The 57671-nt window shown below is 62.4% G+C and carries 51 protein-coding genes and 1 riboswitch (1 of these 52 only partly in view); of the genes, 28 read left to right on the top strand and 23 right to left on the bottom strand.

Translation table 11 applies throughout. The features are described from left to right. Positions 1-157: 157 nt before the first annotated feature. On the top strand, positions 158-481 hold the full coding sequence (locus JQ574_RS04695) for a DUF1476 domain-containing protein (RefSeq protein ID WP_192734171.1): 324 nt from the start codon (positions 158-160) through the stop codon (positions 479-481). A 41-nt stretch (positions 482-522) separates the two neighbouring features. Here the strand turns inward: JQ574_RS04695 and JQ574_RS04690 are convergent, their stop codons facing one another. Continuing rightward, positions 523-1428: a LysR family transcriptional regulator gene (locus JQ574_RS04690; protein ID WP_212204520.1), complete on the bottom strand. Its 906-nt coding sequence runs from the start codon at positions 1426-1428 to the stop codon at positions 523-525. Between the two features lie 108 nt (positions 1429-1536). Between JQ574_RS04690 and JQ574_RS04685 the strand changes: the two genes are divergently transcribed. Further along, complete coding sequence (locus JQ574_RS04685; RefSeq protein WP_212204519.1) at positions 1537-2358, top strand: oxaloacetate decarboxylase; 822 nt, start codon at positions 1537-1539, stop codon at positions 2356-2358. A 48-nt stretch (positions 2359-2406) separates the two neighbouring features. On the opposite strand, the gene cynS is transcribed toward JQ574_RS04685, so the two are convergent. The 4 genes from cynS to JQ574_RS04665 all read right to left on the bottom strand — a co-directional run bounded on the left by cynS (position 2407) and on the right by JQ574_RS04665 (position 6226). Beyond that, positions 2407-2895 (bottom strand): cyanase, encoded by a 489-nt coding sequence (cynS, locus tag JQ574_RS04680; RefSeq protein WP_212204518.1) that lies wholly within the window; start codon positions 2893-2895, stop codon positions 2407-2409. Between the two features lie 20 nt (positions 2896-2915). Then, positions 2916-3827, bottom strand: a complete 912-nt coding sequence (locus JQ574_RS04675) for an ABC transporter ATP-binding protein (protein WP_212204516.1) — start codon at positions 3825-3827, stop codon at positions 2916-2918. A 4-nt stretch (positions 3828-3831) separates the two neighbouring features. After that, positions 3832-4671 carry a nitrate ABC transporter permease gene (gene ntrB / locus JQ574_RS04670; protein ID WP_212204514.1) on the bottom strand — a complete coding sequence of 280 codons (840 nt, stop codon included), beginning with the start codon at positions 4669-4671 and terminating at the stop codon, positions 3832-3834. A gap of 166 nt (positions 4672-4837) precedes the next feature. Continuing rightward, complete coding sequence (locus JQ574_RS04665; RefSeq protein WP_212383335.1) at positions 4838-6226, bottom strand: CmpA/NrtA family ABC transporter substrate-binding protein; 1389 nt, start codon at positions 6224-6226, stop codon at positions 4838-4840. 166 nt (positions 6227-6392) lie between these two features. Between JQ574_RS04665 and JQ574_RS04660 the strand changes: the two genes are divergently transcribed. Further along, complete coding sequence (locus JQ574_RS04660; protein ID WP_212204510.1) at positions 6393-8324, top strand: sigma 54-interacting transcriptional regulator; 1932 nt, start codon at positions 6393-6395, stop codon at positions 8322-8324. Positions 8325-8340: 16 nt separating this feature from the next. On the opposite strand, the gene JQ574_RS04655 is transcribed toward JQ574_RS04660, so the two are convergent. Further along, positions 8341-9546, bottom strand: coding sequence for a TrmJ/YjtD family RNA methyltransferase (locus tag JQ574_RS04655; protein ID WP_212204987.1), 1206 nt, complete (start codon positions 9544-9546; stop codon positions 8341-8343). 311 nt (positions 9547-9857) lie between these two features. Here JQ574_RS04655 and JQ574_RS04650 point away from each other — a divergent pair, with 311 nt between their 5' ends. From JQ574_RS04650 to JQ574_RS04635, 4 genes are all read left to right on the top strand, one after another. Further along, entirely contained in the window at positions 9858-11585 is a 1728-nt protein-coding gene (locus tag JQ574_RS04650; protein ID WP_212204509.1) for a S9 family peptidase, read from the top strand. A 259-nt stretch (positions 11586-11844) separates the two neighbouring features. Then, a complete protein-coding gene (locus JQ574_RS04645; RefSeq protein WP_212204503.1) occupies positions 11845-12264 on the top strand; it encodes a hypothetical protein in 420 nt (139 codons plus the stop codon). Between the two features lie 111 nt (positions 12265-12375). After that, entirely contained in the window at positions 12376-13593 is a 1218-nt protein-coding gene (locus JQ574_RS04640) for an NADP-dependent isocitrate dehydrogenase (protein WP_212035084.1), read from the top strand. Positions 13594-13670: 77 nt separating this feature from the next. Further along, complete coding sequence (locus JQ574_RS04635; protein WP_212204494.1) at positions 13671-14174, top strand: DUF3455 domain-containing protein; 504 nt, start codon at positions 13671-13673, stop codon at positions 14172-14174. A 50-nt stretch (positions 14175-14224) separates the two neighbouring features. On the opposite strand, the gene alaS is transcribed toward JQ574_RS04635, so the two are convergent. After that, positions 14225-16897 (bottom strand): alanine--tRNA ligase, encoded by a 2673-nt coding sequence (gene alaS, locus JQ574_RS04630; RefSeq protein ID WP_212204492.1) that lies wholly within the window; start codon positions 16895-16897, stop codon positions 14225-14227. A gap of 200 nt (positions 16898-17097) precedes the next feature. Continuing rightward, a riboswitch (glycine riboswitch) is annotated at positions 17098-17188 on the top strand. A 136-nt stretch (positions 17189-17324) separates the two neighbouring features. Here alaS and gcvT point away from each other — a divergent pair. From gcvT to gcvP, 3 genes are all read left to right on the top strand, one after another. Then, a complete protein-coding gene (gcvT, locus tag JQ574_RS04625; RefSeq protein WP_212204490.1) occupies positions 17325-18470 on the top strand; it encodes a glycine cleavage system aminomethyltransferase GcvT in 1146 nt (381 codons plus the stop codon). 9 nt (positions 18471-18479) lie between these two features. Next, the gene (gene gcvH, locus JQ574_RS04620) at positions 18480-18845 is read left to right on the top strand and encodes a glycine cleavage system protein GcvH (RefSeq protein WP_212204488.1); all 366 of its coding nucleotides are present in this window, start codon (positions 18480-18482) and stop codon (positions 18843-18845) included. A gap of 162 nt (positions 18846-19007) precedes the next feature. Further along, the gene (gene gcvP / locus JQ574_RS04615; protein WP_212204486.1) at positions 19008-21881 is read left to right on the top strand and encodes an aminomethyl-transferring glycine dehydrogenase; all 2874 of its coding nucleotides are present in this window, start codon (positions 19008-19010) and stop codon (positions 21879-21881) included. Positions 21882-22052: 171 nt separating this feature from the next. Here gcvP and JQ574_RS04610 read toward each other — a convergent pair whose 3' ends face one another. From JQ574_RS04610 to JQ574_RS04590, 5 genes are all read right to left on the bottom strand, one after another. Then, positions 22053-23030: a hypothetical protein gene (locus JQ574_RS04610; RefSeq protein WP_212383333.1), complete on the bottom strand. Its 978-nt coding sequence runs from the start codon at positions 23028-23030 to the stop codon at positions 22053-22055. Beyond that, positions 23030-24007: a hypothetical protein gene (locus tag JQ574_RS04605; protein WP_212204476.1), complete on the bottom strand. Its 978-nt coding sequence runs from the start codon at positions 24005-24007 to the stop codon at positions 23030-23032. Before JQ574_RS04605 ends, JQ574_RS04610 begins: the two co-directional genes overlap by 1 nt. A 115-nt stretch (positions 24008-24122) precedes the next feature. Further along, entirely contained in the window at positions 24123-25211 is a 1089-nt protein-coding gene (gene recA / locus JQ574_RS04600) for a recombinase RecA (protein ID WP_192734187.1), read from the bottom strand. A gap of 848 nt (positions 25212-26059) precedes the next feature. After that, positions 26060-26413 (bottom strand): PBECR2 nuclease fold domain-containing protein, encoded by a 354-nt coding sequence (locus tag JQ574_RS04595; RefSeq protein ID WP_212383331.1) that lies wholly within the window; start codon positions 26411-26413, stop codon positions 26060-26062. Positions 26414-26495: 82 nt separating this feature from the next. Then, positions 26496-27290, bottom strand: coding sequence for a hypothetical protein (locus tag JQ574_RS04590; RefSeq protein WP_212383329.1), 795 nt, complete (start codon positions 27288-27290; stop codon positions 26496-26498). A gap of 499 nt (positions 27291-27789) precedes the next feature. Between JQ574_RS04590 and JQ574_RS04585 the strand changes: the two genes are divergently transcribed. The 7 genes from JQ574_RS04585 to JQ574_RS04555 all read left to right on the top strand — a co-directional run bounded on the left by JQ574_RS04585 (position 27790) and on the right by JQ574_RS04555 (position 33415). Further along, positions 27790-28695: a transposase gene (locus JQ574_RS04585; protein ID WP_212383327.1), complete on the top strand. Its 906-nt coding sequence runs from the start codon at positions 27790-27792 to the stop codon at positions 28693-28695. A 101-nt stretch (positions 28696-28796) separates the two neighbouring features. Further along, positions 28797-29750 (top strand): hypothetical protein, encoded by a 954-nt coding sequence (locus JQ574_RS04580; RefSeq protein ID WP_212383324.1) that lies wholly within the window; start codon positions 28797-28799, stop codon positions 29748-29750. A gap of 913 nt (positions 29751-30663) precedes the next feature. Next, complete coding sequence (locus JQ574_RS04575; RefSeq protein ID WP_212204475.1) at positions 30664-30813, top strand: hypothetical protein; 150 nt, start codon at positions 30664-30666, stop codon at positions 30811-30813. Positions 30814-31425: 612 nt separating this feature from the next. Next, the gene (locus JQ574_RS04570; protein ID WP_212204474.1) at positions 31426-31605 is read left to right on the top strand and encodes a hypothetical protein; all 180 of its coding nucleotides are present in this window, start codon (positions 31426-31428) and stop codon (positions 31603-31605) included. Between the two features lie 165 nt (positions 31606-31770). Beyond that, on the top strand, positions 31771-31986 hold the full coding sequence (locus JQ574_RS04565) for a hypothetical protein (RefSeq protein WP_212204473.1): 216 nt from the start codon (positions 31771-31773) through the stop codon (positions 31984-31986). A gap of 173 nt (positions 31987-32159) precedes the next feature. Next, positions 32160-32399, top strand: a complete 240-nt coding sequence (locus tag JQ574_RS04560; protein ID WP_192734191.1) for a PilZ domain-containing protein — start codon at positions 32160-32162, stop codon at positions 32397-32399. 806 nt (positions 32400-33205) lie between these two features. Next, entirely contained in the window at positions 33206-33415 is a 210-nt protein-coding gene (locus tag JQ574_RS04555; RefSeq protein WP_212205044.1) for a hypothetical protein, read from the top strand. Positions 33416-33428: 13 nt separating this feature from the next. Here JQ574_RS04555 and JQ574_RS04550 read toward each other — a convergent pair whose 3' ends face one another. Both JQ574_RS04550 and JQ574_RS04545 read right to left on the bottom strand, forming a co-directional pair. After that, positions 33429-33659: a hypothetical protein gene (locus JQ574_RS04550; RefSeq protein WP_212204472.1), complete on the bottom strand. Its 231-nt coding sequence runs from the start codon at positions 33657-33659 to the stop codon at positions 33429-33431. Between the two features lie 84 nt (positions 33660-33743). Continuing rightward, positions 33744-34022, bottom strand: coding sequence for a hypothetical protein (locus tag JQ574_RS04545; protein WP_212204471.1), 279 nt, complete (start codon positions 34020-34022; stop codon positions 33744-33746). A 380-nt stretch (positions 34023-34402) separates the two neighbouring features. Between JQ574_RS04545 and JQ574_RS04540 the strand changes: the two genes are divergently transcribed. Next, the gene (locus JQ574_RS04540; protein WP_212204470.1) at positions 34403-34864 is read left to right on the top strand and encodes a PaaI family thioesterase; all 462 of its coding nucleotides are present in this window, start codon (positions 34403-34405) and stop codon (positions 34862-34864) included. 5 nt (positions 34865-34869) lie between these two features. Here the strand turns inward: JQ574_RS04540 and JQ574_RS04535 are convergent, their stop codons facing one another. The 3 genes from JQ574_RS04535 to JQ574_RS04525 all read right to left on the bottom strand — a co-directional run bounded on the left by JQ574_RS04535 (position 34870) and on the right by JQ574_RS04525 (position 37270). Then, positions 34870-35175 (bottom strand): HdeA/HdeB family chaperone, encoded by a 306-nt coding sequence (locus tag JQ574_RS04535; protein ID WP_192734196.1) that lies wholly within the window; start codon positions 35173-35175, stop codon positions 34870-34872. A gap of 257 nt (positions 35176-35432) precedes the next feature. Continuing rightward, entirely contained in the window at positions 35433-36863 is a 1431-nt protein-coding gene (locus tag JQ574_RS04530; protein WP_212204468.1) for a caspase family protein, read from the bottom strand. A gap of 173 nt (positions 36864-37036) precedes the next feature. Further along, a complete protein-coding gene (locus JQ574_RS04525; protein WP_212204985.1) occupies positions 37037-37270 on the bottom strand; it encodes a hypothetical protein in 234 nt (77 codons plus the stop codon). A 186-nt stretch (positions 37271-37456) separates the two neighbouring features. Here JQ574_RS04525 and JQ574_RS04520 point away from each other — a divergent pair, with 186 nt between their 5' ends. The 5 genes from JQ574_RS04520 (at position 37457) to JQ574_RS04500 (ending at position 45225) form a co-directional block, all read left to right on the top strand. Continuing rightward, complete coding sequence (locus tag JQ574_RS04520; protein WP_212204467.1) at positions 37457-37864, top strand: hypothetical protein; 408 nt, start codon at positions 37457-37459, stop codon at positions 37862-37864. Positions 37865-38637: 773 nt separating this feature from the next. After that, positions 38638-39159 (top strand): transposase, encoded by a 522-nt coding sequence (locus tag JQ574_RS04515; RefSeq protein WP_212383321.1) that lies wholly within the window; start codon positions 38638-38640, stop codon positions 39157-39159. Positions 39160-39430: 271 nt separating this feature from the next. Then, entirely contained in the window at positions 39431-40582 is a 1152-nt protein-coding gene (locus JQ574_RS04510; protein ID WP_249119086.1) for an efflux RND transporter periplasmic adaptor subunit, read from the top strand. Beyond that, the gene (locus JQ574_RS04505; RefSeq protein ID WP_212208924.1) at positions 40579-43734 is read left to right on the top strand and encodes an efflux RND transporter permease subunit; all 3156 of its coding nucleotides are present in this window, start codon (positions 40579-40581) and stop codon (positions 43732-43734) included. The genes JQ574_RS04510 and JQ574_RS04505 overlap by 4 nt, the downstream gene beginning before the upstream one ends. A 300-nt stretch (positions 43735-44034) precedes the next feature. Then, a complete protein-coding gene (locus JQ574_RS04500) occupies positions 44035-45225 on the top strand; it encodes an ABC transporter substrate-binding protein (RefSeq protein ID WP_212208923.1) in 1191 nt (396 codons plus the stop codon). 157 nt (positions 45226-45382) lie between these two features. On the opposite strand, the gene JQ574_RS04495 is transcribed toward JQ574_RS04500, so the two are convergent. The 4 genes from JQ574_RS04495 to JQ574_RS04480 form a co-directional block, all read right to left on the bottom strand. Then, on the bottom strand, positions 45383-45775 hold the full coding sequence (locus JQ574_RS04495; protein WP_212208922.1) for an MAPEG family protein: 393 nt from the start codon (positions 45773-45775) through the stop codon (positions 45383-45385). Between the two features lie 137 nt (positions 45776-45912). Beyond that, positions 45913-47022 (bottom strand): lipocalin-like domain-containing protein, encoded by a 1110-nt coding sequence (locus JQ574_RS04490; RefSeq protein ID WP_212208921.1) that lies wholly within the window; start codon positions 47020-47022, stop codon positions 45913-45915. Next, positions 47012-49474 (bottom strand): ABC transporter permease, encoded by a 2463-nt coding sequence (locus JQ574_RS04485; protein WP_212208920.1) that lies wholly within the window; start codon positions 49472-49474, stop codon positions 47012-47014. Before JQ574_RS04485 ends, JQ574_RS04490 begins: the two co-directional genes overlap by 11 nt. After that, positions 49471-50145 (bottom strand): ABC transporter ATP-binding protein, encoded by a 675-nt coding sequence (locus JQ574_RS04480; RefSeq protein WP_212208919.1) that lies wholly within the window; start codon positions 50143-50145, stop codon positions 49471-49473. The genes JQ574_RS04485 and JQ574_RS04480 overlap by 4 nt, the downstream gene beginning before the upstream one ends. Positions 50146-50462: 317 nt before the next feature. Between JQ574_RS04480 and JQ574_RS04475 the strand changes: the two genes are divergently transcribed. The 3 genes from JQ574_RS04475 (at position 50463) to JQ574_RS04465 (ending at position 54005) form a co-directional block, all read left to right on the top strand. Next, positions 50463-51734, top strand: a complete 1272-nt coding sequence (locus JQ574_RS04475; RefSeq protein ID WP_212208918.1) for an MFS transporter — start codon at positions 50463-50465, stop codon at positions 51732-51734. Positions 51735-51738: 4 nt separating this feature from the next. Further along, a complete protein-coding gene (locus tag JQ574_RS04470; protein WP_212208917.1) occupies positions 51739-52854 on the top strand; it encodes a hypothetical protein in 1116 nt (371 codons plus the stop codon). 110 nt (positions 52855-52964) lie between these two features. After that, a complete protein-coding gene (locus JQ574_RS04465) occupies positions 52965-54005 on the top strand; it encodes an N-acetylmuramoyl-L-alanine amidase (RefSeq protein ID WP_249119085.1) in 1041 nt (346 codons plus the stop codon). A gap of 33 nt (positions 54006-54038) precedes the next feature. Here JQ574_RS04465 and JQ574_RS04460 read toward each other — a convergent pair whose 3' ends face one another. Continuing rightward, a complete protein-coding gene (locus JQ574_RS04460; RefSeq protein WP_212383318.1) occupies positions 54039-54611 on the bottom strand; it encodes an outer membrane protein in 573 nt (190 codons plus the stop codon). Positions 54612-54790: 179 nt separating this feature from the next. On the opposite strand from JQ574_RS04460, the gene JQ574_RS04455 reads away from it, so the two are divergent. Further along, entirely contained in the window at positions 54791-56083 is a 1293-nt protein-coding gene (locus JQ574_RS04455) for an enoyl-acyl carrier protein reductase FabMG (protein ID WP_212383315.1), read from the top strand. A 171-nt stretch (positions 56084-56254) separates the two neighbouring features. Further along, the gene (locus JQ574_RS04450) at positions 56255-56446 is read left to right on the top strand and encodes a hypothetical protein (protein ID WP_212208914.1); all 192 of its coding nucleotides are present in this window, start codon (positions 56255-56257) and stop codon (positions 56444-56446) included. 88 nt (positions 56447-56534) lie between these two features. Here the strand turns inward: JQ574_RS04450 and JQ574_RS04445 are convergent, their stop codons facing one another. Then, positions 56535-57671: the 3' portion of an amidohydrolase family protein gene (locus JQ574_RS04445; protein WP_212208913.1), read on the bottom strand. Its footprint extends 606 nt past the window's final position; 1137 of the gene's 1743 nt are visible here — the last part of the coding sequence; its start codon lies beyond the right edge, outside the window — the gene reads right to left on this strand; its stop codon occupies positions 56535-56537.

The following is a 57671-nucleotide window of genomic DNA, read 5'->3' as shown; positions in this document are numbered from 1 at the left end:
CAGCACAATCGACACGGCCCAATTGGGCCCAACTTATACCTGTAGACTGCGGCTTAACGGCCCGTTGTTTTGCCGATTCGCCCCCTCTATCTAGGTAGGCGACGGGGCCGCCACAACGCGGCCCCCGCGTGCATCTGGCAGGGATTGGAACTCAAATATGAGCACTTTCGACAAGCGCGAAGAAGGTTTCGAGAAGAAATTCGCTCTCGATGCAGATCAGAAGTTCAAGGCCGAGGCGCGCCGCAACCGGCTCCTCGGAACCTGGATCGCAGAAAAGCTCGGAATTACCGGCGACGCCGCCACTGCCTACGCCAAGGAAGTGGTCGCCGCCGATTTCGAGGAAGCCGGCGATTCCGACGTCATTCGCAAGGTGATGGGCGATATCAAGGCCAAGGGCGTCGCCCTCACCGAGCAGGAACTCCGCGCCAAGATGGACGAGCTGATGGCGACCGCCGTCGCCCAGGTGAAGGCGGGGACGTAAGCCTGCGAATAGGGAGTGGCGAATAGCGAATAGAAACTTCGCTACTCGCCATTCGCCATTCGCGCCTTCAAAATCTCCAGGAACCGCCGCGACGCCGCGCTGAGAAAGCCGCCGCGGCGGGTCACCGTCACGACGTCTTGGCTTGCCTTGAGATCGCCGACACGGATGGTCGAGATCGAGCCGTATTTCAGTTCTTCTGCAGCGTTGCTTTCCGAGAGCAATGCGATGCCAAGGCCGGCTTCGACCAGACGCTTCTGGGCGGTGAGGCTGTCGACCGGCGTCCAGCTGATCTCCCCCAATCCATGGGTTTGAAACAGCGCAAACACATGTGACGCCGTGATCTCGCGCCGCCGCGGCAGCACCGGAAACGCGATCCAGCGTTCGCCGCGCAAATCGGCCAGTTTGGCGACCCGCCGGCCGGCGCGCGGATGATCGGCCGCGCACACGACCTGAAGCCGTTCGGCTTGCAGCAATTCGCAATCGAGATCGCGCGAGCCGTCGCGGTCGTAGCGCAGGCCGATGGTGGCCTCGCCGCGCCGGATCAGATCGCTGACCTCTGCGCTGGTCGCCGTGCGCAACGTCAATCCGACACCAGGATATTCGGCGGCAAACCGCTTGAGGATTTCGGAGAGACGGCCGCCCGCCAGCGTGCCGACCACGGCGAGTGCGACCGGTCCCGAATCCGGCCGCGCCAGTGCACGCACCGCATTCTCCGCATCCTGCGCGGCGGCGACCGCGCGCTCGGCATACGGCACCATCACCCGCCCCGCATCGCTCAGCATCGTCCGACCTGCGATCCGCTCGAACAAGGGCACGCCGAGCTCCTGTTCGAGCAGCGCGATACGCCGGGATATCGCCGGCTGCGAGCGGTGCAGCGCTTTGGCGGCGCTCGAGATTCCACCGCGGCGGTGAACCGTCAGGAAGGTGCTGAGCGCGTCGCTGTCCATTTTCCGGTCTATGCAAAAAGCTGATGATGGGAAGAGAAATAACAAATTAGACTGATGGAAGGAAGCCTCCTACGTTTGGCCGCGAAGCAACCAATTGAGGGAAAGACCATGCGCAGCCAGATGGAAAAAGCCGAACTGTTCCGCGCCCTGCACGCGCGGCCCGGCGCCTTCATCATCCCCAACCCGTGGGACTCCGGCACCGCCAAACTACTCGCCGCGATGGGTTTTGAGGCGCTTGCGACCACGAGCCTCGGGCTTGCCAACACGCTCGGCAGCGCCACTGTCAGCCTCGATGCCATCATCGAGAATTGCCGTGCCATTGCTGACGCGACCGACCTGCCCGTTAATGCCGATCTAGAGAATTGCGGCGCCGATGACCCGAAGACTGCCGCCAAGGCCATCGCGCGCGCGGCCGATGCCGGCGTGGTCGGTGGCTCGATCGAGGATTCAACCGGCGATCCCCGGCGGCCGATTTACGATTTCGCCCTCGCCGTCGAGCGGGTGCATGCGGCGGTCGAGGCCGCCCGCGCGCTGCCCTTCCCGTTCACGCTGACGGCGCGGGCCGAGAACCTGCTGCACGGCCGCAACGATCTCGACGACACCATCAAGCGCTTGCAGGCGTTCGAGGCCGCCGGCGCCGACGTGCTTTATTCGCCTGGCGTGCACGACATCGACACCATCCGCACCGTGGTGTCGTCGATCGGAAAACCCTTCAACCTGGTGATGGGGTTTGCCGATCCGACATTGACCGTGCCGCAGATTGCCGCCGCCGGCGTCAAGCGCATCAGCGTCGGCGGCGCGATGGCGCGCGTGGCGCTCGCCGCGTTCTTGAAATGCGCCCGCGAAATGAAGGATCAGGGCGCATTCACCTATGTGCGCGAGATGGCGCCGATCAAGGAAGTCAGGGCGGCGTTCTTAAGGAGCGAATAGGGAGTGGCGAATAGCGAATGGGAACGTCCACTCGCCATTCGCGTCCTTTTACCCTTCCTTGAACCCATACTCCGGCACATTCCCCGTGGCGCCGTAATATTTGTACGGCAGGAATTTTCCGGACATCGTGATCTTGACCCGGTCGCCCTTCGGATTGGCGACGCGTTCCATCGCCATGTCGAAGTCGATCGCCGACATGATGCCGTCGCCGAATTCTTCCTCGATCAGCGCCTTCCATGCCGGGCCGTTGACCAGCACCATCTCGTAGAAGCGATAGATCAACGGATCGGTCGGCGGCATCGGTGTGCCGGTGCCGCGCATCGGCACCTCGTTCAGCATCGCTACTTCCGACTTCGACAGGCCGAACAGCTCACCGGCATTCGCGGCCTGCGGCTTGGTCAGTTTCATCTGGCCGAGGATGGCGCCGACGATCAGCACTTCGGAATAGCCGCCAATCTGTTCGCAGATATGCTTCCAGCTCCAGCCCTTTTCGCGCTTGATGTCGAGCAGCTTTTCCGTGAGGTCTTCGCGTTTCATGTCAGGTCTCCTGGTGAATGTTAACGGGCGATCGTCTGAGCCGGGCTGGCCTCGATCATTTTCGGCGACGCGACGATGGTCGGCTCGCTCAGGCCCGGCCGCACGATCGGCACGTTGCGCGGATCGTGATTGGCTACAGTGGCCGCAAAGGTCTTGCTGCGGCTGACCAGGAAATCGACGATGTGGTTGCGCAGCGCGTAGTAATAGGGATGGCGGTGCAGATCGATGCGGCCGCGATCCTTTGGCAGCGGATTTTCCACGATCTCCGCCAGCACCGCGCCGGGGCCGTTGGTCATCAGGAAAATCTTGTCGGCGAGGTAGATCGCCTCATCCACGTCATGGGTGATCATGAAGGCGGTCTGTCCGGTCTCCAGGCAGATGCGGCGCACCTCGTCCTGCAGCGTGCCGCGCGTCAGCGCGTCGAGCGCGGAGAACGGCTCGTCCATCAGCATGATTTTTGGCGTGATCGAAAGCGCCCGCGCGATGCCGACACGCTGCTTCATGCCGCCAGACAATTCCGACGGGCGCTTGTGCTCGGAGCCGGTCAGCCCGACCAGGTCGATGAATTTCTGCGCATGCGCCTTCACCTTGGCGCGGTCCCAGTCGCGCCATTTCGAGGTGACGGCATAGGAGACATTGCCGAGCACCGTGCGCCACGGCAGCAGCGCGTGGCTCTGGAAGATCACGGCGCGGTCGAGGCTGGTGCCTTCGATCGCCTGCCCGTCGACGATGACGGCGCCTTCGCTGGGCTCGTCGAGGCCGGCGAGGATGTTGAGCACCGTGGTCTTGCCGCAGCCGGAATGTCCGATCACGCAGCCGAATTCGCCGCGCGACATCGACAGCCAGAGATCCTCGAACACGCTGATCTGGCCACCGTCGGCGCCGGGATAACGCCGCGCGATACCTTCGATCGAGATGAATTTGTCGGTCATCGCTCTACTCCGGGAACGTGACCATGCGCGTGAACCGCGCAAGGATCTGGTCGAGCAGCATGCCGACGATGCCGATCAGCAGGATCGCGATGATGACGTTGGTGATCGAAAGGTTGTTCCACTCGTTCCAGACGAAGTAGCCGATGCCGGTGCCGCCAACCAGCATCTCGGCCGCGACGATCACGAGCCAGGCGATACCGATCGAAATCCTCATACCCGTGAGAATGGTCGGCGCCGCCGCCGGCAAGATCACGGTGAAGGCGCGGCGCACAGTCCCGACTTCGAGCGTGCGCGCGACGTTGATCCATTCCTTGCGTACGGCCGCGACGCCAAAGCTGGTGTTCAGCAGCATCGGCCACACCGAACAAATGAAGATCACGAAGATCGCGGAAATGCTGGAATCCTTGATGGTGTAGAGCGCGAGCGGCATCCAGGCGAGCGGCGAGATCGGCTTCAACACCTGGATGAACGGGTCGAGCGCCTTGCTGAACAGCGGCGACATCCCGATCAGGAAGCCGAGCGGTATCGCGACGATCACAGCCAGGAAATATCCAAGGGCGACGCGGGCGATGGAATAGCCGAGCTGGATTCCGAGCCCCTTGTCGTTCGGCCCGTTATCGTAGAACGGGCTCTTCAGGTGCTCCCACAGCTTGGCGCCGACATCGAGCGGTCCCGGCATCGCCGACTTGCCGGCGGTCGCGGTCAGGCCCATCAGCTTGGCGTATTCCGGCGTCATGTTGGCGACGGTGCCGGTGCCTCGCGTCGAAATGTGCCAGATGCCGAGGAACGCGGCGAACAGCGCAAGCGACACGATCGCCGCGCGGAAACGTAAAGAGGAGGTCATGGCTGTGATATCCGTGCCCCGGGCGCGGTGCAGCACGAAGCGAAGCGTAGTGATGCTCCGCAGAACCGGGACCCACCGCGCGTGTGGCGGTCCCGGCTCAGCAACGCACCGCTACGCACTCCGTGCTGCGCGCTGCATTGCGTCCGGGACACGAGACCATCGCTCATCACGAAGCCTTCCTGATCTTGAAGCTGGCGAGGTAATCCTCGGGCTTGGCCGGATCGAAGGTCTTGCCCATCACCGAAAAGCTCTTGGTGGTGGTGGTCGGCGGCGTCAGCCCCGCCTCTTTCATCAGCCTTGTGGCGTCGGTGGCGAGATAGACCTGCGCCGCGATGCCGGCATAGTCGACGTCGCCCTTGAGCTGCCCCCAACGCTTCATCTGCGTCATGATCCAGATCGCAAAGGACTGCCACGGGAACGGATCGAAATCGACGCGGTTCGGCTGGTTCACGACATTGCCAAGGCCATCAGCAAACGTGCCGGTGAGAATCTGCTCGAGCACGATTTGCGGCTGGTTCAAATAATTCGCGGGCGCGATGGCCTCTGCGATCTGCTTGCGGTTCTCGGCCTTGTGGGCAAACGCGGTGGCCTGAATGATCGATTTGAGCAGCGCGCTATAGGTGTTCGGCATCGAGGTGATGAATTCCTTCGATGCGGCAAAGGCGCAGCAGGGATGCCCCTCCCAGATATCCTTGGTCAGGATGTGGATGAAGCCAACGCCGTCATAGACCGCGCGCTGGTTCATCGGATCGGGGCCGAGGAAGCCGTCGATATTGTCCGCACGCAGGTTGGCGACCATTTCCGGCGGCGGCACGGCGCGGATCTGCACGTCGGCATCCGGGTCGATGCCGTGCTCGGCGAGATAATAGCGCAGCAGGTAATTGTGCATCGAGTAGTCGAACGGGACGGCGAACTTGAAGCCCTTCCAGGTCTTCGGATCGCGCTTGTCCTTGTGCTTGACCGCGAGCGTGATCGCCTGGCCGTTGATGTTCTCGACCGCCGGCATGGTGTAGGGCAGCGGGTTGGAGCCGACGCCCATGGTGATCGCGAGCGGCATCGGCGACAGCATGTGGGCTGCGTCGTATTCCTTGTTGATGGTCTTGTCGCGAATGACGGCCCAGCCGGCGGTCTTGATGACTTCGACGTTGAGGCCGTTCTTGGAGTAAAACCCCATCGGCGCCGCCATAATGATCGGCGTCGCGCAGGTGATCGGAATGAAGCCGACCTTGAGGTCCTTCTTTTCCAGCGGCCCGCCTTGGGCGAAGGCCTCGGTCGCGGTCTTCAGCGGGAAGAATTGCGACAGCGCGGCAGCGGCGGTCGCCGCACCTACCGATTTCAGAAAGGCGCGGCGCGCCACATCCTGCGGAAACATCGCGCGCATCACGGCGGATGCGACCACGTTCTCGAAGCGGGCCTCTTCGGAAGCCGCCACCGCCTGCTGCAGCGCAAGCTGCGCGGCGGCATCATGTTCGGCATCGCTAACGTGCCTGCCGCAGCTGCAACCCTGGGCATGGAGTCGGCGGGCGGGGTCGAACGGATTGTCGAACGTGGACATGAAACCTCCTGCGTGACGCTGAGGTCAATTACGCAAGGAGTGTGCCAGCCCGATCCGGCCGCGTTTGCCGAATTGTTGCAGCTGTTTAGCTGGATTGTTGGTGATTACGAGAATTCGTGATACACGAAAAATCGTAGTCAAATTACGAATTCTCGGAGTTTTGGGAATGGACCCGACGCCGCATTTGCATGCCGCGACACCGCGCGATTCTGATCTGCGTACCCTCACCTTCGACTATCTGGTCGAGCCGACGCTGCTGCTCGATCCCGACAGCGACGAGATTATCGATGCCAATCCCGCCGCCTGCACCCTGCTCGGCTATGACCGCACGCTGCTGCGGGAAACCAAATTCAGCGCGCTGCATGCCGGGCAAGTGCCTGCGCTGATCGTGTTCAGCCAGGCCGTGCTCGACAAGGGCGCCTACTGGACCAACGCGCTGACGCCGCGCCACGCCACCAGCCAGAAGCTGCGGCTGGAATATACGGGATCGATGCTGCCGCATGATGGACGCGCGCTGATTCTGCTCACGATGAGCGACCTCGAACAGCGCCGCCGCCGCAACGTCGATGCCACCGCCGAGGACCACATGCGCGGCGGGCTCGCCGCCTGGCAGCGCGTCGAGCGGGTGTTCCAGGACATCGAGCGCGAGAACCAGTTGATCCTGCGCGCCGCCGGCGAAGGCATCTACGGCGTCAACGCCGAGGGCAAGACCACCTTCGTCAATCCGGCCGCAGAAAGGATGCTGGGCTGGACCGCCGAGGAACTGGTCGGCAAGGCCATTCATCCGATCGTTCACCACAGCCACCATGACGGCAGTCACTACCCCGATGAGGACTGTCCGATCTATGCGGCGTTCCGCGATGGCGCGATCCACAACGTCGATGGCGAGGTGTTCTGGCGCAAGAACGGCTCGCCGGTCTGGGTCGAGTACACATCGACGCCGATCCGCGACCGCGGCACGGTGGTGGGCGCCGTGATCGTGTTTCGCGACGTCAGCCACCGCCGCGAGGCCGACGAAAAACTGCACGCCGCGCTCGCCGAAGTCGACCGGTTGCGCGAGCGGCTGGAACTTGAAAACGCCTATCTGCAGGAAGAAATCCGGATCGAGACCAACCCGCGCGGCATCATCGGCCAGAGCGAGGCGATCCAGAAGACCCTGCGCCAGGTCAAACTGGTCGCACCGACCACGGCGGCGGTGATGATCACGGGCGAATCCGGCACTGGCAAGGAACTCATCGCGCGCGCCATCCATGAAGCGAGCAACCGCCGTGACCGGCCGCTGATCCGCGTCAACTGCGCGGCGATCCCGCGCGAACTGTTCGAGAGTGAATTCTTTGGGCACGTCAAAGGCGCCTTCACCGGTGCGGTGCGCGACCGCATCGGAAGGTTTGAACTCGCCGATGGCGGCACGCTGTTTCTCGACGAGGTCGGCGAAATCCCGCTGGAACTACAGGGCAAGCTGCTGCGCGTGCTGCAGGAAGGCAATTTCGAGCGGGTCGGCGAGGAGCGCACCCGAACCGTCGACGTCCGGGTGATCGCCGCCACCAACCGGAACCTGAAGCAGGAAGTGCAGCGCGGCCGGTTTCGCGAGGATTTGTATTTCCGGCTCAACGTGTTTCCGGTGGAGTCGGTGCCGCTGCGCGACCGCCGCGAGGACATCCCGCTGCTGGCCCAGCATTTTCTGATGAGCGAGAGCAACGAGCTGAAGTCCGATTTGCGTCTGTCGGAAGGCGATGCGCGGCGGCTGCAGCGTTACGACTGGCCCGGCAATGTCCGCGAACTGCAGAACGTGATCGAGCGCGCCGCGATCTTGTCGCAGAACGGCCGGTTGCGGATCGACCTGCCGGATAATGCAGGCGCGCATTCGCCGGCCGGCGCCAGCCGCCAGAAGAGCGATGTGCGGCCGGCCGTGATGACGTCAGCCGAGATGCGCGATCACGAGCGCGCCAACATCCTGGCCGCCCTTGCCGCCTGCAACGGCAAGGTGTTCGGCGCCGGCGGCGCCGCCGCGATGCTGGACCTGAAGCCAACCACGCTGGCGTCGCGCATGAAGGCACTGGGGATTTCGGCCGCCCGTTCGCGGCAGGCCAGTGCCTGATCGGAACTGACTTGTCTTAACCGGCCTGCCGAAGGCTCGCCTCCAGCCGCCCCAGCTCGGCCTCGAGATCCCTCTCCACATCCGCCACCCGCATCTCGACCACCCGGTAGTCGCGGGCCTCGAGCCAGTTCCGCCGCGCGGCGCGGTCGGCGACGATCGCCTCCGACTCGGTCGGGTTGACCAGCTCGATCGCGATCCGGTGCACGAAGGAGACGAAGTCCGGGATGTGGCGGCCGACCGGGGTCTGGCGTTTGAACTGGCCGGCGAAGCGGCGGTCCCGGGTCAGCGCCTGCCACAGCATCCGCTCGGCGTCGGTCGGGTTACGGCGCAGCAATCGGGCAAGCCCGCGGACGGTTCCGCCGCTCTCCGACGGTGAGGCCGCCTGGCTATGTTCAGCCAGCAGCGCCCGCAATCGGGTCGCCTGTTCGCCGTCCAGCACACCGCCCTTGGCTGGACCCTTGCGCCCCTCGGCGATCGCCATGACAACCCCATGGAGGGTGTGCATGTCCTGCTTGGTCGGGTCCATCCGGGTAAAGATGTTGCGCAGGTTGACCAGCATGGTGTCCCGCTTCTCGGCCGGGCGCAGGAACTCGACCTTGTCGAGTTCCCGGACGAGGTTGTCGAAGAAGGCCTGCATCTGGTGCTGGGAGGCCGGCTCGGACCGTTCGGGCATCGCGAACGGCAGCGCTCCGCCGGTCGATAGCTTGAACCACTCATAGCCGATCAAAAGCACCGCCTGCGCCAGATTGAGGGAGGCGAAACCGGGGTTGACCGGGAAGGTGATGATCCGGTTGGCGAGCGCGACCTCCTCGTTCTGGAGGCCGTATCGCTCGCGGCCGAACATGATGCCGGCCCCGCCTCGGTTGGCGACATGGGCTGCGATTTCGACCGCGGCATCTGATGGCGCGACCACCGGCTTGGCCTGGTCGTGCGCGCGGGCGGTGGTCGCAAACAGCAGGGTCAGATCCGCGACCGCCTGCTCGACGGTGTCGAACAATTCGGCACTCTCGAGAATCTGGTCGGCACCCGCCGCCGCACGTTGGGCGGCGATGTTCGGCCAGCCGTCGCGCGGATTCACGATTCTTAAACGAGAAAGAGCGAAGTTGCCCATCGCTCGCGCGGCCATGCCGATATTCTCGCCGAGCTGTGGTTCGACAAGGATCACAACAGGTCCAGCTAAGTCCAAACCAGACTTGGTTTTATCGGTCCCAGACCCGGACATATCCTGCGTCACTTTCTGATTCTAGTTCGGAAGCTGATTCAACTTCTGAAGGTTTTGAATCAGCATGCGAAGCACCTGATTCAAAACCTCATTCCATGTCTCAATGATCGACCGCAACAGCGGCCAGAATTCCCAAGCCGGACAACGGGCTTAGTAGCGTTTCCGAAAGTTCGGTCAAAGCCTGAATTGGGCTTGATCGCTCGCGGCTTGTACGCGCACGGCTTTCGGATAGGCTAACAATCACACCCAAAGCGAAGCTGCAAACAAACAGGCGGCCGGTTCAACGGCTGAGGCCTCAAGAGGAGACGTCCATGCGCGGCAGATGGTCGTTGGCGATTGTCGGCATCCTCCTCATCTTGGCCGGCGGACTGCTGGCCCATTTGACCCAGACCTCCGGCGGCATCCGGATCCAGGACGTCAGGTTCAAGGGCGCCAAGGGCAACACCATGAGTGCCCTGCTCTATATCCCGGCGAATGCCACGCCGCAGATTCCGGCGCCGGGGATTCTGGCGGTCCATGGCTACATCAATTCGCGCGAGACCCAGGACGGCTTTGCCATCGAATTCGCCCGCCGCGGCTATGTCGTCCTCGCCCTCGACCAGACCGGTCACGGCTATAGCGACCCGCCCGCTTTCGCCAACGGCTTTGGTGGTCCGGACGGGCTGGCTTACCTCCGCAGCCTCGACTTCGTCGACAAGACCAATATCGGCCTCGAGGGTCACTCGATGGGTGGCTGGACCGTGCTGGCCGCCGCAACCGCCATGCCCAACGACTACAAGTCGATGGTGCTGGAGGGCTCGTCCACCGGCAAGCCGTTCGCCGCCGACGGCACCCCGACCTGGCCGCGGAACACGGCGCTCGTGTTCGCCCAATACGAGGAATTTTCGACCCTGATGTGGGGCGTCGATCGGGCCCGGGACGTCACCCAGAGCCCGAAGCTGTGGGCGATGTTCGGCACCCAGGGGCCGGTCGAGCCGGGCAAGGTCTATGGCGACATCGCCCAGGGAACCGCGCGGGTGCTCTACACCCCCGCCATCACCCACCCGGCCGAGCACATCTCCCATGAAGCGATCGGCTACAGCCTCGACTGGTTCGCCAAAACCCTGAAGGGCGGCACGCCGCTGCCGGCCGACGACCAGATCTGGGTCCGCAAGGAAGTCGGCACGCTGATCGCCCTGCTCGGCTTTGTCGCCCTCCTGATCGGGGCCTTTGATGCCCTGCTGGAAGCCACGATGTATTCCCGCCTGCGGCTGCCCGAGATCGCCGATGGCACCATGCCGGCCCATTCGGCGGCGAGCGGCCGGCGCTGGACCGCGGCCTTCATCCTGTCGGCGTTCATCCCGGCGCTGACCTATTATCCTGCCTTCGCGCTGGCCGGCACTTTTGTAAAGCCGTCGGCCTGGCTGCCGCAGGGGATTACCAACCAGATCATGGTCTGGGCGATCATCAATGCCCTGATCACGCTGGCCCTGATGCCGTTCGCGCCGAAGCGGGCCAGCCGGGCCGGGGTCGTAGGCCAGTCGGTCATCATCGCGGTCGCCACGATCGCGATCGGCTATGCGGCGCTGTGGCTGGCCGACCTCGCCTTCAAGATCGACTTCCGGTTCTGGATCGTGGCGCTGAAGCTGATGAGCGCCAAGCAGGCGCTGATTTTCCTGATCTATCTGGTGCCGTTCACCGCGTTCTTCGTGGTGGCGTTGCATGTGCTGCACCGGAATTTCTCGACCATGGCGGCGGGCCGCGCCACCCTTTACCTCACCAACATCCTGGCGCTGACGCTGGGCTTCATCGTGCTGCTGGTGCTGCAATACGGCACGCTGTGGCTGACCGGAAAACTGTTCAACCCGCTGCCCGATCCCGGCTTCGTGCCGCTGTCGACCATCGTCGCCATCCAGTTCGTGCCGCTCCTGGCAATCTGCGCCGTGGTCGCGACCTTCACCTGGCGGCGGACCGGCTCCAGCCTGCCGGGCGCGCTGATCTGCGGCCTGTTCGTAACCTGGTACGTGGTGGCGGGAACGGCGACGCAGGCGGCGTTCTGATCCTGATCGAGCCTGTGGCAGGCCTTGGAGCGAACCGCGCCGGCTCGCGCCGCGACCAAGCCTCATGTCTTCCCAGCAGCAACGCTTTCCGCATACCCCAAGGCCTTCACATGCATCCCTGATCGGCCGTCAACGGGCGGGACAACTGGCGCCGACCGACACCGCCAAGGCGCTGGCCGCGGCGCGCGGCTGCCCCGATGCGTGGTATCGCGTCCAGGCGCTAGCATCGGTTGCGGAATACGCGGACCCGGGCGCCGCCTTGTCGATCCTGGAAGAAGCCGCGCGTGAGGCGCTATCATGCCATGACGCCTATGGCACGGTGGCCGTGATGGCATGGCCGATCGGCGTGGCACTCAAGCAAGGGCGGCTTGTCTACGCCGAGCGCGAGCTCAAAAAATGCCTCGATTTGGCCTCTCGAATTGAGCCTCACGCATCGCAGGCCTATGCGCTTGAGATTCTCTGGCGCGCCTGCTTCGCGGAGCATCCCAGCCATGCCAATGCGGTGTGGCGCAGAATTCTGGAGCTGTGCCATCCGGACCGCAGCTGGCGTGCCGCCCGGCTCTATTTGCACATCGCCGAGATCCAGCACCGGCAGAATCGCAACGCCGCCGCGGTGATCCGCGCCATGCCGCCGGGCAAGGCGCGAAGCTGGCTGGAACGGCGTTTCGGGCTCGCCTGAAAACCAGCCATATCTGCGCCTTCCAGCCCGCGTTTTCGGGTGCTATAGCGACGGCACCACCATCCCATCCGCCGCTAAACGCGCGGTTTTCCAAAAAAGGCCCCCTCCGTCATGGCAAAAATCAAGGTGACCAACCCCGTCGTCGAACTCGATGGCGACGAGATGACCCGGATCATCTGGCAGTACATCAAGGACAAGCTGATCAACCCGTTCCTTGACGTGAACCTGATGTATTTCGACCTCGGGATGGAATACCGCGACAAGACCAATGACCAGGTCACCATCGACGCCGCTAACGCCATCAAGAAGGTCGGCGTCGGCGTCAAATGCGCCACCATCACCCCGGACGAGGCCCGGGTGAAGGAATTCGGCCTCAAGGAAATGTGGAAGTCGCCCAACGGCACCATCCGCAACATCCTCGGCGGCGTGGTGTTCCGCGAACCCATCATCTGCAAGAACGTGCCGCGCCTGGTGCCCGGCTGGACCAAGCCGATCATCATCGGCCGTCACGCCTTCGGCGACCAGTACCGCGCCACCGATTTCAAGTTCCCCGGCAAGGGCACGCTGACGATGAAATTCGTCGGCGAAGACGGCCAGGTGATCGAGCGCGAAGTCTACAAGTCGCCGGGCGCCGGCATTGCGCTTGCGATGTACAATCTCGACGACTCGATCGCCGATTTCGCCCGCGCCTCGTTCAACCAGGGCCTCGCCAAGAGCTATTCGGTCTATCTGTCGACCAAGAACACCATCCTGAAAACCTATGACGGCCGGTTCAAGGACATCTTCCAGGACATCTACGACAAGGAATTCAAGGCCAAGTTCGAGGCGAAGAAGATCACCTATGAACACCGCCTGATCGACGACATGGTGGCGGCGGCGATGAAGTGGTCCGGCGGCTATGTCTGGGCCTGCAAGAACTACGACGGCGACGTGCAGTCCGACACGGTGGCGCAGGGCTATGGCTCGCTCGGCCTGATGACCTCGGTGCTGATGACGCCGGACGGCGACACCGTGGAAGCCGAGGCCGCGCATGGCACGGTGACGCGGCATTACCGCGAGCACCAGAAGGGCAAGGAAACCTCGACCAACTCGATCGCCTCGATCTTCGCCTGGACTCGCGGCCTGTCGCACCGCGCCAAGCTCGACAATAACGAGGAACTGGCGAAGTTCGCCGACACGCTGGAGAAGGTTTGCGTCGACACCGTCGAGGCCGGCTACATGACCAAGGACCTTGCGCTCCTGGTCGGCGCCGACCAGCGCTGGCTCTCCACGACAGGCTTCCTCGACAAGGTCGCGGAAAACCTCACCAAGGCGATGGCGGCGAAGTAAGCCGCCTCGGCAAGACCCATCGACGTCATGGCGAGCAAAGCTTTCGCTCCTCGCCATGACGAGTTTGGAGTATCGCCATGCTTCCACATCGGATTGCCGCGATTGTCCTCCTGCTGTCAGCGAGTTCAGCGATCACGCACGCCGGCGACCCGCTTCCCGACGCCATCGCGGCGCCCGGCCAGAGCGTCGTCGTGACCCTGCATGCCGAAGGCGCGCAGGTCTATGAATGCAAGGCCGGCGCCGATGGCAAGGCGATCTGGTCGTTCCGCGAACCGATCGCGACGCTGCTCGCCGACGGCAAGACCGTCGGCCGCCACTACGCCGGACCGAATTGGGAACACAGCGACGGCAGCCCGGTGGCCGCCAAGGTCGCCGGCAACGCCCCCGGCGCGACCGCGAATGACATTCCCTGGCTGAAGCTCGAAGTAACCTCCCGGCGCGGCAGCGGCGTCCTCGCAGATGCCACCATTGTGCAGCGGATCAACACCAAAGGCGGCAAGCGCGACGGCGCCTGCGAGACCATCGGCAGCTTCCTCAACGTGCCTTACTCGGCGGACTATGTGTTCCTGCGCAAACCCTGATCGACGCGCCTAGTCTTCGGGCGCGTCCCCGGCTATCACGTAGCGCGTCGCTACGCGCCGGCCATCGCCTGTTCGATCGCCGTCAACGCGGCATTGGCCTTGGCGCCGTCGGGCCCGCCGGCTTGTGCCATGTCGGGCCGTCCGCCGCCGCCCTTGCCGCCGAGCGTCGCGGAGGCGATCTTGACGAGATCGACCGCGCTGAAGCGCGAGGTCAGGTCGGCCGTGACGCCGACCACCACGCCGGCCTTGCCATCCTCGGTGACGCCGACGATCGCAACCACGCCGGATCCGATCTGCTTCTTGCCGTCGTCGACCAGACTCTTGAGGTCCTTGGTCTCGACGCCTTCGACCGCACGCGCCAGGAGCTTGACGTTGCCGACTTCGCGCACGCCGCCGGCAGCCGCAGCGCCATTGCCTCCGCCGCCCATCGCGAGCTTCTTGCGCGCATCCGACAGGTCGCGCTCGAGCTTCTTGCGCTCTTCCACCAGCGCGGCAATGCGTGCCGGCATCTCTTCGACCGAGGTGCGCAGTTCGCCCGCCGCGTTCCTCGCAAGCTGCATGGTGTCGTTGGCGTGCTTGCGCGCATGACGTCCGGTCAGCGCCTCGATGCGGCGGACGCCGGAGGCAACCGCGCTTTCCCCAGTCACTGAAATGAGGCCGATGTCGCCGGTACGGCGCACATGGGTGCCGCCGCACAATTCCACCGACCAGCCGAGCGCGTTCTGGCCCTGCTCGCGGGCCTGCCTGCCCATCGACACCACGCGCACCTCGTCGCCATATTTTTCGCCGAACAGCGCGCGCGCCCCGGCCTCGCGGGCGTCGTCCACCGCCATCAGGCGCGTGGTGACCTCGTCATTCTCCAGCACCACCTCGTTGGCGATATCCTCGATCCGCGCGAGTTCTTCCGCCGTGATCGGCTTCTGGTGCACGAAATCGAAGCGCAAGCGATCCGGCGCCACCAGCGAGCCGCGCTGGGCGATGTGATCGCCGAGCACCTGGCGCAGCGCCTCATGCAGCAGATGCGTCGCCGAGTGATGCGAGCGGATCGAGGAACGCCTGATATGATCGACCTCGAGTTGCAAGGCGGTGCCAACGTTCAGCGTGCCCTGCTCCACCGTGCCCTGGTGCACGAAGAGATCGCCGGCCCGCTTCTGCGTATCGGTGACACGGAACCTGACGCCCTCGCCGATCATCACGCCGGTGTCGCCGACCTGGCCACCGGACTCCGCATAGAACGGCGTCTGGTTCAGGACGATCGAACCGGTCTCGCCCGCCTTGAGGCTGTCGGCGTCCTTGCCGTCCTTCACCAGCGCCGAAATCACGCCCTCGGCGCTCTCGGTTTCATAACCAAGGAATTCCGTGGCGCCGAGTTTTTCGCGCAGCGGGAACCAGATGTTCTCGCTCGCGGTATCGCCGCTTCCGGACCACGACGCGCGCGCCTTCTCTTTCTGCTTTTCCATCGCATCGGTGAACGAGGCGAGATCGACGCTGATGCCGCGCGATTTCAGCGCGTCCTGCGTGAGATCGAGCGGGAAGCCGTAGGTGTCGTACAGCGTAAACGCGGTATCGCCGTCGAACATGTCGCCCTTCTTCAGCGAACTGCTCTTCTCGTCGAGAATGGAAAGGCCGCGGGCCAGCGTCTTGCGGAAGCGGGTTTCCTCCAGCCGCAGCGTTTCCTCGATCAGCTTTTCCGCGCGCACCAGATCCGGATAGGCCTGCCCCATCTCGCGCACCAGCGCCGAGACCAGCCTATGCATCAAGGGATCGCGCGCGCCAAGCAACTGCGCGTGGCGCATGGCGCGGCGCATGATCCGGCGCAGCACATAGCCGCGGCCCTCGTTCGAGGGCAGCACGCCGTCGGTGATCAGGAAGGCGGAGGAGCGCAGATGGTCCGCGATGACGCGGAACGACGCCACGTTCTGCTCCTGCGGTCCGTCCCCGAGCGCGGATGCGGTAGCATCGATCAGGTGACGGAACAGATCGGTTTCGAATACGCTCTCAACGCCTTGCAGGATGCAGGCCATGCGCTCCAGCCCGAGGCCGGTGTCGATCGATGGACGCGGCAGCGGCAGCCGCTCTTCCTTCGTCACCTGCTCGAACTGCATGAAGACGAGGTTCCAGAATTCGAGGAAGCGGTCGCCATCCTCCTCCGGGCTGCCCGGAGGCCCGCCCCAGATGTGCTCGCCGCGGTCGATGAAGATCTCCGAGCAGGGACCGCAGGGCCCGGTATCCCCCATGGCCCAGAAATTGTCCGAGGTCGGGATGCGGATAATGCGATCGTCGGAAAAGCCCGCGATCTTCTTCCAAAGGGCGGCCGCCTCGTCGTCGGTGTGATAGACGGTGACGAGCAGCTTGTCCTTCTTCAGCCCGAAATCCCTGGTGATCAGGTTCCAGGCAAGCTCGATCGCACGCTCCTTGAAGTAGTCGCCGAACGAGAAATTGCCGAGCATCTCGAAAAAAGTGAGATGGCGCGCGGTGTAGCCGACATTGTCGAGGTCGTTGTGCTTGCCGCCGGCGCGGACGCATTTCTGCGAGGTGGTGGCGCGCTGATACGGGCGCTTCTCGACGCCGGTAAAGACGTTCTTGAACTGCACCATGCCGGCATTGGTGAACATCAGGGTCGGGTCGTTGCGCGGGACGAGCGGCGACGAGGCCACGATCTCATGACCATTCGCCTTGAAGTAATTCAGAAATGTCGACCTGATCTCGTTGACGCCGCTCATGTTCATCCAATCGGAAATAGGACCGGGTCAGGCCGCAAATAGCCTTTTCTGCCGGCCGAACGCTTTTAGACAAGGCCAATGGCGGTGTCCAGAAACTGTGCAGGCGGATCATAGGCTTGCCGCAGCACACAAGACTGGTTGATAGCTGCCGCCGTGCGTTGACAGCCATGGTGGCGCCGTGTTTTCCTTACCCCTGTTCAAGACGTCACGTCGGGAGAGATCGGCTTAAGCGCCGGCGCCGAAGGAGCAACCGCCCCGGAAACTCTCAGGCAAACGGACCCCGTGACGGACTAGCATCTGGAAAGAGACGCCGAAGGGCTTTGGCCCTGACGTGTCCGCCGACGGGATAATACTCTCAGGCACAGCGACAGATGGGGCTTTCTTTGGGTTTTTGGGGACTGGCCCCCGAACCCTGGAGGGTCCCTGAATGCTGGCACGCGACGAATCTCCTTTACTTCACACACCCTTGCACGCGCTCCATGTGGCGCGGGGCGGCAAGATGGTTCCGTTCGCCGGCTATGAGATGCCGGTGCAGTACGCCGCCGGCGTGCTCAGGGAACACCAGCACACAAGAAGCGCCGCCGGCCTGTTCGACGTCTCGCATATGGGCCAGCTCGCGTTGCGGCCGAAGTCCGGCAAGGTCGAGGACGCAGCTTTGGCGCTGGAACGGCTGGTGCCGCAGGACATCGTTGCGGTGGCGCCCGGACGGCAGCGCTATGCGCAGTTCACCAATCCCGACGGCGGCATTCTCGACGATTTGATGGTGGCGAATTTCGGCGACCATCTGTTTCTGGTGGTCAACGCGGCCTGCAAGGTCGAGGACGAGGCGCATCTGCGCGCGCATCTCTCGGAGGCCTGCGTGATCGATTCGCTGGCCGATCGGGCACTGATCGCGCTGCAGGGGCCGAAAGCCGAATCGGCGTTGTCCAAGTTTTGTGCAGACGTGTCCGCGATGAAATTCATGGACTCCAGTCCGCGCAAGGTCGCCGGCTTCGACTGCTTCGTTTCGCGTTCCGGCTATACCGGCGAAGACGGTTTTGAAATTTCGGTTCCGGCCGAGCATGCCGAAGCGCTGGTGACGGCGCTTTTGGAAAACAGCGACGTGCTGCCGATCGGATTGGGCGCACGCGACAGCCTGCGGCTCGAGGCCGGGCTTTGCTTGTACGGCCACGACATCGACACCACGACCTCTCCGGTCGAGGGCGCGCTGGAATGGTCGGTGCAGAAAAGCCGCCGCACCGGCGGCGCGCGCGCCGGCGGTTTTCCCGGCGCCGAAATTATTCTGGCCCATTTTGAAAAAGGCGCATCGCGTCGCCGCGTTGGCTTGCGGCCCGAAGGCCGCGCGCCGGTGCGCGAAGGCGCGGTGCTGTTTGCCGACGCGACCTCTGCCGAACCGATCGGCAAGGTCACCTCAGGCGGTTTCGGCCCGACCCTCAATGCCCCGGTCGCGATGGGCTATCTGCCGTCGTCCCTCACCGCATCGGGGACGCAAGTGTTCGCCGAAGTCCGCGGTCAGCGCCTGCCGCTGCAGGTCGCCCCCACGCCATTCGTTCCCAACACCTATAAACGCTGAGGTAATCTGATGACGACCCTGTACACGACAGACCATGAATGGCTCCGCATCGAGGGCGATGTCGCCACCATCGGCGTGACTGATTACGCGCAGTCGCAACTCGGCGACGTCGTGTTCGTCGAACTGCCCAAGGTCGGCCGCAGCCTGAAGAAGGCGGAAGCCGCCGCGGTCGTCGAATCCGTCAAGGCCGCCTCCGACGTCTACGCGCCGATCTCCGGCGACGTGCTCGAAGTCAACGAGGAGCTCGCCGCCGAGCCCGCGCTGGTGAATTCCGATGCCGCCGGCAAAGCCTGGTTCTTCAAGCTGAAGATTGCAGACAAAAGCGAACTCGACGGCCTGATGGACGAGGCCGCCTACGCCAAGCACACCGCGTGAGAAGATGAAGCAAATTGCGACCACACACTCGCTGTCATCGCCCGGCTTGACCGGGCGACCCAGTACGCCGCGGCCTGTCGGCTCCATCGCTGATTTCCCGGCGTACTGGATGCCCGCCTTCGCGGGCACGACACCGAGATTGCATATTCCAGCGAGGCACCCATGAACGCGCCCTTCAAGCCCCTGAACGAACCCGCCACCGATTTCGTGCGCCGCCATATCGGCCCCTCGCCCCGCGACATCGCAGCGATGCTGGAGAGCGTCGGCGTGAAAAGCCTCGGCGAACTCATGAGCCAGACGCTGCCGTCCTCGATCCGGCAGAAGACGCCGCTCGATCTCGGGCACGCGTTGAGCGAGACCGAAGCGCTCGCGCATATGGGGGAACTTGCCGCGCAGAACCAGGTGTTCACCTCGCTGATCGGCCAGGGCTATTCCGGCACCATCCTGCCCGCGGTGATCCAGCGCAACATCCTGGAGAACCCGGCCTGGTACACGGCGTATACGCCCTACCAGCCCGAGATCAGCCAGGGCCGGCTGGAGGCGCTGTTCAACTTCCAGACCATGATCTGCGACCTCACCGGCCTCGATGTCGCCAACGCCTCGCTGCTCGATGAAGCGACGGCTGCGGCCGAAGCGATGGCGCTGGCGGAGCGCTTCTCTGGCGTGAAGAGCAAATCGTTCTTCGTCGATGCGGACGTGCATCCCCAGACGCTGGCGCTGCTGCGTACCCGCGCCGAGCCGCTGGGCTGGAAACTGATCGTCGGCGATCCCCTCGCCGATCTCGACAAGGCGGACGTGTTGGGCGCGCTACTGCAATACCCCGGCAGTTCCGGCGCGGTGCGTGATCTGCGCCCCGTGATTGCCGCGCTGCGCGCCAAGGGGGCGCTTGCCGTCGTCGCCGCCGATCTGCTCGCGCTGACGCTGCTAGCCTCGCCCGGCGAACTCGGCGCCGATATCGCCATCGGATCGGCGCAACGCTTTGGCGTGCCGATGGGTTATGGCGGGCCGCATGCCGCCTATATGGCGGTGCGCGATGGGCTGAAGCGCTCGCTGCCCGGCCGCATCGTCGGGCTGTCGGTGGATTCGCGCGGCGAGCCGGCCTACCGCCTCGCGCTGCAAACCCGCGAGCAGCATATCCGCCGCGAAAAGGCTACCTCCAACATCTGCACCGCGCAGGTGCTGCTGGCGGTGATCGCCTCGATGTACGCGGTCTATCATGGCCCCGAGGGACTGACGCATATCGCGCGCACCGTGCATCGCCGGACCACCGTGCTCGCGGCAGGCTTGCGAGAACTGGGCGTTGCGTTGAAGAGCGAGGCGTTCTTCGACACCGTGACGGTGGATGTGGGTGCCAGGCAGAGCGAGATCATCGTCCGGGCGCACGCTGAAAATATCAATCTGCGCATCGGTGAACACACGCTCGGCATCGCGCTGGACGAGACCACGACACAAGCGACGGTCGAAGCGGTGTGGCGCGCGTTCGGCGGCAAGCTTGCCTATTCCGACATCGAGGTAACCGCACGCGAGACGCTGCCCTCCGCTCTCAAACGCGACAGCGCGTTTCTCACCCATCCCGTGTTCCACACCCACCGTTCCGAGACCGAGCTGTTGCGCTACATGCGCAAGCTCAGCGATCGCGACCTCGCGCTCGACCGCGCGATGATTCCGCTCGGCTCCTGCACCATGAAGCTCAACGCCACGGCGGAAATGATCCCGCTGACCTGGCCCGAGTTCGGCAATCTGCACCCGTTTGCGCCATCCGAGCAGGCCAACGGCTATCACGTGCTATTCCGGCGGCTTGAGAAAGCGCTGTGCGACATCACAGGCTATGACGCGATCTCGCTGCAGCCGAATTCCGGCGCGCAGGGCGAATATGCCGGCTTGCTGGCGATCCGCGGCTATCACGCAGCAAACGGCGAGCCACATCGCAAGATCTGCCTGATCCCCTCTTCCGCGCACGGCACCAACCCGGCCTCCGCCGCGATGGTCGGCATGGAGGTGGTGGTGGTCGCCTGTGACATCAGAGGCGACGTCGACGTAGATGATCTGCGGGCGAAGGCCGAGAAGCATTCGAAAAATCTCGCCGCGATCATGATCACCTATCCCTCGACGCACGGCGTGTTCGAGGAGCACATCCGCGATATCTGCGACATCGTGCATGGCCATGGCGGACAGGTCTATCTCGACGGCGCCAACATGAATGCGCAGGTCGGCCTGTCGCGCCCCGGCGATTACGGCGCCGACGTCAGCCACCTCAATTTGCACAAGACGTTCTGCATTCCGCATGGCGGCGGCGGCCCCGGCATGGGACCGATCGGCGTCAAGGCGCATCTGGCGCCCTTCCTGCCTGGTCATCCCGCGACCGATGGCACCGTGCCGCATCCGATCGGGCCGGTGTCGGCCGCCCCGTTCGGCTCGGCCTCGATCTTGACGATCTCCTACATCTACATTCTGATGATGGGCGGCGAAGGCCTCACGCGGGCGACCGAGATCGCGATCCTCAACGCCAATTACATCGCGACCAAACTCGATCCGCATTTTCCGGTGCTGTACAAGAATGCAAAAGGCCGCGTCGCGCATGAATGCATCGTCGATCCCCGCCCGCTGAAAGCGACCAGCGGCGTCACCGTCGACGACATCGCGAAACGGCTGATCGACTACGGCTTCCACGCCCCGACCATGAGCTTTCCGGTGCCGGGCACGCTGATGATCGAGCCGACCGAATCCGAATCGAAGGCGGAACTGGATCGCTTCTGCGACGCCATGATTGCGATCCGTAACGAGATCGCCGAGGTCGAGAAGGGCCGCTGGAAGATCGAGGCCTCGCCGCTGCGCCACGCGCCGCACACCGTGCACGACATCGCCGACGACGCCTGGGCCCGCGCCTACAGCCGCGCCGAGGGCTGCTTCCCGGCCGGCACGTCGCGGACAGACAAATACTGGTGCCCGGTCGGCCGCGTCGACAACGTCTATGGCGACCGCAACCTGGTGTGCTCGTGCCCGCCGGTGGAGGATTACGCTCAGGCGGCGGAGTGACGGCCGAAAGGCCGTCATTCCCCGATGCGCGCAATTGCGCATCTGAGGGCGCGCATTAGCGCGAACCCGGAATCTCGAGATTCCCCGGTGCGCAATTGCGCACCTGAGGTCTGGTCCTTCGGACCATCCCGGAATGACGAAGCAGTCACGCAATATCTATCTGAACCACCGTCAGGGCGCGATCAGCGCCGGATTCCAGCGCCACAAATTGTCGTTGGTCAGGTGCGTGCCGCCCCACCAGCGGTCGATCGGATTGTGTTGGCTAAAATCTGCCTTGTGCGCGAGAACGGCCTTGCCGAATTCGGTGAGTGACAGCTCGCTTCGCAGGTAAGCACCATGCCGGCCCCGCAGATTTTCGCGGTGGAGTGTACGCAGTTCTTCGTCGAGACCTGTCACGGCCGGTTTGGGCCCGAACGCCAGCCCGTCCAGCAGGTAGCCGTATTCCCATTGGCCGAAGATGCGCGTCTGGCGCAGTTGGTAGAGATGAAAGAGTGCATTCGTGAGCGAGTATCCCCGCCCGATTAGCTCGAGCATCCGCATTTCCGAGGCGCCAAGTCCAGTCGAACTCGACGGCAGTTCTTCGAGCAGATCGACCAGGACGGGTTTGAGGAGCGGCAGGGCGCTCAAATCCTTGCCGAGCAGATCGAAACAGGCCTCTGGCGTCGGCGCCCTATACGCCCGCCAGGCTGCCGCAGCCACTTCAAGTTCCTTTTCGGTGACATCGACAGCCGGCGGGCGCCATTTACCGAAACCGTGAAGTTCGATCATTGCAAGGTCAACCAGACGAAATCTCAACTTGGCGACAGTCTCCGGATAAGACCGGAAATAATCGAGTAACCAGACCAATTTCAACTGAGCATCAGGCTGGATGTCGAACCACAATTCGGCGGTCTCGTATTGCTGGCAGAATTCAGCGAGGCTGAGCGTCCTCCGACTTCTGTTTTCGCTCTGGTCCCACCGGCCGGCAAAGTCCGACCAGTGGTGCCCGGGTTGGACATCAGGTGTGTACGGCCCGAGATAGGTTGCGAGTTCATCCGGCGAAGGCAGCGATCCCCAGCCGAAGCGAAAGAAGAAATCAACCGCGAGGTCGGCGAATTCAGGCTCGGTGAATTCCGGAGTAAGCCAGCCGGTCAGGATCAGAGGCTTCATCACATCATCCCGTTGATCAACGCCCGGCTCGCCGGAGCCCATCGCCACAGATTGTCATTGGTCAATTCCGTCCCACCCCACCAGCGATGGATCGGATTGTGCCGGCTGAAATCTTCAGCCTGCGCCAAAACGGCCTCGCCGAGCGGGGTCAGCGACAGTTTGCTCTGCCTGTATCTCGCGAGACGGACCTCGTCAGCATGCATCTCGTCGGTGAACGGTCCCTCCTCAAGGCCGGCCACGGCAGGTGCCGGACCGCGCGCCAGCCCATCCAGCAGCTCGCCAACCTCCCAATAGCCGAATACACGTCGCGTGTTGCGCTTGTTGTGGCCCGGAAAGACGTCGAACGGAGTTGCGTCACCGGCAGCGACCAGTTCCAGCATTCGCATTTCGGTCGCGCCCAGGCCGGTTAAAGGCATGGGAAGTTCTTCGAGTAACTCCAGCACGACCTGTCGAAGCTGCGGCAGGGCGCTGACTTCCTTCTGAAGCAAATCAGCCCATTGTTGAGGTGTCGGCTGTCGATATGCCTGCCAGGCCAAACTGGCGGCTTCAAGATGCTCGTTCCGGATTTTGACAGCCGGAGGCTTCCATTCTGAAATCGCTTCCGGAACCTGTTTGGCAATGTCGACGTCTGCCTGGAATAGGGTCAGCTTCGAGACACTACGCTCACGCGAGCTCAAGCAATCCAGAAGCTGCACGAGGATGAGTTGCGCGTTGGGGGCCGGATCAAACCAGAATTCAACGGCTTCGCAGCGCTCGCAGAGATCGAGCGCCCCCATCCCTTTCAAATGAAACTCTCCAAGCCGGTGCGGTGGAAAATGGTCCAGCGAGCCCGGCCCCAACATGGCTTCCAGCTTCACGTCCGATGGCAACTCGTCCCAGACGAACCGGAAGCCAAGCGGAATAACGATATCGCCGACTCCGGCGCGCAGGAGACACCCGCCTGCCGAATCGCTCGATGTCAAAACCAACCGCGTCATGTCAGTTCACCCGCATACGCAAAACAACACGGGCACTGAGAACGTCGGCAACTCAACGTCCTCAGCACCCGCTATGTCGAAACCCGGATCATGCGATCCGAGACTTCGGAAAGTGCTATTCGTCGGCCGGCTCTTCGCCGTCGGCGTCGCGCTCGGGGGGACCGGCGAGAATCTGTTCGGCGATCAGACCGGAGTTCTGGCGGATCGCGGCCTCGATCTTTGCGGTCATGTCGGGATTTGCCTTGAGGAACGCCTTCGAGTTCTCGCGGCCCTGCCCGAGCCGCTGGCTGTCATAGGAGAACCAGGCGCCGGACTTTTCGACGATGCCGGCCTTGACGCCGAGGTCGAGGATTTCGCCCATCTTGGAGACGCCCTCGCCATACATGATGTCGAATTCGACCTGCTTGAACGGCGGCGCCAGCTTGTTCTTTACGACCTTGACGCGGGTCTGGTTGCCGACGACTTCATCGCGTTCCTTGATCGCGCCGATGCGGCGGATGTCGAGGCGAACCGAGGCGTAGAATTTCAGCGCGTTGCCGCCGGTGGTGGTCTCCGGCGAGCCGTACATCACGCCGATCTTCATGCGGATCTGGTTGATGAAGATCACCATGGTGTTGGATTTGTTGATCGAGGCGGTGAGCTTGCGCAGCGCCTGGCTCATCAGCCGCGCCTGCAGGCCGGGCAGCGCATCGCCCATCTCGCCTTCGAGTTCGGCCTTCGGCACCAGGGCAGCGACGGAGTCCACCACCAGCACATCGACCGCACCCGAGCGCACCAGCGTGTCGCAGATTTCCAGCGCCTGCTCACCGGTGTCGGGCTGCGAGATCAGGAGTTCGTCGATGTTGACGCCGAGCTTGCGGGCATAGACCGGGTCGAGCGCATGTTCGGCGTCGATGAAGGCGCAGATGCCGCCCTTCTTCTGGGCTTCGGCCACCGTGTGCAGCGCCAGCGTGGTCTTGCCTGATGATTCCGGCCCGTAGATTTCGACCACGCGGCCTTTCGGCAGGCCGCCGACGCCGAGCGCGATGTCCAGCCCAAGCGAGCCTGACGAAATCGTCTCGATATCCATCGAGCGATCGTTCTTGCCCAGCTTCATCACTGACCCCTTGCCGAACTGGCGCTCGATCTGGGAGAGCGCGGCGGACAGGGCCTTGGTCTTATCCATGGAGGATCCTTCGACGATACGCAGGGCAGTGGCGGACATGGGTGCTCCTTATGGCGGGGATTCGCTAGCGGGACAAACGGACGACGAGGGATCTAAAGGGATTCGATTGACGATGAGAACTTGTACCATCTTTGTTCTCTGTTCGCAATATGTTCTTTTAAGGTGAGCGGTAATGGCCTGTTTCCGACCTCAGTGGCCTAATTTGAAAATCGCATTGGCCTAGTTTGATTTAACGAAGATGAACAACTCGGGCTGTTCATAAAGATGAACAATCGCCCCAATGGGGGCGCACTTCTGCCGCGACCTGTACGCCGTAAGACTGCGGTCTGTTCATGTACCCTTTGGAGGTACCTCATTTGGGGTGGCGAGAGGCCTGATTTGAAGGGGGTGGTTAAGTCCGCTATTAACTGCCCTGTTACCTCACGAAGTAACCGTGCAGGTACCTGCACGACCTCTGACCTTCTGTGTGACTTACACAACAGAAAAGGGTTGCCACGTCGGGCAAATCAGGGGCATTGGTTACTTCGCAAGGTAACTTCACAGGGTTCCAAAATAGGCCCGTTTCGGGCTGGAAATACCGATTTTGGACCCCATATTGAACCTAAAGCTAGGGAAGTGGCACAAATTCCCGAGCGGAAGTAACCAAAGTGTCACGGTTATAGGCTACTCCAGCCTTGCGGAAACAAAACCGCTATGCAAGAGTTGCCTTACGGGAGATCAGTTTTTGAGGTGAGAACGGCCTCCTCACACGCCTGGTGATCGAACGTTCATCAGGCAAAGTAGTCGAGTAAAATCGATGAAGAGATCTGGGTGTGGGCATCCCAGCAAATCTAATTTCCCGAAGCTACACTAAAGGGGCTCCGATCTAGGTCGGGGCCCTTTTCTATTCATACAACAACAACTTTCAAGAACCCTTTTTGGCGGCGGGTCTGCGCTTTCTTTTCTGACACCATATAGAAGCTAGATATCTGATACCTGCCGTCCGCATCCCTATTTAGTTCCACGGCGACTAGAACAAGCTCGCCCAAAGACGGTATCCATCCCCAAATCTCGATCCCGCTATTCGAATGGTCATCCCCAATATAGCGAGGGTTAGCTATCACCGCCGCCAAATGAGGCAGGCATTTCGGATAATCATCCGGATGACGCCGATAGGCGTGGCGTTGAGCGCCCCTGGTGAGCACCACCTCCCCGGCCACTATTTCGGTCCCCAGCGTCTTATTGATCGCAAGAACCGGCATAGACCCGATTATAAGATCGGGTTGTTTTGAGTGCCTCCTGTTAGACATCTGCTGCCGCCCCCGCCTTAGTTGGCGGCCTCTTTCATTTCTTCATTTCGCTAGGCCACGGCAAACCTTCGGTGCCTACAGGTGCGTCCTTATAAATCATCTTGAAGATGCTGGCCGCAGTGTCGAGCCAAAGCTTTCGCTGCGCTTCCGGCCACTGCGTCCCAGCCTTCGGAAGTTCCTTCAAAAGTCCTTGCACGAACGGGTGAAGGTCCGGCGGCTCATTCCCATCGTTGCCGCTATTGCGCTTCTTACTATCGTCCGGCTTCTCATGCTGTTGCTCTTCACGCGCAGCGATCCCCGGCTTCACAAATCGTCCGGACGATGCGTCGATAAATCCCGCATACTGAGCGGACTTCATGAAGGTCTGGCGCGCTCGCTCCTTTTGCCTTGGCGAGACACCAAGCTGCTCCATCTGCCGTTCGATTGCAGGCGGCGGCGGCAACGCATTGCCTTTGTATTGATCATACATCACGCGGAACAATTCGACGTTAAGAAACGCCGCGATGCGGGCAGCACGCTCGCCACCCGAGTTATCGAGCACATCACGACCGGGCTGAGTCAGGGTCACTCGACCTTGGCCCGTCTCGATCAAGCCAAACATGCGCGCTGCACCGATCCGCGTTCGGAACGTGCCGCCCGTGGCCGTCTGGCCCATCCACGCTGCAAGTTCCTCAAGCTCACAAGAGCTGCCGGCCTTTGTATGGATGGTTTGAGCGATCTCTACTGCACTCTCCAAATCGGCATACGGAAACTCAATTTCCGAGCGAATACGCTTGCGGTCATCGACCTTACCGGCCTCCGCAGTACCGGCGTTGTCATTGTCTGCCATTGGTCTCTCCTGACCGTTTCAAGTCTGTTCGTATAAGCTTTCTCACGGATCGGCCGGATTGTCAATTTTTTTCTTGTTTCTCTTTTTGACTGTTGACCGTGACAAGAAAATCCGTATTATCGCTTGTCAACGGAGATTGGGATGACAACAGTTTGAGCCCTTCGAAGCGCTGGCCGAGCATCGACGGGCGAGGAAAATGGAAGGGCCGCTGCGCTACCCCTCGAAAAGGAACGCAACGGCCCTGCAATCGGCTTCAAAACTGCCCCTTAGTCTAACGGTAGGACGCTCGCTATTACAGGTGGAGAGGTCCGGGTCCGAATCCCGGCGGGGCTGCCAAGGACACGAATTAGCGGGACCGACGGCGCTGGAACGCTATCGATCCCTAGTCACCACCCCGGGATTGCGCCCCGAAGCGATAACCAAATCAGAATATACGCTCTGGAAGGCGTGTTTTCTAGTGTCGCTGACGGGCCGTCCTTAACCAGAGGATTGCGCCCTCATGAACGTACTCCCCCGCGAAAAGCAGATTGAAGTCATTGCCGCCCTTTGTGAAGGCGTCGGCATCCGGACCGCCGCACGCCTGACCGGCGTCAACCGTGGCACCGTCGGGTCCCTGGCCCTGCGTGTTGGCCTTGGCTGCATGGAATTGCACGACCGCTTGATGGTCGGCATCCGCACCGAGCGACTTGAGCTTGATGAAGCTTGGAGCTTCGTCGGCAAGAAGCAAAAGAATGTCCTGCGCCATGAGATCAACGCCAGGGGTGATCAGTATATTTTCATCGGCATGGCCGGGACGCAGAAGGCAATCATTAGCTGGGGCGTCGGCAAGCGGAACATGGAAAGCACCATGGATTTCCTGCACGATCTGCGCGACCGCGTGATTGGCCAGCCTGAGATTTCAACCGATGGCTTCCACCCCTACCGCGTAGCGATCCGCGACGCTTTCGGCGACGGCGCGGCGCACGGTGTCATCACCAAGACTTACAGCGTAACCCACCTTGTAAAGGAAGCGCAGGGCCGGTACTCGCCCGCCGCTGTAGTAGCTGTAAGCCGTGAGGTAGTAACGGGCGATCCGGATCAGTACATCTCGACCAGCTACGTTGAACGGCAGAATCTTTCGCTGCGCATGGGATCGCGCCGCTTCACCCGGTTGACGAACGGCTTTAGCAAGAAGTTGGACAACCACGTCGCAGCCGTCGCGCTGTATGTTGCTCACTACAATCTGTGCCGCACTCACGAAGCCCTGCGGACGACGCCAGCGAAGGCGCTGGGCGTGGCGGACCGCGCTTGGAGCATTGGGCAGCTAGTTGACGCGGCGCTTGCCGTTGCCCCTGCTATGCCGACTGCGACCCCGCCGGATCGCCGCCGGAAGTTCTCGGTAATTCAAGGTGGAAAGGAAGGATAAACCAATACAAAAGCGGAGCGGGCTGGTTGCAGGGTGTATCTTGCTGCAACCAGCTTGCGCTGATTCGCGGGCTCCTGAGACCCCTTAAAGGAAATCAACGAATGTCCAACGAATTCAGCCGCTTGCCCCCAAAACCGGGCCAAATGCAAATCAACCAGAAACAGGGTTCACTGGCTCTGGAGATCGATAAACAAACCGAAATCCAGGGTATTGGAATGGGTGTCCTGAAGGACGGCACCCCGTTCCTTAATCAGCGCGGCTTGGCGCGTCTGTGCGGCATCGAGAACGCACATATCGGCACCATTAGTTCTCAATGGAATGACGTTGAGCAAAAGCCCCGCATTCGGGCAATCAAAGATTTGCTTTCTAGTCGCGGCATCACCGTCGAATCCCCGCACCTCGTTCTGAGTGTCGAGGGGAAGCCGATGTATGCTTACCCTGACAAGGTAAGCCTAGCGATCCTCGAATATTATGCGTTCGAAGCCGGGACGAACTTTAAAGAGGAGGCGCGAAAGAACTTCCGAATCCTTGCAGGCAGCGCCCTGCAGGACTTCATCTACACGCAGACCGGATACGACCCAGCCCAGCAAATCCCAGCTGCATGGCAACTTTTCCATGATCGCGTTTCGCTTGTTTACGATAGCGTTCCCGCCGGTCATTTCAGCATCTTTAAGGAAATCGCAGACCTTATCGTCACGCTAATTCGTGGTGGCGCTCCCGTTGGCCCGTCATTCATCCCTGACGGCAGTGTCGGAATTCAATGGGGGAAGCATTGGACCGATGGAAATTTTGACGGTCAGTACGGCTCCCGGATCAAGTACGATCACGAATATCCACCGAACTTTCCGCAGTCCGCGTCAAACCCGCAACATGTGTGGTGCTACCCGGACGCGTCTCTGCCTGAGTTTCGGCGTTGGGCGCGGGAGTACTACATCCCGCACTGCCTCCCCGGCTATCTCGGTGGGAAGGAAAAGCAAGGCTTGTTGCCGCCGTCTTTCACGCAACTCGCCATTGTTGCCATTCAGGCCCGGAAAGACATTCCACGTCTCACCTAGGCCTCAAAGAAACGGCCCCAGCACCGCCGCGCCAGAGCCGCCAACCCGGTTGGGTTTTCTCCCGGTAGGGCTTTAGGGGGCAGGAATCCGGGAGCGCTGAATCGACTCTTCGGAAGCTGCGAAGTTCCAAAAGCAACGGCCCCAGCGCCTATCGGGGGACGCGCTGAGGCCGTTGTATGTCCGGGTCGTCTCACTCCAGACATGCGACCCAACGCAAAGTAGTTGCCACTTGTTCCCGAAATGCCCTTTGTGCGGTGGCCTACTTTGGAATTAACAGTGGCCTATTTCGGCCAGTACCAGGTGAGCGGTCCCTCGCCCTTCCGTCCCGGTCTAAGTTAATGATCCCTTTCGATTTTGAGGCGGCCCCTTTTGACCCTCACCAGCGCCGCGATGTTGCCGTGCTCTGTTCATCCCCCGAAGTGGGTAGTCCGGAGCCGGCCTGTTTCGACCCCTGATGGTGACCTGGCTTGAAGTGCGCAGCGGTATTTTTTGGAATGTTCACTTTGGAACCGACGCCCGGAATCGGAATTTTATAGGATCGGACATGCAAACCCGACGGTTAGGACCCGTGAGCAACGAGGTTGTATCATGCAGCGTCGCCGATCCGCTCCCCACACATTTGAAGATCGAATTGCAGCTGAGAAGGCCCGGTTGGAAGCGGAGGTAACCAAGCTCAAGCCTGGTCCTCAGAAGGACGTGCTGCTCAGGAAGATCAGGCAGCTTGAGACGGCCTCTCACATAAACGAGTGGCTTTCCTCTCCCGGACTTCAACCACCAGAACTAGCCTAGAAAGAGCAAGGCGGTTGGCGGCCCTCTTTCTTTTGCCGGAACGCTTTCGTGACGACTGTCACAGTCGCCCCGATAGCCGCCCGGCATTCTCACTCCAGATCAACGGCGCACAAGGGCGCGGACCATGAACAATGAAATTCGCGAACTGACCGATGCGGAGAAGCTGACCGACGATGCGCTTGAATCGGTCTCAGGGGGTAAAGTCATTTCGAAGGGCGTCATCAATTCGAGTGCAATCAGCCTTCCGAAGCCCAGCTACCCGCCGGTCGCGTAAACGAGGTCGCCCGAGTCGGCTCTGCCCGTAGTTCTCCGACCGTGAACAAGGTTCCGAGCGTATTGCTATCCTGATCGTTGCTCTCTCCAGCAAGGCAAAACAGGGCGCGCTGTAGCAATCGAAGCCCTGCCGCCTGCCGTCCCCTCGAAGCTGTCTTGGCGCGCCCAAAGAAACGGCCCCAGCCTCGGGGAAGAGGCACTGGGGCCGCTTATGCTGCCGGGGCAACTGGGGACTGGCAGCGCCTTTACAACTCCGCCCATTGCCACTTGTTCCCGAAATTCTGCGGCACTTTTTAGAAACCTTGTCCTGTCCCCGACGTATTCTCCAGGCTGGGGTATTGCAATTTCCAGCTCTGGTGCAACGCCGCCAAGCATTATTCAGCTTGGCGGCGCTGTGCTTTTGAGTGGCCGACTTTGCCTTCTCGGGTGTTCAATGTCGGCCGGTATCCACTCGGCGACGTCGGCCGCCCATTCTCCTTTGCATGGGGTTGTTTTCGCGATTTTGCATCTGAGCCGTCGTGTGACGATCATCACAGCAGTCCGTCGCGAGACAGCCTATCCCTGTCATCCAGGGTGGCGGGAATGGTCCTGCCCACGCAAACAGGAGACGGACATGACCGAACTCAACAACGAAATCTGCGAAATGTCGTTTGAACAACTCGAACAGGTCAGCGGCGGCGCCATCCTCGACCGGATCGTCGACGCGTACCTCAAGGCGTTGGGCGCCCGCTTGCTGGACGCCGTACACCAGCCGCTGGTATCGCCGCAGAAGATGACCCTGCACATGCGATAGTGCCGGTCCGTCAAACGGAATTGAGAGGCCGCCTTGGCGGCCTCTTTTGTTTGAGGACGCCGCCGGCGCCATGCCTGATGTCCGATTTCGGCCAGTTGCGAGAAGCTCAGCGGACCGCCTATCCGCTCAACGCAACTTGTGCGGCGACGATCGGCGAATTGATCGGTGCCTTCGCGCGACGCGATTTCAAAACGTCGCCGGCCAGATTTGAAACGTGCAGCGGCTCAGCCTATCGATGAACTGAACGTCGGCGAACTGACCATCGACGAACTGGACGCGGTGAACGGCGGCGGCCGTTTGAGCGATCTTTACCACCATGTCGTGGCGGTCATTCGCTTCCATACCGGCACCATCAGGAACATCGCGACAACCCTGCCATAACCGACGCTTTGAAGAGGCCGCCTTTCATTGGCGGCCTTCCCCGTAGTTCTCCGGACAAGAACAAAGTTCCCAACCGGATGGTCGCCAGTTTTTCGCCTTGTGTTCGCGCCTTACCCCCGCGCGAACCCCGGCCCACCATCCCTTTGCTAGTGAATCAGTGCTATAATGGGGCTATGGACGAGACCCGGATCGCACCGCGGCGTCGCACGTTGAAGGCCGGAACCATCGAGTTCGGCGGCGGCGGGATCGATTGCACCGTTCGGAATCTCTCGGCCTCCGGCGCAGCGCTCGAGGTCGTGACCCCGCTGTTCATCCCGGACCGCTTCACATTGTTCGTGCCATCAGAACAGTTGAAGCGGCCGTGCCATATCGTCTGGCGCAAGGATAAGCGCATCGGCGTCACGTTCGATTAAGCCGCCGCGCCGCGCGTCGCCACAGCAAAACGACCCCGCCGCATGGGGCCATACGGTCGGGGTCGCCGACAGCAGGGAATAATCTGGAGGACCACCCCGCCGTCAGACAGATACGGCGGCAGCGATCGCTTCGTTTCAGCACCGGATTTTTTTTAGCAGGAGACGTTGAACCTTTTGCAGGGCCGCCAAGACATATTGCTGCCTGGGACATTGCATCACTCGGGGTATAAGCCTGCGCCGCCAAGCGACCATACTCCGCTTGCGCGGCGCGGTGCGTTTTGGACAGGTCAGGAAGGTCAAAGACTGCCTCTGCGGACATTGCAGGCCGCTGCCGGCAAGCAACAAGCCACGGCTCGTGGGAGCGCCGGCAAGGCGGCTTGGCCACCTCAACAGCCGAACGCGGGATTGTCCCCTCGCATAGCGATCACGACCTTTCACGGGCGCGCTTTATCTTAGACGACCGCAATAGACGCTATCGGACAAATGGAAACTTTACCCGCCCAACTCAGTTAATTCAGTTGGCGCATGGGGAGATTCCCTATGAATCACAAAGGCATAGAATATACGCTGACACGATCGGAAACCCCGGGGATCTGGAACTGGCAATTCCGGATTGGTGACCTCGTCAGGTCGGGACGAACGGAAGCAAGACTGCTCCTGCTCGCCATGCGCCGCGTTCAGCTGAAGATCGACCGCGAGCTCAGGCACACCGATCGCGAAGCGAGCTCCGAATTCGGGGCCCCGCGCCCACCCATTCCCTCAACGGGCATCAAATAATATTTACAATCTAAAGTGACAATCTCGGATTGAATGCGGCTTGGGTCGGACAGGGCTGCTTCATGATCTACAAGGGCGTCGAATACACCGTGACTGCGGTTGCTCCGGGTATCTGGAAATGGCAATTCCGGATTGACGACAGGGTCATCACCGGCAAAACCGAAGCTAAACTCTATCTGCTCGCGGTGCGACGGGTACAGCTGCGGATCAACCGCGAGCGGAAGAAAAAGCGCATCTGATTAGTTCGCCCTGCTAGTCCGCGCTGGGAAGCCGCCGCATCGTGAATTCGATGTCGCCGCCGGGCAGTTCGCGCCAGCTTTCGACCGCGCTCAAATAGGCCGCCTTGGGATAGCGGCTGAGGAAATCGCGCGCCCTCGTCCGCGCTACCTCGCGCGGCAGCGTGAAGGTCTCGCGCAGATAGCCGTCATCCGGCTTGCGCCGAGAGGCCATCCGGCTGGCCAGATCCCGCGGACGCATGACCATGTCGCAACTCCGAAACACATGACGACACGTTCAATATAGGGCCGGCGGAGAACAATTCCGAGTCTGCGCTATGGGGCCTTTCGGCTAGCGAGGGGTATTGGCCGCACTGCCGGTCTTCGGCTTGGCTGGCGCAGCCGCCTTGGGCGTGTCGTTGTTGCGTACGGTTCCCCACGGATCGGAAGACGCCTTGGAGTCGGGAATCTTCTTCAGCGATTCCTTGTAAGCCTTATCCTTGATCGCATCCTGTTCCTTCTCCTCCGGCGTCCTGGTGACGACTTCCGGCATCAGGTTCAGGTTGGGCATCTGCGCGTAAGCGGGCGCCGTCAGCAACACCATCATCACGGCCGCGCTCAGAATTCTCATAACAGGCTCTCCTTTGGGACACTCTCCCCCGGCGTTTTCGGGCGTATATCACCGCCGCAGCCGCGCCGCCAAGCGCGCGCGATCAAAGCCGGTCCGACCTGCAGGATTTGGGGGATTGCATCCAGTCGTCCCAGATCGGTCCGCATTTGGTGCAGCCGTTAAGCGCAAGGCCCACGGCAATCAAGCTCGAAATCAACACCACCCGGCGAAACATGAACGCGCCCCACTCCCCGAAGTGGCGATCATGCCCCTCAAGTCTGGCATTTTCAAGCCAATGCAGGCCGGACGTTTGGGAATGCCGAGCGGGGGTGCCATGGTCATTGCGGCCGAATGCCCCTTACAATGGGCGGAACGCAATATCGTCCGAGGAACAATCATTCATGCAAGAGCAACAGACGGCGGCATTCGGCATCGCGGAAGCAAAGCGGGTGCTGGACGAGGTGTTTGCACCGTGGGTGCTTGACCTCAATCTGTCGATCGAGGGTTTCGACTTCACCCCGCCGCAGGCTGGATCGGCCGACTGGCAGCCCGGTGCGATCCTGCGCATGCCGTTCTCGGAACGGCTGTGCCGCAATGGCGGCGTTGTCTCCGGCCAGGCGCTGATGGCGTTTGCCGACACCGCGATGGTGATCGCCAACGTCGCCGCCAATCGCGGCTATCGCCCGATGACGACGGTCGATCAGACCACGCATTTCATGCGCGCGGTCACCGCCTCCGACGTGCTGGCCGATGCGCGCGTGGTTCGCCTCGGGCGCACCATGAGCTTCGGCCGCGTCACGCTCTCCAGCGCCACCGACAACAAGCCGGTGGCGATGGTCTCGAGCGCGTTCGCGATGCTGTAGGTGATTTACTTGCCGAGGACCGATTCAGCGGCATTGACGATGCTCATCGTCGGATTCTTTCCGCAGTAGGTGCCGAACTTCTTGGCGTTCTCGACGAACACGTCGGTGTCGATGATCGCTTCGTCGGAGTCGCCCTTGTACCAGCCGTCCATCCAGGTCAGCACCATCTTGATGGTGTCATCACCACCATCGACGAACTGCTTGCAGGTCATGGTCGACAGATCGAGCACGACGGCATGCGCCGGAACGGATGCAAGTCCAAGCGGAAGCGTAAGCGCCGCCGCAAACAGAATCGAAACAGTCGTCTTCATGATGCTCTCCCTTGGCGCATGACGGCGAAAGCCGGCACCAATGCCGGAAAACCGCGTCAGCACGTTTCCCGGTCAATGTCGTAATCGAAATGCAAAGGCATGCGCAAGCACCGCGTGTGTTGAATCGATTGTTCGCAATTACGCTGCGCTACATGAGATTCTCAAACAGAGCACGCTTAGGTTTTCGCACGTCGCCGGCAACGAGAAGCGCCGCACGGGCGGCGCTCTCTTGCAACATCGATGACGTGATTGCCGCCTCAGTATCGACCCCGGCCGCCCTGATGACCGCCACCACCATAGCCGCCGCCACCGATGCCAATCCCGATGCCGATGCCGACCGGCGGCCCCACGGGCTCATACACCTCGCGCGGCGGCGGGCGGCGATAGACCACTTCATCCTCATAGTAGTCGGGCCCGCGCACCCGCTTTGGCGGCGCGCGCTCGACGCGCTTGGGCGGATCCGGATCGACGCGCTTGATCGGCGTATTGTTCTTCTTCAGTTGCGGCGCTGAGGCCGGCGGGGTGCAGGGACAGGTCAGCGCGACGTTCTGCGGCGTAGCGCCACCGCCGACCGCCACCGCCGGGATGATCTCGGGACGGTTGCGCAGGCGTTCTTCCATCGTGCGCGCGGTCGGCGTCAAATCGCTGTCCGGGAATCTCGTCAGGAAGGCGCGATAGCCCGCCGCGGTGTTGGCGATGACCGCATTGTTCCACGCCACCATGCGCTTGTGCCGATTGAGCCAGTCGCGGGCCAGTGCACCGAGCGGAGTCTGCGCGTACAGATTGGCAAACGCCTCGTAGGATTCATCGGTGCCGTCGGCAACGATGATTTCGTTCGCGGCCTCGACCGGCTTGCCCTTCAGTTCGCGGGTCCACTCCTCGACGGTTTTCTTGGTCGCGGCCAGTTTCGGGCCGGCCACCGGGGTGCCCGAAAATCTGAAATCCTCCGTCAGCGAGGAACTGTCCCACGGCGTCTGCCGCCCGTCGGTCGCCTTATTGACCGACACGCGCGTGCGCTTGAAGGTTTCCTCGATCGGAATGTTGGTTTCCTTGGCCGCGGCGATCAGCGCGGTAGTGTACGGACTGTTGCTGCCCGTGCCGTCCTCGGCCACCGCACCGGGCGAGGTCGAGAACGACAGGAACGTATTCGGCGCGCCGATCTTGGCGTCGATGATCGCGAGCCCGCCGCCCGCGCTCTTGGCTATGCCGGGGAACGGATTGTTGCGGCAGGCATCGAGCAGCAGGATACGCATCTTGCTCGGCGCCGAGGTCAGCGTGTTCAGGACGTCGTTCAGCCGCACCGCCTGGATCGGAATGTCGGATTCGCGCTTCGGATCGATGTCGACCGGCACCAGAAAATTCTCGCCGTCGATCTGCACGCCATGTCCGGCGTAATACACCAGCGCGATCGAATCGCCGCCCTTGGACGCGACCTTGCCGGCGAACTCCGAGAGCTGATCGCGAATCTGGCTTTGCGACAGATCGGAAACGGTCGAAACCTCGAAGCCGGAATCGATCAGCATCTTGCTGACCGCCTTGGCATCGTTGATCGGATTGGGCAGCGCCGGAACGGATTTATAGGCCGATTGGCCGATCACCAGCGCGAGGCGGCTTTCGGCGGAGGCAGAATGCGCGCCCAGCAGCAGCGCCGCCGGAACTACCAAATGGAAAAGCGCGTGACGAAACATGGGGCCACCTCCGGCAATGCAGGCTGCAAATTGGTCGAGGTCCTGGTGGTAAAGGTTCAAGCAAGGCAGGCAGTGTGAGGTGGGACACAGACTCAGTTCAACGACGAATATGTCGCAGGCATAAAGCCCGCGCGATTTGATGTAATCAATTTGGTTTACTCGGAATTCTTGGATTATCTGGTTTTCTTGGCGGGTTCCGCCGGACGCGCGACGCCCCAGGGATCGTATTTTTCCTTCGGTTCGGGAATTCGCTCGAGCGCAGCCTTGTAGGCTTTCTCGTCCACCTTCGGCTTGGTGTCCTGCTTCGCCCTCGTTTCCTCGCCACCCCCTTGCTGTCGCCGGCCCTGGGCGTGCGCCGGCACCGCAAGCAACGCCAGAATGAATGCCGCAATCGTAATGGTCTTCATCGCCCTTGCTTTCTTCGCCATCTCGGCGACGTTCCGCCAGGATGATGGCAATCCCGGGATCGGGGGCATGATAGCCTGTCCGGATGAGCCGTTCAGCAAATGTTGATCGGCGCGGCCCGCTCGGCCGCACAATTTGATCGCCGCCGGGGGGCGCAATTTTCGCCGTCCCGGGGTAGAAAGCCGGCGATGGGGCGGGTCATTGTTCACATTGCGTTGGTCGCGGGCGTTGCGCTTGTGCTGGCAGGCTGCGGCTTTGCCGACGTCCGCTCGCCGGTGCCGGAATTCATGCGCGCCAAAGCACCCGAACCGCCGCCGCCCGAGGCGCCGCCGGACCTCAAGCGTCTGCTCAGCGAAAAACTGGATTCGGTGTTCCTGGCGGCATCCAATCCGAGGGGCGTACAGTTCTCGGCGCCGCGCCCCGAGCTGCGCGGAACGGGCTGGACCGCCTGCGTCAAAGCCGATCTGACCTCGGTGAACGGCAAGCCGCTCGGCATGCAAACCTATCGCATCACGATTTCCAACGGCGCAATTTTCGATCGCCGCCACGTCGAGGCGGAAGACACCTGCGCGACGGAGAGCTACGAGCCGGTGTAGCGGGTGGACTGATCGGTTGCAAAGGATTTGAATTTCAAACAACGCTGTCGTCCCGGCCTTGAGCTCAGATGCGCAATTGCGCATCGGGGACCCATAACCACCGGCGGTAATTGTTTTGCGCGGTAGTCGTTATCTTTCTTTATTAACAATTGGAGCCGCGGCGTATGGGTCCCGGCTCAAGGCCGGGACGACGAAGATATGTGTCCGCATTCTCGCGACGCGATGCGCCCGAGGTTTGTTGGAAACTTCTCGCCCCCAAATCCAGAGGGCGCAGGGAATGCCGGATGCGCGCTGCACCCGCGGTCTCGTGTGCGATTGTGCTAAGAAAGCTGCACACGAGCATACAGGGCAGCGGAGAACATCCGACATTCCCTGCGCAATGGCTTTACGGCTTATGACGTGCTCTCCCCGGTGAGACGGCCTCTATTGCCACCGTCGCCCCTCGGAAGCGTTAGCTCCCTTAAGGCTTGACGCCGTTACGGGCGCCAGGACCACACGCTTTCGCCGTACGCTTCAGCCGCGCGCGTCAAGCGCAACATCAGCGTCCACCGCGACCCGCCCCTCGTCGTGACGACGGCCGACGCCCCTTGTGTCCAGAAAGTCTGGCAGAATGTGCGAACGGGCGGTTGCCGACCAACCGCCCGTTGCTGGAACTGAGCCCGTACGCCCCCAAGGTGATGAGCCTGTCTCAGAGCGAGGGACAGTTCCGGTGTCTTCCTCAACCCGAACAGTTGCAAGGGCTTCGAGCCCGTACCGCGCAAGGAAGGGAATGGATGATGGCACAGAATGATCAGATTGTCGTCGGCATCGATGTGGCTAAAGACAAGGTGGATGCGTGCATTCGAACGCTATCGCAGCGGCACGCCTTTCCAAACACCGCACAAGGTCACCGCAAGATCATTGCCTGGCTTCACAAGCACAAGGTGAGCAAGGCAGTCATGGAGGCGAGCGGCGGCTATGAGCGGGACTGGGCCAGGGTGCTGCGCCGGGCGCAGCCGTCGGCCGTTTTGTCGCGGTCGCCGGCGGCGGGGGGCCCGGGGCCAAGGATGACCGTGCCGGGGTCACCGGGGGGCGTGCCCGGCCCGGGCGGGGGGCCGGGTTTACGACGGGAGGCGTACCGCCTCACGGGCGCGGCGTCGAACCGGGGCACCTTTTCTCGCGCCATCTTCTCTGAAGGGAACCTTTGCCGATGCCGTGTCAGCACGGCGTCAGACGACAATTGTGTGATGTCACGTTTTCGTTATCCCGGGCGCGGCCTCAATCTTGGGCAGTCGCGCCATCGGCGATTTTCCTGAAGGCCAGCGCTTCTAACCCATGCGTGGAGCCCAGTACCCGCACGGGCGCAAGGCGTGATCGTCCGTCATGCATTACGATTGTGCTTGATCCGATCGCCTTCTTGAACAGACTGGAAAGCAGTCACATCTGTGACCTCCGCCGGAGCGGCAGTCGCCTCCATCGATCGAGATGTCTGGAAGTGCAGGGGAGATGGAGCAGATGGAATTGGGCGCGGTTGAACAACGGAATCGTCCGGGCCAACCGGAAGGCCGTCAAATATTACATCGTTTCTTGCATCCTTCATTCCGCAGTCTCTCGCCGCTGATCCTGGGGTCCGCGCTGGCGCTGTCGGGCTGCGGCGACAAGCCGCCGCAACCGGCGGCCGCGGCGCCACCATCCGTCACGGTCGCGCAGCCAGTGAAACGGACCGTCACCGATTGGGATGAATTCACCGGGCGATTCGAGGCGCTGGAAGAGGTGCAGGTGCGCGCCCGGGTCGGCGGCTTCGTCAACACCGTCGAATTCCGCGATGGCGCCATCGTGCGCGCCGGCGATCTGCTTTACACGATCGATTCCCGCCCCTTCGAAGCCGTCGCCGCGCAGGCCGAGGGCCAGCTCGCGGATTCGCGCGCCAAAGTGGAGCTTGCCAAGCGCGAGCTCGATCGGGCCCTGAGCCTGGTCCAGACCAGTGCAGTCTCCGAACAAGTCGTCGACCAGCGCCGCCAAGCCTTGCAGGCCGCGCATGCCGCGGAGATGCAGGCCGATGGCGCGCTGAAGGCGGCTAAACTCAATATCGAATTCACCCACGTGCTGGCCCCGATGACCGGCCGGGTCAGCCGCCACCTCGTCAGCCCCGGCAATCTCGTGCAGGGCAGCGAAGGCAGTGCCACGCTGCTCACTTCGATCGTCACGCTCGATCCGATCTACATCTATTTCGACGTCGACGAGGCGACCTATCTCAAGAACAACAGGCTGTGGTTCGAGGGCAAGCGGCCGAGTTCGCGCGACACGCCGAACCCGGTGGAAGTCGCGCTGACCGGCGAGAGCAAGCCGTCGAAAGAAGGCAAGATGGATTTTCTCGACAACCGTCTCGATGTCTCGACCGGCACGCTGCGCAGCCGCGCCATCATTCCCAACAAGGACTTCTCGATTCTGCCGGGGCAATTCGGCCGCGTGCGGCTGATCGGCTCCTCGCCCTACGAGGCATTGCTGCTGCCGGACACGGCCATCGCCACCGACCAGTCGCGCAAGATCGTCTTTGTCGTCAAGGATGACAACACCGTCGAAGCAAGGCCTGTGCAGCTCGGACCGCTTGACGAAGGCTTGCGCGTGGTTCGCGAGGGGTTGAAGGCGGAAGATCGCGTCATCGTCGACGGTATCCAGCGCGCCCGGGTCGGCGCGAAGGTGACGCCGCAGACCGCGCCAGCCGGTGGCAAGTCATGAATCTCGGCCGGCTCTCCATCAACCAGCCCATCCTGGCGATGGTGCTGTCGATCGTGCTGCTGATCGTCGGCGCGATTGCCTATACCACGCTGCCGGTCTCGGAATATCCGCAAGTGGTGCCGCCGACCGTCGTCGTCACCACGCAGTATCCCGGCGCTACCGCGCAGACCGTCTCCGACACCGTTGCAGCTCCGATCGAGCAGGAGATCAACGGCGTCGAGGATATGCTGTATCTCTACAGCCAGGCGACCTCGAACGGCAATCTCACCATCACGGTCACCTTCAAGCTCGGAACCGATCTCGACAAGGCGCAGGTGCTGGTGCAGAACCGCGTCGCCATCGCGCAGCCGCGATTGCCGGAAGAGGTGCAGCGCAACGGCGTCGTCACCCGCAAGAACAGCCCCGACATCCTGATGGTCGTGTTCATGCTGTCGCCGGACGACAGTTTTGACCAGCTCTACATCTCCAACTATGCGCTGCTGCAGGTGCGCGACGAGCTGCTTCGCCTCGACGGCATCGGTGACATCCAGATGTTCGGCGCCCGCGACTACTCCATGCGGCTGTGGCTCGACCCGGACCGCATCGCGACGCTCGGCCTGACCTCGGCCGAGGTGATAGCTGCGATCCGCGCGCAAAACCTGCAGATTACGGGCGGGCAGATCGGCGAGCCGCCGATTGCCGACCGCGCATTCCAGCCCAATCTCACCTTCACCGGACGGCTGAAGGATCAGAGGCAATTCGAGGACATCGTGGTCAGGGCCGGCGCCGACGGCCGCACGGTGCGGCTGCGCGACGTGGCGCGGGTCGAGCTCGGTGCGCTGTCCTATTCGACCAACAGTTTCCTGCTGCGGAAATCGGCGGTGGCGCTGCTGGTGACGCAGCGGCCCGGCTCGAACGCGCTGGCGACCGCGAAAAATATAACCGATGCCATGGAGAAGCTGAAGACCCGTTTCCCAAAGGGCCTCGACTACAATATCGGTTACAACCCCACCGAATTCATCGCGCAGTCGGTCCACGAACTGATCAAGACGATCTACGAGGCCATGCTGCTCGTCGTCATCGTCGTGCTGGTGTTCTTGCAGGGCTGGCGCCCCGCGATCATTCCGATCATCGCCATTCCGGTGTCGCTGGTCGGCACTTTTGCTGTGATGGCGGCGCTGGGATTCTCGATCAACAATCTCACGCTGTTCGGGCTCGTGCTCGCGGTCGGCATCGTGGTCGACGATGCGATCGTGGTGGTGGAAAATGTCGAGCGGCACCTCGAGCACGGCATGAGCCGGCGCGATGCGGCGCTCAAGACCATGGATGAGGTCGGCAGCGCGCTGGTCTCGATTGCGCTGGTGCTGTGCGCGGTGTTCGTGCCGACCGCGTTTCTCGGCGGCATTTCCGGGCAGTTCTTCCAGCAATTCGCCGTCACCATCGCGGTGGCGACCGCGATCTCCTGTTTCTGCTCGCTGACCCTGTCGCCCGCGCTGGCCTCGATGATCCTGGTGCCGCACGCGGAAAAGAAGCCGCCGGCCAGCTGGAATTTCATTGGGCGCGGCTGGGACGCATTTGCGGGCGTCTTCAACCGGACTTTCGACCGGCTGTCCCACGCTTATGCCAATGCGGCCAACTTCGTGATCCGGCATTCGACGGTCATGCTGCTCTTGTATGTGGCGTTGATCGGCACCGCCGGATGGCTGCTTGCGATCACGCCGCAAGGCTTCATTCCCGCCCAGGACCGCGGCTACGTCATCATATCGGCGCAGTTACCGGGAGCCGCATCGCTGGCGCGCACCACCGATATCGTCCGCCAGATCGAGAAAACGGCGCTGGACACCCCGGGCATCATTCGCGTCGCGGCGTTCGCCGGCTTCTCGGGCGCGACCCGGACCCAGTCGGGCAATGCTGCGGCCCTCTTCCCGGTGTTCGAAGAACCGGAAGTGCGCCTGAAGAAGGGCCTGACCTCGCAGGCGATCACCGCGGATCTGCGAAAGCGCCTGGCCGCGATCCAGGGGGCTTTCATCATTGTCATTCCGCCGCCGCCCGTGCCGGGCATCGGAACGGGTGGCGGTTTCACCATGCGGGTCCAGGATCGCCAGGGCCGCGGCCCCGAACTCCTGGCAGCCGCCAACGACGAGCTTGTCGCCGCGGCGCGCAAGGCGCCCGAGCTGACGCAGGTGTTTTCGCCCTTCACCGCCAACACGCCGCAGCTCTTCGTCGACATTGATCGGGTCAAGGCGCAGAAGCTCGGTGTGCCGATCTCCGGCGTCAATGAAACGATCCAGACCTATTTCGGCTCGACCTACGTCAACGACTTCAACCTGTTCGGCCGCACCTATCACGTCACGGCCCAGGCCGATCTGCCGTTCCGCAAGGAAGCGTCGGATCTGGCGCGGTTGCGCACCCGCAACGCCGCAGGCGACATGGTGATGCTCGGCAGCGTGGTGGATTTCCGCGACGTATCCGGCCCCGACCGGGTGGCGCGCTACAATCTCTATCCGGCCGCGGAACTGCAGGGCGAAGGGACGCCGGGCACGAGTTCGACGACCGCGATCAACACCATGAAGAAACTCGCGGAGGACACGCTTCCGAGCGGGTTCTCCTTCGAATGGACCGACCTTTCGTACCAGCAGGTCACGGGAGGCAATGCAGGTCTCTACGTGTTCCCGATCTGCGTGCTGTTCGTCTTCCTGGTGCTGGCGGCGCAATATGGCAGCTGGAGCCTGCCGTTCGCGGTAATCCTGATCGTGCCGATGTGCCTGCTCGCCGCCACCATCGGCGTGCGGATCATGGGGCAGGACGTCAACATCCTGACCCAGATCGGCTTCGTGGTGCTGGTCGGACTGGCGGCAAAGAACGCGATCCTGATCGTCGAGTTCGCGCGCGACATCGAGCTTGAAGGCAAGCCGCGGCTGGAGGCGGTGATCGAAGCCTGCCGGTTGCGGTTGCGGCCGATCCTGATGACGTCGTTCGCCTTCATTCTCGGCGTGCTGCCGCTGGTGATTTCGTCCGGCTCGGGATCGGAAATGCGCCAGGCGGTCGGAGTTGCGGTGTTCTTCGGCATGATCGGCGTCACGCTGTTCGGCCTGATCTTCACGCCGATCTTCTACATGATCGTCCGTGGGCTGGCCGATCCGAAGAAGCCGAAGGATTCCGTCGCGGCTTGAGTCGCGGACTCCATCCCCGTCATCCCCGCGTAACGGCTTTGCCGTTGTCGCTGGAGGAGCGCGCTCTTGCGCGTCTCGAAGGATGAATCGGCCACAGACGGGCCGTCGCCTTTCGAGGCAAGCAAGCCAGCGGCGCAATTGCGCCGCCGAGCGCACCTCCAGCGACAACGGCGATGCCGTTGCGCGGGGGTGACGGATCTCCCCATACCATCGGCCGATCTGAAATAGATGGGCAGCGGCAGGGTTATAAAATATTGTCGGGCGGAATTTATCCTGAACGGAAACTGCCGGGAGACGGATATGAAATCGGGTTTGTTGGCGGCCGTAGCATTGAGCGGTCTTTTGCTCGCCGGATCGGCCTCGGCGCAGGGCGTCAAGATCGGCATTCTGAACGATCAGTCCGGAGTCTATGCCGATTACGGTGGCAAGTGGTCGTTCGAGGCCGCCAAGATGGCGATCGAGGATTTTGGCGGCGAGGTGCTCGGCCACAAGATCGAGATCGTCTCCGCCGACCACCAGAACAAGCCCGATCTCGGCACTGCGATCGCGCGGCGCTGGTATGAGGTCGAGAACGTCGACATGATCACGGAGCTGACGACCTCCTCGGTCGCGCTCGCGATCCATGATTTGTCGAAGCAGATGAAGAAGATCGACATCGTCGTCGGTGCGGCCACCTCGCGCCTCACCGGCGATGCCTGCCAACCCTACGGATTCCACTGGGCCTACGACACCCACGCGCTGGCGGTCGGCACCGGTGGGGCACTGGTGCAGGCCGGCGGCGACAGCTGGTTCTTCCTGACCGCCGACTACGCCTTCGGCCATGCGCTGGAAAAAGACACCGGCGACCTCGTCAAGGAAAAGGGCGGCAAGGTGCTGGGCGCCGTCCGCATTCCCCTGAACTCGTCGGATTTCTCGTCGTTCCTGCTGCAGGCGCAGAGCTCGAAGGCGAAGATCATCGGGCTCGCCAATGCCGGCCTCGACACCACCAACTCGATCAAGCAGGCCGCCGAATTCGGCATCGTCAGGAGCGGCCAGAAGCTCGCCGGCCTGCTGCTGACGCTCGCCGAAGTCCACGGCCTCGGACTGGAAGCGGCGCAAGGCCTGGTGCTGACCGAAGGCTATTACTGGGATCGCGACGACAGGAGCCGCGACCTCGCGGGCCGCTTCTTCAAGCGCACCGGCCGGATGCCGAACATGATCCAGGCCGGCACTTACTCCGCGACGCTGCAATATCTCAAGGCGGTCAAGGCGGCCGGCACCAAGGACACCGAAGCGGTCGCCAGGAAGCTGAAGGAGCTTCCGGTCGACGATCTCTTCGCGCAGGGCAAGGTGCTCGAAAACGGCCGCATGGTGCACGACCTCTATCTGTTCGAGGTCAAGAAGCCGTCGGAGTCGAAGAAGCCGTGGGATTATTACAAGCAGCTCGCGGTGGTGCCCGGCGACAAGGCGTTTCCGTCGGCGAAGGATTCGGGTTGTCCGTTGACGAAGTGAGGGCACGATCTTTCAACACCGTCGTCCCGGCCTTGAGCCGGGACCCATAGCCACCGGCCGCTGTTGTTTGCAGAAGGTGTCTGCCAGCTTGCCTTAACGCCACTGCACGGTGTCCCGGCGTTCGCCGGGACGACGTGGGGAGAGAGTGGCCGACGCGTTACGGATGCACGATTCGCCACACGATCGCGCCCGACGCCCCCACCCAGAGCACGATCGCAGCCGACGCCTGGATGCCAAAGCCGCGGCCGCGCTTGGCGGCGGCCTGCGAATAGCCGAGCATGTAGAGGAGGCGGCCGGCGATCCAGACCAGGCCGAGCCCTGCCGCAACCGGGTCGCTGATATAGACCGCGAACAGCCACAGCGACGGCAGGAAGATCGGCATCCATTCCAGCGTGTTCATCTGGACGCGAAAGACACGCTCGAAATCCGGATGGCCTGACGTCGCCGGTACCTTGACGCCGAACGTGCTGCGCGCTTTCGAGACCTGAATCGAGGTGAAGAAGTAGAACAGGATGGCAAGGCAGGTGACGAGAGCGGTGAAGTGATACATTGGAGGGATTCCCTTTGACTCTTTCCTTTCGTCATGCCCGGCCTTGTGCCGGGCATCCACGTCTTGTCTACAGTCAAGGAAGCAAGACGTGGATGGCCGGGACAAGCCCGGCCATGACGAATGAATCAGAAGCGCTCTTAGTACCCCGTCATCTCGAGATAGCCTAATCCGGTGTGGCTGCCACCAAAACTGATCGGGCCTTCCCAATAGGGAAAATTCGTTCCCATCCAGCTCTTCGGGTTGAGCGGCGTGCAGTCGATCGTGACGACGAGTTTGGGAATCGCGATGCGCCATGAGGTCGGGATCTTGCGGTTGGCGATCTCCGTGTAAGCCTGCGGCGTGAAGCTGATGTCTGCTGAAGCGAGCAGCTCAGTGTTGCCGTCGCGGGCGACCCATTTGCCCGAGCCGTAGTGCTGGCCGTCGGTCTGGCGCATCCGGTACAGCATCAGCTTTTCGCCGCTCTTGAAATGCAGTGACAGCCAGTCCCAGCCGCTCTGGTCGGAGGCCAGCGGCTGGCTGCTCCATTCGCGGTCCAGCCAGGCCTGTCCGGTGACATCGACGGTTTTGTCGTCGATGGTGATGCTGCCTTTCGCCTGATAATGCGGCTGGCTGTAGTAATAGGAGGCCTGCTCGCGCAGCGATTTGCGGCTGTAGCCGGCCGCGCCCTGCAGCACCAGCGGCCGGTCGGCATCGAGACGCAGCGCATAGTTGAAATCGGCGCCTGAGGCCTTGAGTTCGAGCGGCGCCATGTTGGTTGCGCTCATGGAATCAAGCCCGCGCATTTCCCAGGAATCGATCCAGGCGAGAAATGGATCGGCGTCGGCGCCGGCCTGACCGACGCCGCCGCGCGCAAAGGTCTCGCTGGTGCGATGGGTGTCGGCGCGCGTCACCGCGGCATGGCCCATCCAGAGCTGCTGATTGGCCCAGCCTTCCTGTTGCGCGCCCGGCTTTGTCGCCTGCCGGAACAACGTCCACTGCGCGCCATAAGGGACCCCGTTGGCATCGGCGAGATTGGCGGTCACGTACCACCACTCGATGCGGAATTCCGGATGCGGGCCGTGATCGGCCGGAAATGAAAATGTCCTGCCGGGCATGACGGCGGCATAGCCGCTGGCGCTCTCACCAAGTCCGGCAAAGCCCTGCGCCAACGCCTTGCCACTGAGCGAGGCGAGAAGGATGCCGCTCGTAAAACTGCGGCGGGAGATCAGGCCGCTACCGCCCGCTGCTAAGAATCCGCTACCGCTCATTGGCAAAGATCCTGATCAGGCTGGCCGGCTGCATCCGCGCCAGCCGCATGACCGGAAGCGCTGCCGCACAAAACGCCGCCGCCATCGCGACGCCGACCAGCCACAGCAGTTGCGCCGGGAAGACGTGGAACGGCAGACGCCAGCCAAAGGCCTTTACGTTCACGATCGCGAGCAGGCACCATGCCACCAGGAGGCCCAGCGGCAGCGCGAACAGCGCGGTGATCAACGCGACCGACATCGTCTTGAGAAGCTCGATCGCAGCCAGCCTGCGCCTGGTAATGCCGATCGCCCATAGCGGCGCCAGTTGCGGCAGGCGCGAATTGATCAGCGTCAGCAGGCTGGTGAGGAGCGCGATGCCGGCGACGCCGAGCGTGAAGGCGTTGAGCGCCGCGGTCACTGAGAAGGTGCGGTTGAAGATGCGTTTCGATTCCGCCTTCATCGTCGCCTGATCGGCGACGTTGCGATCATCGAGCCCGAATTGTTCCTGCAAAGCCGTGATCAACGTCGGGATCTTCCCGGATTCGACGCGCAGGCCCATCCGTGTCAGCGGGGTTTCCGGAAAACGCCGCGTCAGCGCGGCATAGTTGACCGCGATCTGGCTCTTGGGATTGCCGTAGTCGGCGTAGATGCCGACGATCTCGAGCGTCCAGTTGCCGCCGGACGCCGGAATGTCGATGCGATCGCCGATCGAAAGCTTCAGGCGTCGCGCCAATTGTTCGCTGACGAGGCAGGTGGTGCCGGGACGAAGTCTGGTCCAGGCATTCGGTGCCTGCTCCAGCAGCGGCCAGCTGTCGCGATAGGTGGTGTGATCGGGCAGGCCCAGCACCTCGAGCGGCGCGCCTGCCAACTGCGTGTCGGCGCGGCCGCCGGGCAGGATCGCTTCGATCTCGGGCCGTTCGCGCAGCCAATTCCTGATCTCGCTCGCCTGGGCATTGCTGGACGCGCTGATATAGACATCCGCCGCCAGCCTTCCGTCGAGCCAGACCAGGAAGGTGCGATTGAAACTGCCGACCATGGTGCCGACGCCGACATTGACCGCGAGCGCGAGCAGCAGCGCCATCAGCGCCAGCGACAATCCCGAGAGCTGCTGGCGGCTGTCGGCCCAGAACCAGGTGCTCAGCGGCCCACGCGCATGCCGCTGGCCGAACGCGAGCACGACTTCCAGCAGCATCGGCAGGATCAGCGCCGCGCCGAGCAGCAGGGCCGCGAGCACGGCAAAACCCGACACCAGGGAATCGCCGAACAGCAAAAACGCGCCGGCAGCGGCGAACACGGCAAGCGCCACCGCGCTCTGGAACATCAGCCAGCGGCGCTGCGCCTGTTGCCACGCATAAGGCTGCGCGGTGGCGAGCAGCGGCAGGCGAAGCGCCTTGGTCAGGCTGGTCGCCGCGGCGGCGAGCGCGCCCAGAATGCTGATGGCGATGCCCGCGAGCCACCATTCGCCCTTCAGCGTCAACTGTCCCGGAATCTGCGCGCCGTATAGTCCGCGCAGGGACGCGGCGACGTCGGGCAGCAATGTCGCCGCAATCAGATAGCCGCAGACGAGCCCGATCAGGCCAGCGAAGAGCGCCAGCGACACCAGCTCGATCACCATCACGCTGTTCAACATCCGCGCCGACACGCCGCAGGCGCGCAGCGTGCGCAAGGTGGGCAGGCGCTGCTCGAAGGCAAGGCCGATGGCGGAATTGACGATGAACAGGCCGACGAAGAATGACAGCAGTCCGAATGCGGTGAGGTTGAGATGAAAACTGTCGGTGAGCCGTTCGAGATCGCTTTCAGCATCCGGCGCAACCAGAAGCAATTTGTCGCCGACGACGCTTTCCAGCGAGGGGTGTTTGCCTTTGGCCTTGCCGATCAGCAGGCGGGACAATTGATCCGGCGTTTTCAAAAGAGTCTGCGCGATGCCGATGTCGACGACCAGTACGCCGGACACCAGCTGCGGCTGGACGCGCAGCGGCGGCAGCGCTACCCCGCCGTTGGTGACAGGCGTGGCGCCCTCGGCGAGCTTGAGATCTGCAAGCGTTTCCGGTGCCACCAGCACTTGCCCGGGCGGCGTCATGAAGGCTTGCAGATTGGCGGTTTCGACCCCGGGCGCACTGCCGACCTCGCGCGGCAACGTCACGGGTTCGATGCCGAGCAGGCGGAACGAGCGTCCGCCGATCTGGATGCGGCCTTCGAGTGCGGGCGATACCGGCCAGCCGGCGCGCCGCAGGTCGACGAACAGCTGTTGCGGGAACGTCGGACTGTCGCGGCCGACCAGCATGGCCGTGCGCGTGCCGCCGAATGTAGCGGCGGCGCGGTCATAGGAGGTTCGCGCCTGCTGATTGAGCGCCTGCACGCCGCTCCATAGCGCGGTCGCCGAGATCAGCCCGATCAACAAGGTCGCGAGCTGCATCGGATGGCGCCGCCAATGGCTCAGCAGTATGGCGAGCGTCCAGAGCGCGCGTTTCACGCGATCACCCCGGCGTGCAGGTTGACCTGGCGGTCCAGCGTGGCGGCGAGGCGGGCGCTGTGCGTCACCATCAGGAAGCCGCAGCCGCTGCGCGCCACGAGGTCGCGGGCCAGCGCCAGCACTTCGTCGGCGGTGGCTTCATCGAGATTGCCGGTCGGCTCGTCCGCGAGCAGCAGCAGCGGCCTGGTTGCTAGCGCGCGGCCGATCGCGACGCGCTGCTGCTGACCGCCGGACAATTGCTCGGGATAGCGCTTGAGGAAATTCTTAAGACCCAGCCGCTCCACCAACTCGTGATGCCAGGCATCATCGTGGCGTCCGGCGATGCGCGACTGGAACGCCAGATTGTCTTCGACGGTCAGACTCGGGATCAGGTTGAATTGCTGGAACACGAGACCGAGGCGATCGCGGCGCAGTTCGGCGCGGCCGGCATCCGTGAGCTCGGAGACCAGCGCGTTGTCGAGCCTGATCGCGCCGCCATCGGCGGCATCGAGGCCGGCGATCAGGTGCAGCAGCGTGCTCTTGCCGCTGCCGGATTCACCGGTCAGCGCGACACTCTCGCCGGCCGCGACGGACAGGTTGACGCCGCGCAGCACCGCGACCTCCTCGCCGGCGGCGCGGTAGCTCTTGGTCAGGCCGTTCACGGTGAGCACGATTGATTCGCCGTTGATCATGCGCTGATCACAGCGGCTTCCGGCGCGTGGGGAAAGCCGGAGCGGCCAAAATATCGACGCGGCGATGGATTGATTCGACCATGAAAAATCCCTGACGTGGTGACCCCGGCAACATAACAGGAGCGCGATATCAGATCACGGCCTCAATATCAGGGACGACGGGATCGTGATCCGGTTGTAACGGCGCGCACCGGGCCGCGCGGTGTCGCGGGGCCTGTTTCCCGGTCAAAATGCGCAGTTGCCTTGCCGGGGAGGCCATGGCTAGCATCGCATGCCGAAGTCAGAGAATCGGCAGCGATAAACTTGGGGTAGCAGCCATGACCGAACATGTGACGCCCAAAGGCGCCTGGACAATCACATTCCTGCTGTTTCTGTTCATGCTGGTCAATTTTGCCGACAAGATCGTGGTCGGTCTGGCCGGCGTCCCAATCATGGAGGAGATGAAGCTCGACGCGGAGCAGTTCGGCACGCTCGGCTCCTCGTTCTTCCTGCTGTTTTCGATCTCGGCGATTGTCGTCGGCTTCATCGTCAATAGGGTGCAGACCCGCTGGGTGCTGCTGGCGATGGCGGTGATCTGGTCGGTGGCACAGTTCCCGATGGTCGGTACCGTCAGCTTCACGACGCTGCTGATCTGCCGCATCATTCTCGGCGCCGGCGAGGGCCCGGCGTTCGCGGTGGCGGTGCATGCGGTCTACAAATGGTTTCCGGACGAGAAGCGCACGCTGCCGACCGCGATCCTGTCGCAGGGCTCGGCTTTCGGCGTGATCCTCGCGGTGCCTGCGCTGAACTGGATCATCGTCAATCACAGCTGGCACTATGCGTTCGGCGCGCTCGGCGTGGTCGGCCTGATGTGGGTGGTGGCGTGGCTGATCATGGGCAAGGAGGGCCCGTTGGTGCAGACGGTCGCGATGGCCGCCGCCGATCCGCGCGTTCCCTATTTCCAGCTCCTGACCTCGCGCACCTTCATCGGCTGCTGTGCCGCGACCTTCGGGGCGTACTGGGCGCTGTCGCTCGGTCTCACCTGGTTCACGCCCTTCATCGTGCAGGGGCTCGGCTTCTCGCAACAGGATGCAGGTTGGGTTTCGGTGCTGCCCTGGGTGTTCGGCGCCGTGATTGTGCTGCTCACCGGCTGGGTCTCGCAGGTGATGCTGACGCGCGGCTTCACCACCCGCGGGGCGCGCGGTGTGCTCGGCTCGGTGCCGCTGATCATCGGCGGCCTGATTCTCGCGACGATGCCCTATTCCACGCCGGGAGGAACGATGGTCGCGCTGCTCGTGGTCGGTACCGGGTTGAGCGGCGCGATCTATGTCGTCTGTCCGCCGATGCTCGGCGAGTTCACGCCGGTGCAGCAGCGCGGCGCCGTGATCGCGATCTACGGCGCGATCTATACGCTGGCGGGCATCATCGCGCCCCTGGTGATGGGCAGCGTGATCAAGCACGCGGCAACGCCGCTCGAAGGTTATTTGACCGGTTTCACCATCAACGCGGTCATTATGGTGTCGTCGGGATTGCTCGGCCTGCTGCTGCTGTGGCCCAATAGCGAGCGGGCGCGGCTGCTGGCTCAGGCAGCACAACCGAAGTTCGCGTGAGCCAATGGCCCGCTACAAGCTCCATTGCATCGGCGCGCCCGTGGCGGCGCTTGCGCTCGCGCTGTTGGTCGCGCTGCCGATGGCCGTCGGTCTCACAGGCACCGCGATGGCGCAGGGTGCACTCACGAAGACGCAATCGGACGCGCTCAATGCGTACAATGATGCGGTGAAGAACTTCGAGGCGATCCTGGGACAGCGGCGCGCGCAGATCAATTCGAAGCAGCCGCTGCCGAACCTGCCGGGACAGGCGCTCTATCTGGCGCGCAACAAAATGCTGAGCGCCTACAAGGATCTCACCGACGCGATGCCGTCCAAAATCGGTGGGCCCAACAAATACGAAATCCCGCCGGCGTATTTCAACGTGGCTACCGAGCCGCTGCTCGACGAGTACAGAAAGCTTTTCGATGTGATGCAGGCGCCGCCCGCCAGCGCGCAAAAATCAGATACCCCGTTCAAGGACGTCGTCGATCTGGGCACGGCGATCGCGCGTGCCAAAGGCCTCGATGCTGTCAATGCCGAGGCGGCTGGCCGGATCAGCCTCGGGCTGTTCTTTGCCGAGACCAACGGCAATCAAACCATCGGCAATGCGCGCTCGAACAAATACAAGGGCAGCCTGCAGACCGGTACGTCCGAAGATCTGAACGGCCGCAGGAAGTGGGCGGCGATCAAGCCGTCGATCGCAGCTTTCGATCCTGCACTGATCCTGCGCGACGACAAGGAGGAGGCGCGGGCCGGCAATATGGATCACCGGTTCAACCACTGGACCTCGGTGCGCGATGCCCTGATGAACGCGCATGCGGAAGTCTTCCCGCAGGTGCCGTCGATCGTGAAGACGCTGCCGGACCCGATCGATCAGATGAAACTGTTCGAGCTGATCCAGATTATTCCCTCGCCGACCAAGTCCGCGCTCAAGTCAGGCAATTTACTCAACTACCGGATTTCCGATCCCAGGATCATGGGATTCCTGCGGAACAACAGCGTTTTCACCTTTGGGCAGGCCGACAGGGCACGGACGTCTGCAACCATGCGCGAAATCCTCGATGCGATGTGGCTGTTCAATGCCAAATTCGAACAGGCGCTTGCCCGGTTCAAGGAGATCAAGGCGGGGCAAAAGGTTTGAAGCCGGCCGGTGAAACCTTGCAACCGGTAACGCATGGTTCATACTCCCGGCCGATGCTGTCCGATGCGGTCATGAAGCGCGCATAGAAATCACTCTGGGGGAGAGTGGGATTGCTGTCGGTAAGAAAAGCATTCGCCCGGTCAGGCTTTGGCGGTTGGCCCCGCTGCCGTACCACCGTCGCCGCGATGGTCGGCTTGCTGCTTCTGCCGGTCGAGGCCAGCCATGCCGGCTGGCTGTCGGACGTCTTCAAGGGCACGTCAAAGCAAGCTCAATCGTCAAAGCGTCAGGCGCCAAAGCAGAGTCCATCGCCAAAGCGCGCCGCCGCGCCAAAGCCGGCTGCTTCAAAGCCTGCCAGGGTAGCGAAGCCTGCCGCCGCGCCCAAGCGCCGCACGGCGAAGGTTGTTGCCCCGAAGGCGGCGGCCAAGCCGTCGGTTTCGAAGACGGCTGCAACCACCTGCGAACCGTCAAAGTTCCGTATCGTTCTGGATGTGGGGCATACCGCCCAGTCGGAAGGCGCGATCAGCGCCCGCAACGTTTCAGAGTTCGTCTACAATCTGCGGCTGACGCAGCGGATCGAGGAGAAACTGAAGGCGGAAGGCTTTACCGAGACGAAGTTGCTGCTGACCGAAGGCAAGGCGAGGGCCAGCCTGGTCAAGCGCGTCGCCGCGGCGAACAATCTGCCCGCAAATCTGTTCCTGTCGATCCACCATGACTCCGTGCCCAAAAAATTTCTCGAGGACTGGGAGTTCGGCGGCAGGAAAAGCCGTTTCAGCGACCGCTTCAGCGGCTATTCCGTTTTCGTCTCCAGCAACAACCCGGAATACAAGGCGAGCCTCTCGATCGCCGAACTGCTGGCGAAGGAAATGAAGGCCCAGGGCCTGAAATATGCCGAGCAATATTCGCAGCCCATCATGGGCCGCTACCAGCATCCGCTGCTGAACAAGGAAACCGGTGTCTACAGCTATGACAAGCTCATCGTGCTGAAAAAAACCAGAATGGCTGCCGTGCTGCTGGAGGCGGGCTCGATCATCAACCGGGACGAAGAGCTCCAGATGGACTCAGCCGAACGCCGGGGCATCATCAGCAGCGGTGTGGTCGCGGCCATCAAGGAATATTGCGATCGTCGATGGGGCATTCTCGGACCGCTGTGATGGCGGCGACCGGAGTTGGCCGGAAGCCCTGCGTCAGCGGGGAGCGCTGGGGATAATCGAAGCGCCGGGCAGCGAATTGATTTCGCTGTCGACGGCAACACTCCCCGATCGCTGGGTGTAGCCGAATCCGAGTGACAGGCTGAGATTCGGCGCCGGCTGGAATTCGATGCCGGCATTCGCGCGATAACCCGGCAGCGTGCCGGACTTCTTGTCGAACGCCGCAAACGGGCCGCCGATGCCGCTATCGTACTTCAAGGTTTCGAAGCCGGCATAGAGCGAAACGGGCAGGCCGCCCGCGCTTCCGAAATTGTAGCCGGCCTGCATGCCCTCGTAACGGAACGAGCCGAAATTGCCGAACGCTCCAGCCTGGTTGATGCCGTTCCAGTTCAATCCCGCAGGAATGCTGGTGCCGCTGATAAACATGCCGTTCTGGAAATTGTAGCGCGTCGGGGAATCCTGGTCGGAGGGCAGGGTCCCGCCAAAGCCGAGCGGCCAACTCGGGCTCCAATATGGCACGGGGGCGGCCTGGGCGTGGGCCGTCCGCCCGCCCAGACAGAGCGCCGCCAAGACGAGCGCGAGACCTAATCTGCCTGCAAAAATCGACATCCGTACCATCGCCAAACTTCCCCAAATCATACCCTCCAGCTATGGGGAACGCCAGCACGGCGCCTATCGATACTTAGGTTCACACTCGGGTTCATACTTGGGTTCAGGATGGAACCGATGTACTTGGTACCGGTCAATTTGTTAGTATTCGAAGAACCTCTCCAGCCAAGGATATCCGCGTGCAAAAGTTCGAGCCGCTTCGTCAGGTCAACCCGGTTTCAGGCTACGGCAAAAACGACGTTTTGGTCATTTTCGGCGAGGTCTTTGCCCGAGGTTATGTCAACGGCCTGATCGATGAAGCCAAAAAAGCCGGGATGACTGTCATCTATGGCACGGTCGGACGCCGCGATGAAAATGAGCAGCTACGTCCCCTGACGGCAGAGGAGTTGGCGGAGAAAGACCAGCCGCTGGTCAACGTTCCCTTGGAATGCGGTTTCGATCTGGCAAAATCGAGCAAGGGTCTCAGCCCATGCGACCAGCTCAAGGGCTTAAAGCTCAGCGAGTGGGACAAGGCCACGCTTGATCTTGCGCAGGTGGAAGAGTCGCGCAAGGCCGGCCGCGAAAATTTTCGCGCGCGCGTGCAGCAATATCTCGTCGAGTTGCAAAAACAAATTCCCGATGGCGCCAAGGTCCTGATCGCTCACACCATGGCCGGCGGTGTTCCGCGCGCGAAGATCATGATGCCCGTCATGAACCGGGTCTTCAAAGGGACCGCTACCTCTTCCAAGGAGTTTTGGGAAGGCGACCTCGGCCGGCTCTGCGAAATGAGCTTTATGGATGTGAGCGCGAATAGTCTTTCGGATCTGATCGAACTGAGTGCCGGGCTACGCGACAGCGTTGCCAGGAACGGCGGTCAGGTTTCTTACGTGGCGTACGGTTATCATGGCACCGAGATCCTGATTGCCGGCGAGTATCATTGGCAGAGCTATTCACCCTACCTGCAGGGTTTCGCGAAAATCGAACTCGAAAATATCGCACGGCGCGCGACCGAGCAGGGTGTGAAAGCGAGTGTCTTCAATGCGCCGGAGATCCTGACCAATTCAAGCTCGATCTTTCTGGGTGTTGAAGTGGCGCTCTATCCGCTGCTCGCCGCCTTCAAGAAAGAGGCGCCCGATCATCCGGTCACCAGGAAGCTTCTGGCCGAGTGTGCCGACCTGTTGAAACTCGAACACAGCCTTGAGGCACTGATCGAGCTCACCGACAATTATTTCCGGTCAGACATTATCCAGCGCTGGACCAAGTTCGAACAATGGCCGCAGCACAATGGCCCCGAGCAGATGGAATTGATGCACGCCACGTCGAAAGCAATTATCGACATGCACAAGGACGGCCGCAAGCTTCTCACGGCGGCGCTGAGTGAAATCGTGTTCAAGGCCTGCGGATACGCGATGCTGCATGAGGCATTGAATCCCCGCCAACCGGTATGGTGGGTCGGCCATCAATTTGTCACCCAGGCTGCGACCAAGGCCTGACGGGCCGCGACGCCAAACTTCGGTCGTGACACCCCCGCGCGCCGGTTTGCCTGGGCGTGCGCCTGTGCCTTGCGATCACCCCGATTTGAGCGATCTTGAAGCCGTCACAGATTGCGGCAGTGCGGTAGGGGCCACACATGCGAAGCAGGGGGTGATTAAAGGAAATTTGCGATGCGTATTATTTTGGCCCTGGGCCTTTTGATCGCCTTTAGTGCTTCTGCCAGCGCCGCAAAAAAGGTGCATCACGCCAAGCCGCGACATGTCATTGTCCGTCCGGTCCAGCCGGTGGACCCACGCTTTCCGCCCGTGCTCATGGACCAGACCCCCAGATACGATGATCCATCCAAGTTTGGCGGCGGCTGATCTCCGACGAACTGGAACGAGCAATGTGGCGATGGCATCGAAGCGCGGTCACGTGATCGACTTCGATTGCGGCTAAGCCAATCCTGCCCTAGCTCGCCGCCGCGCCGAACTTCGGCTGGTTACCCTGCGCGCCGCGCACCAGTTTGCCCGGGCGTGCGCCGGTGGCCCTGCCGCCGCGCTGCGTCACCACGCCGGAGACGATGGTGGCGTCATAGCCGTCGACCTGCTGCATCAGCCGGCGTCCGCCGACCGGCAAGTCATAATGCACCTTCGGCGGATGCAGATGCAGCTTGTCGTAATCGATCACGTTGACGTCGGCCTTGAAGCCAGGTGCGATCACGCCACGATCGTAGAGACCGACGGAGAGCGCGGTCTTGCGCGACTGCGCCGCCACCACGAACGGGATCGAGAGTTTTTCGCCGCGGCTGCGGTCGCGGGTCCAGTGCGTCAGGAGGTAAGTCGGGAAGCTGGCATCGCAGATGATGCCGCAATGCGCGCCGCCGTCGGAAAGGCCCGGCACCGCGTTCGGGTCGCGCAGCATCTCGCGCGTCGCATCGAGATTGCCGTCGGCATAATTGAGGAACGGCACGTAGAGCATGCCGCGGCCGTCGTCGGTGAGCATCGCGTCGTAGGCCAGCTCTTCTGCCTGCTTGCCCAGACGGCGGGCCTGCGCGCCCAGCGTATTTTCGGGCGGTTGTTCGTAATCGGGGGGATTACCGAGCAGATACATCTTGTCGTAGTTCGGCCGGAAGAACAGCGGGTCATCGGTCGCGGTCGCGTGCTCGCTCAGGATCGCGGCGCGCACTTCGGGTTGGTGCAAACGTGCCAGCCGCTCCTTCAACGGCAGTTTCGCGATCGCCTGATAGCTCGGATGAGTCTGGAACGGGTTGCGCGACAATTCGAGGCCCAGCATCAGCCCGACCGGGCGGGCGGCGATCTGCGCGGTGATCGACAGGCCGCGCGCGGAAGCCTCCGCGATGGTGTCGAGCGTCTTGCGCCAGCGCTGCGGCTCTTTGTCGTTCTGCGTGATGGAAAACGACACCGGGATTTTGGTGTTCTCGGCCACCCGCAGCATCATCGGAAGGTCTTCGTTGATAGTGGAGAGGTCGAGCACGAACTGCAGCACGCTGCGGCCATGGCCGTGCATCGCCGCGGCAATCGCGGTCAGTTCGTCCTCGCCGGCCTTCAAGGTCGGCGTGTAGTCGCCGGTCGAGGTGCGGTGATT

Origin of the sequence: Bradyrhizobium sp. AUGA SZCCT0158 (assembly GCF_018130065.1) — a bacterium.
Taxonomy (GTDB): Bacteria; Pseudomonadota; Alphaproteobacteria; order Rhizobiales; family Xanthobacteraceae; genus Bradyrhizobium.
Note: the sequence above shows the minus strand (reverse complement) of the source record. Positions and strands in the feature narration are given on the sequence as shown.

Coding starts and splice junctions, on each gene's coding strand:
- JQ574_RS04695 (WP_192734171.1), top strand. CDS start 158: ATGAGCACTTTCGACAAGCGCGAAGAAGGTTTCGAGAAGAAATTCGCT.
- JQ574_RS04690 (WP_212204520.1), bottom strand. CDS start 1,428: ATGGACAGCGACGCGCTCAGCACCTTCCTGACGGTTCACCGCCGCGGT.
- JQ574_RS04685 (WP_212204519.1), top strand. CDS start 1,537: ATGCGCAGCCAGATGGAAAAAGCCGAACTGTTCCGCGCCCTGCACGCG.
- cynS (WP_212204518.1), bottom strand. CDS start 2,895: ATGAAACGCGAAGACCTCACGGAAAAGCTGCTCGACATCAAGCGCGAA.
- JQ574_RS04675 (WP_212204516.1), bottom strand. CDS start 3,827: ATGACCGACAAATTCATCTCGATCGAAGGTATCGCGCGGCGTTATCCC.
- ntrB (WP_212204514.1), bottom strand. CDS start 4,671: ATGACCTCCTCTTTACGTTTCCGCGCGGCGATCGTGTCGCTTGCGCTG.
- JQ574_RS04665 (WP_212383335.1), bottom strand. CDS start 6,226: ATGTCCACGTTCGACAATCCGTTCGACCCCGCCCGCCGACTCCATGCC.
- JQ574_RS04660 (WP_212204510.1), top strand. CDS start 6,393: ATGGACCCGACGCCGCATTTGCATGCCGCGACACCGCGCGATTCTGAT.
- JQ574_RS04655 (WP_212204987.1), bottom strand. CDS start 9,546: ATGTCCGGGTCTGGGACCGATAAAACCAAGTCTGGTTTGGACTTAGCT.
- JQ574_RS04650 (WP_212204509.1), top strand. CDS start 9,858: ATGCGCGGCAGATGGTCGTTGGCGATTGTCGGCATCCTCCTCATCTTG.
- JQ574_RS04640 (WP_212035084.1), top strand. CDS start 12,376: ATGGCAAAAATCAAGGTGACCAACCCCGTCGTCGAACTCGATGGCGAC.
- JQ574_RS04635 (WP_212204494.1), top strand. CDS start 13,671: ATGCTTCCACATCGGATTGCCGCGATTGTCCTCCTGCTGTCAGCGAGT.
- alaS (WP_212204492.1), bottom strand. CDS start 16,897: ATGAGCGGCGTCAACGAGATCAGGTCGACATTTCTGAATTACTTCAAG.
- gcvT (WP_212204490.1), top strand. CDS start 17,325: ATGCTGGCACGCGACGAATCTCCTTTACTTCACACACCCTTGCACGCG.
- gcvH (WP_212204488.1), top strand. CDS start 18,480: ATGACGACCCTGTACACGACAGACCATGAATGGCTCCGCATCGAGGGC.
- gcvP (WP_212204486.1), top strand. CDS start 19,008: ATGAACGCGCCCTTCAAGCCCCTGAACGAACCCGCCACCGATTTCGTG.
- JQ574_RS04610 (WP_212383333.1), bottom strand. CDS start 23,030: ATGAAGCCTCTGATCCTGACCGGCTGGCTTACTCCGGAATTCACCGAG.
- JQ574_RS04605 (WP_212204476.1), bottom strand. CDS start 24,007: ATGACGCGGTTGGTTTTGACATCGAGCGATTCGGCAGGCGGGTGTCTC.
- recA (WP_192734187.1), bottom strand. CDS start 25,211: ATGTCCGCCACTGCCCTGCGTATCGTCGAAGGATCCTCCATGGATAAG.
- JQ574_RS04595 (WP_212383331.1), bottom strand. CDS start 26,413: ATGCCGGTTCTTGCGATCAATAAGACGCTGGGGACCGAAATAGTGGCC.
- JQ574_RS04590 (WP_212383329.1), bottom strand. CDS start 27,290: ATGGCAGACAATGACAACGCCGGTACTGCGGAGGCCGGTAAGGTCGAT.
- JQ574_RS04585 (WP_212383327.1), top strand. CDS start 27,790: ATGAACGTACTCCCCCGCGAAAAGCAGATTGAAGTCATTGCCGCCCTT.
- JQ574_RS04580 (WP_212383324.1), top strand. CDS start 28,797: ATGTCCAACGAATTCAGCCGCTTGCCCCCAAAACCGGGCCAAATGCAA.
- JQ574_RS04575 (WP_212204475.1), top strand. CDS start 30,664: ATGAACAATGAAATTCGCGAACTGACCGATGCGGAGAAGCTGACCGAC.
- JQ574_RS04570 (WP_212204474.1), top strand. CDS start 31,426: ATGACCGAACTCAACAACGAAATCTGCGAAATGTCGTTTGAACAACTC.
- JQ574_RS04560 (WP_192734191.1), top strand. CDS start 32,160: ATGGACGAGACCCGGATCGCACCGCGGCGTCGCACGTTGAAGGCCGGA.
- JQ574_RS04550 (WP_212204472.1), bottom strand. CDS start 33,659: ATGGTCATGCGTCCGCGGGATCTGGCCAGCCGGATGGCCTCTCGGCGC.
- JQ574_RS04545 (WP_212204471.1), bottom strand. CDS start 34,022: ATGAGAATTCTGAGCGCGGCCGTGATGATGGTGTTGCTGACGGCGCCC.
- JQ574_RS04540 (WP_212204470.1), top strand. CDS start 34,403: ATGCAAGAGCAACAGACGGCGGCATTCGGCATCGCGGAAGCAAAGCGG.
- JQ574_RS04535 (WP_192734196.1), bottom strand. CDS start 35,175: ATGAAGACGACTGTTTCGATTCTGTTTGCGGCGGCGCTTACGCTTCCG.
- JQ574_RS04530 (WP_212204468.1), bottom strand. CDS start 36,863: ATGTTTCGTCACGCGCTTTTCCATTTGGTAGTTCCGGCGGCGCTGCTG.
- JQ574_RS04525 (WP_212204985.1), bottom strand. CDS start 37,270: ATGAAGACCATTACGATTGCGGCATTCATTCTGGCGTTGCTTGCGGTG.
- JQ574_RS04520 (WP_212204467.1), top strand. CDS start 37,457: ATGGGGCGGGTCATTGTTCACATTGCGTTGGTCGCGGGCGTTGCGCTT.
- JQ574_RS04515 (WP_212383321.1), top strand. CDS start 38,638: ATGATGGCACAGAATGATCAGATTGTCGTCGGCATCGATGTGGCTAAA.
- JQ574_RS04505 (WP_212208924.1), top strand. CDS start 40,579: ATGAATCTCGGCCGGCTCTCCATCAACCAGCCCATCCTGGCGATGGTG.
- JQ574_RS04500 (WP_212208923.1), top strand. CDS start 44,035: ATGAAATCGGGTTTGTTGGCGGCCGTAGCATTGAGCGGTCTTTTGCTC.
- JQ574_RS04495 (WP_212208922.1), bottom strand. CDS start 45,775: ATGTATCACTTCACCGCTCTCGTCACCTGCCTTGCCATCCTGTTCTAC.
- JQ574_RS04490 (WP_212208921.1), bottom strand. CDS start 47,022: ATGAGCGGTAGCGGATTCTTAGCAGCGGGCGGTAGCGGCCTGATCTCC.
- JQ574_RS04480 (WP_212208919.1), bottom strand. CDS start 50,145: ATGATCAACGGCGAATCAATCGTGCTCACCGTGAACGGCCTGACCAAG.
- JQ574_RS04475 (WP_212208918.1), top strand. CDS start 50,463: ATGACCGAACATGTGACGCCCAAAGGCGCCTGGACAATCACATTCCTG.
- JQ574_RS04470 (WP_212208917.1), top strand. CDS start 51,739: ATGGCCCGCTACAAGCTCCATTGCATCGGCGCGCCCGTGGCGGCGCTT.
- JQ574_RS04460 (WP_212383318.1), bottom strand. CDS start 54,611: ATGTCGATTTTTGCAGGCAGATTAGGTCTCGCGCTCGTCTTGGCGGCG.
- JQ574_RS04450 (WP_212208914.1), top strand. CDS start 56,255: ATGCGTATTATTTTGGCCCTGGGCCTTTTGATCGCCTTTAGTGCTTCT.